The 57,671-nt window shown below is 34.8% G+C and carries 44 protein-coding genes, 1 other RNA gene and 1 pseudogene (1 of these 46 running past the window's edge); 32 read left to right on the top strand and 14 right to left on the bottom strand.

What is annotated here, in order from left to right; all coding sequences use genetic code 11:
- Positions 1 to 50: the final stretch of a hypothetical protein gene (locus ACP6PK_RS18745; protein WP_426561626.1), read on the top strand. It extends 256 nt beyond the left edge of the window; 50 of the gene's 306 nt are visible here — the last part of the coding sequence; its start codon lies off the left edge, out of view; it ends in the stop codon at positions 48 to 50.
- A gap of 277 nt (positions 51 to 327) precedes the next feature.
- Here ACP6PK_RS18745 and ACP6PK_RS18740 read toward each other — a convergent pair whose 3' ends face one another.
- From ACP6PK_RS18740 to ACP6PK_RS18720, 5 genes are all read right to left on the bottom strand, one after another.
- Entirely contained in the window at positions 328 to 723 is a 396-nt protein-coding gene (locus ACP6PK_RS18740) for a DUF309 domain-containing protein (protein ID WP_426561624.1), read from the bottom strand.
- A 527-nt stretch (positions 724 to 1,250) separates the two neighbouring features.
- Positions 1,251 to 1,616, bottom strand: coding sequence for a ferredoxin thioredoxin reductase catalytic beta subunit (locus ACP6PK_RS18735; RefSeq protein WP_094673157.1), 366 nt, complete (start codon positions 1,614 to 1,616; stop codon positions 1,251 to 1,253).
- 469 nt (positions 1,617 to 2,085) lie between these two features.
- Positions 2,086 to 3,240 carry a DUF58 domain-containing protein gene (locus ACP6PK_RS18730; protein ID WP_426561622.1) on the bottom strand — a complete coding sequence of 385 codons (1,155 nt, stop codon included), beginning with the start codon at positions 3,238 to 3,240 and terminating at the stop codon, positions 2,086 to 2,088.
- A gap of 169 nt (positions 3,241 to 3,409) precedes the next feature.
- Positions 3,410 to 4,951 (bottom strand): DNA-processing protein DprA, encoded by a 1,542-nt coding sequence (locus ACP6PK_RS18725; RefSeq protein ID WP_426561620.1) that lies wholly within the window; start codon positions 4,949 to 4,951, stop codon positions 3,410 to 3,412.
- A gap of 760 nt (positions 4,952 to 5,711) precedes the next feature.
- Positions 5,712 to 7,805 carry a RecQ family ATP-dependent DNA helicase gene (locus tag ACP6PK_RS18720; RefSeq protein WP_426561618.1) on the bottom strand — a complete coding sequence of 698 codons (2,094 nt, stop codon included), beginning with the start codon at positions 7,803 to 7,805 and terminating at the stop codon, positions 5,712 to 5,714.
- Between the two features lie 243 nt (positions 7,806 to 8,048).
- On the opposite strand from ACP6PK_RS18720, the gene coaD reads away from it, so the two are divergent.
- The 4 genes from coaD (at position 8,049) to ACP6PK_RS18700 (ending at position 12,478) form a co-directional block, all read left to right on the top strand.
- Positions 8,049 to 8,549 carry a pantetheine-phosphate adenylyltransferase gene (gene coaD, locus ACP6PK_RS18715; protein ID WP_426561616.1) on the top strand — a complete coding sequence of 167 codons (501 nt, stop codon included), beginning with the start codon at positions 8,049 to 8,051 and terminating at the stop codon, positions 8,547 to 8,549.
- Positions 8,510 to 9,178: an ATP synthase subunit B family protein gene (locus tag ACP6PK_RS18710; protein WP_426561614.1), complete on the top strand. Its 669-nt coding sequence runs from the start codon at positions 8,510 to 8,512 to the stop codon at positions 9,176 to 9,178. The genes coaD and ACP6PK_RS18710 overlap by 40 nt, the downstream gene beginning before the upstream one ends.
- A 1,012-nt stretch (positions 9,179 to 10,190) precedes the next feature.
- Positions 10,191 to 11,624, top strand: a complete 1,434-nt coding sequence (locus tag ACP6PK_RS18705) for a DUF2157 domain-containing protein (RefSeq protein WP_426561612.1) — start codon at positions 10,191 to 10,193, stop codon at positions 11,622 to 11,624.
- Between the two features lie 149 nt (positions 11,625 to 11,773).
- Positions 11,774 to 12,478: a GDYXXLXY domain-containing protein gene (locus ACP6PK_RS18700; protein WP_426561610.1), complete on the top strand. Its 705-nt coding sequence runs from the start codon at positions 11,774 to 11,776 to the stop codon at positions 12,476 to 12,478.
- Positions 12,479 to 12,755: 277 nt separating this feature from the next.
- Here the strand turns inward: ACP6PK_RS18700 and ACP6PK_RS18695 are convergent, their stop codons facing one another.
- The 4 genes from ACP6PK_RS18695 to ACP6PK_RS18680 all read right to left on the bottom strand — a co-directional run bounded on the left by ACP6PK_RS18695 (position 12,756) and on the right by ACP6PK_RS18680 (position 17,296).
- Positions 12,756 to 13,163 carry a hypothetical protein gene (locus ACP6PK_RS18695; protein WP_426561608.1) on the bottom strand — a complete coding sequence of 136 codons (408 nt, stop codon included), beginning with the start codon at positions 13,161 to 13,163 and terminating at the stop codon, positions 12,756 to 12,758.
- Between the two features lie 308 nt (positions 13,164 to 13,471).
- Positions 13,472 to 15,298, bottom strand: coding sequence for a signal peptide peptidase SppA (sppA, locus tag ACP6PK_RS18690; RefSeq protein WP_426561606.1), 1,827 nt, complete (start codon positions 15,296 to 15,298; stop codon positions 13,472 to 13,474).
- A 599-nt stretch (positions 15,299 to 15,897) separates the two neighbouring features.
- Complete coding sequence (fni, locus tag ACP6PK_RS18685) at positions 15,898 to 16,944, bottom strand: type 2 isopentenyl-diphosphate Delta-isomerase (protein ID WP_426561604.1); 1,047 nt, start codon at positions 16,942 to 16,944, stop codon at positions 15,898 to 15,900.
- A gap of 226 nt (positions 16,945 to 17,170) precedes the next feature.
- On the bottom strand, positions 17,171 to 17,296 hold the full coding sequence (locus tag ACP6PK_RS18680; RefSeq protein ID WP_426561602.1) for a hypothetical protein: 126 nt from the start codon (positions 17,294 to 17,296) through the stop codon (positions 17,171 to 17,173).
- Positions 17,297 to 17,479: 183 nt separating this feature from the next.
- On the opposite strand from ACP6PK_RS18680, the gene rnhA reads away from it, so the two are divergent.
- Positions 17,480 to 17,956 carry a ribonuclease HI gene (gene rnhA / locus ACP6PK_RS18675; protein WP_094672405.1) on the top strand — a complete coding sequence of 159 codons (477 nt, stop codon included), beginning with the start codon at positions 17,480 to 17,482 and terminating at the stop codon, positions 17,954 to 17,956.
- 573 nt (positions 17,957 to 18,529) lie between these two features.
- Here rnhA and alr read toward each other — a convergent pair.
- Positions 18,530 to 19,753 (bottom strand): alanine racemase, encoded by a 1,224-nt coding sequence (gene alr / locus ACP6PK_RS18670; protein ID WP_426561600.1) that lies wholly within the window; start codon positions 19,751 to 19,753, stop codon positions 18,530 to 18,532.
- Positions 19,754 to 20,081: 328 nt separating this feature from the next.
- Here alr and ACP6PK_RS18665 point away from each other — a divergent pair, with 328 nt between their 5' ends.
- The 14 genes from ACP6PK_RS18665 (at position 20,082) to ACP6PK_RS18600 (ending at position 34,669) form a co-directional block, all read left to right on the top strand.
- A complete protein-coding gene (locus ACP6PK_RS18665) occupies positions 20,082 to 20,579 on the top strand; it encodes an HNH endonuclease (RefSeq protein ID WP_426561598.1) in 498 nt (165 codons plus the stop codon).
- A 733-nt stretch (positions 20,580 to 21,312) separates the two neighbouring features.
- Positions 21,313 to 21,813 (top strand): phosphohistidine phosphatase SixA, encoded by a 501-nt coding sequence (gene sixA / locus ACP6PK_RS18660; RefSeq protein ID WP_426561596.1) that lies wholly within the window; start codon positions 21,313 to 21,315, stop codon positions 21,811 to 21,813.
- A gap of 102 nt (positions 21,814 to 21,915) precedes the next feature.
- Positions 21,916 to 23,058: a citrate synthase gene (locus ACP6PK_RS18655; protein ID WP_426561594.1), complete on the top strand. Its 1,143-nt coding sequence runs from the start codon at positions 21,916 to 21,918 to the stop codon at positions 23,056 to 23,058.
- 1,227 nt (positions 23,059 to 24,285) lie between these two features.
- On the top strand, positions 24,286 to 25,404 hold the full coding sequence (nuoH, locus tag ACP6PK_RS18650; protein WP_094677410.1) for an NADH-quinone oxidoreductase subunit NuoH: 1,119 nt from the start codon (positions 24,286 to 24,288) through the stop codon (positions 25,402 to 25,404).
- A 250-nt stretch (positions 25,405 to 25,654) separates the two neighbouring features.
- Positions 25,655 to 26,269 carry an NAD(P)H-quinone oxidoreductase subunit I gene (gene ndhI, locus ACP6PK_RS18645; protein ID WP_426561592.1) on the top strand — a complete coding sequence of 205 codons (615 nt, stop codon included), beginning with the start codon at positions 25,655 to 25,657 and terminating at the stop codon, positions 26,267 to 26,269.
- A gap of 453 nt (positions 26,270 to 26,722) precedes the next feature.
- Positions 26,723 to 27,337 (top strand): NADH-quinone oxidoreductase subunit J, encoded by a 615-nt coding sequence (locus tag ACP6PK_RS18640; protein ID WP_426561590.1) that lies wholly within the window; start codon positions 26,723 to 26,725, stop codon positions 27,335 to 27,337.
- Positions 27,338 to 27,438: 101 nt separating this feature from the next.
- Positions 27,439 to 27,744: an NADH-quinone oxidoreductase subunit NuoK gene (nuoK, locus tag ACP6PK_RS18635; protein WP_210407680.1), complete on the top strand. Its 306-nt coding sequence runs from the start codon at positions 27,439 to 27,441 to the stop codon at positions 27,742 to 27,744.
- 671 nt (positions 27,745 to 28,415) lie between these two features.
- Complete coding sequence (locus ACP6PK_RS18630) at positions 28,416 to 28,616, top strand: hypothetical protein (RefSeq protein ID WP_426561588.1); 201 nt, start codon at positions 28,416 to 28,418, stop codon at positions 28,614 to 28,616.
- A gap of 1,804 nt (positions 28,617 to 30,420) precedes the next feature.
- The gene (locus ACP6PK_RS18625) at positions 30,421 to 31,701 is read left to right on the top strand and encodes a ribulose bisphosphate carboxylase small subunit (RefSeq protein ID WP_426561586.1); all 1,281 of its coding nucleotides are present in this window, start codon (positions 30,421 to 30,423) and stop codon (positions 31,699 to 31,701) included.
- A gap of 327 nt (positions 31,702 to 32,028) precedes the next feature.
- The gene (locus ACP6PK_RS18620; protein WP_426561584.1) at positions 32,029 to 32,382 is read left to right on the top strand and encodes a hypothetical protein; all 354 of its coding nucleotides are present in this window, start codon (positions 32,029 to 32,031) and stop codon (positions 32,380 to 32,382) included.
- A gap of 10 nt (positions 32,383 to 32,392) precedes the next feature.
- Positions 32,393 to 32,554 (top strand): hypothetical protein, encoded by a 162-nt coding sequence (locus ACP6PK_RS18615; protein ID WP_246843950.1) that lies wholly within the window; start codon positions 32,393 to 32,395, stop codon positions 32,552 to 32,554.
- 12 nt (positions 32,555 to 32,566) lie between these two features.
- A complete protein-coding gene (locus ACP6PK_RS18610; protein ID WP_426561640.1) occupies positions 32,567 to 33,412 on the top strand; it encodes a MinD/ParA family ATP-binding protein in 846 nt (281 codons plus the stop codon).
- A gap of 12 nt (positions 33,413 to 33,424) precedes the next feature.
- Positions 33,425 to 33,577: a hypothetical protein gene (locus ACP6PK_RS18605; protein WP_426561582.1), complete on the top strand. Its 153-nt coding sequence runs from the start codon at positions 33,425 to 33,427 to the stop codon at positions 33,575 to 33,577.
- On the top strand, positions 33,578 to 34,669 hold the full coding sequence (locus ACP6PK_RS18600) for a P-loop ATPase, Sll1717 family (RefSeq protein WP_426561580.1): 1,092 nt from the start codon (positions 33,578 to 33,580) through the stop codon (positions 34,667 to 34,669). It begins immediately after the preceding gene.
- Between the two features lie 643 nt (positions 34,670 to 35,312).
- Here the strand turns inward: ACP6PK_RS18600 and ACP6PK_RS18595 are convergent.
- Complete coding sequence (locus ACP6PK_RS18595) at positions 35,313 to 35,867, bottom strand: 2'-5' RNA ligase family protein (protein ID WP_426561578.1); 555 nt, start codon at positions 35,865 to 35,867, stop codon at positions 35,313 to 35,315.
- Positions 35,868 to 35,890: 23 nt separating this feature from the next.
- On the opposite strand from ACP6PK_RS18595, the gene ACP6PK_RS18590 reads away from it, so the two are divergent.
- From ACP6PK_RS18590 to ACP6PK_RS18565, 6 genes are all read left to right on the top strand, one after another.
- Complete coding sequence (locus ACP6PK_RS18590; RefSeq protein ID WP_426561576.1) at positions 35,891 to 36,157, top strand: YciI family protein; 267 nt, start codon at positions 35,891 to 35,893, stop codon at positions 36,155 to 36,157.
- 23 nt (positions 36,158 to 36,180) lie between these two features.
- Positions 36,181 to 36,277, top strand: an RNA gene (gene ffs, locus ACP6PK_RS18585) — signal recognition particle sRNA small type.
- 388 nt (positions 36,278 to 36,665) lie between these two features.
- On the top strand, positions 36,666 to 37,037 hold the full coding sequence (locus ACP6PK_RS18580; protein WP_426561574.1) for a phasin family protein: 372 nt from the start codon (positions 36,666 to 36,668) through the stop codon (positions 37,035 to 37,037).
- An 85-nt stretch (positions 37,038 to 37,122) separates the two neighbouring features.
- Positions 37,123 to 37,548, top strand: coding sequence for a hypothetical protein (locus ACP6PK_RS18575; RefSeq protein ID WP_094672340.1), 426 nt, complete (start codon positions 37,123 to 37,125; stop codon positions 37,546 to 37,548).
- 782 nt (positions 37,549 to 38,330) lie between these two features.
- A complete protein-coding gene (rsmI, locus tag ACP6PK_RS18570) occupies positions 38,331 to 39,170 on the top strand; it encodes a 16S rRNA (cytidine(1402)-2'-O)-methyltransferase (protein WP_426561638.1) in 840 nt (279 codons plus the stop codon).
- Positions 39,171 to 40,612: 1,442 nt separating this feature from the next.
- Entirely contained in the window at positions 40,613 to 41,875 is a 1,263-nt protein-coding gene (locus ACP6PK_RS18565; RefSeq protein WP_426561572.1) for a bifunctional folylpolyglutamate synthase/dihydrofolate synthase, read from the top strand.
- A gap of 301 nt (positions 41,876 to 42,176) precedes the next feature.
- On the opposite strand, the gene ACP6PK_RS18560 is transcribed toward ACP6PK_RS18565, so the two are convergent.
- Together ACP6PK_RS18560 and ACP6PK_RS18555 are read right to left on the bottom strand one after the other, a co-directional pair.
- The gene (locus tag ACP6PK_RS18560) at positions 42,177 to 43,487 is read right to left on the bottom strand and encodes a response regulator (RefSeq protein WP_094674951.1); all 1,311 of its coding nucleotides are present in this window, start codon (positions 43,485 to 43,487) and stop codon (positions 42,177 to 42,179) included.
- 370 nt (positions 43,488 to 43,857) lie between these two features.
- Positions 43,858 to 44,105 (bottom strand): annotated as a pseudogene (locus ACP6PK_RS18555) (hypothetical protein); the annotation flags it as partial.
- 32 nt (positions 44,106 to 44,137) lie between these two features.
- Between ACP6PK_RS18555 and ACP6PK_RS18550 the strand changes: the two are divergent.
- Together ACP6PK_RS18550 and ACP6PK_RS18545 are read left to right on the top strand one after the other, a co-directional pair.
- Positions 44,138 to 45,406, top strand: coding sequence for an ABC transporter substrate-binding protein (locus ACP6PK_RS18550; RefSeq protein ID WP_094673617.1), 1,269 nt, complete (start codon positions 44,138 to 44,140; stop codon positions 45,404 to 45,406).
- A gap of 316 nt (positions 45,407 to 45,722) precedes the next feature.
- Positions 45,723 to 47,714: a pentapeptide repeat-containing protein gene (locus tag ACP6PK_RS18545; RefSeq protein ID WP_426561569.1), complete on the top strand. Its 1,992-nt coding sequence runs from the start codon at positions 45,723 to 45,725 to the stop codon at positions 47,712 to 47,714.
- An 834-nt stretch (positions 47,715 to 48,548) separates the two neighbouring features.
- Here the strand turns inward: ACP6PK_RS18545 and ACP6PK_RS18540 are convergent.
- Positions 48,549 to 49,826, bottom strand: coding sequence for an ABC transporter substrate-binding protein (locus tag ACP6PK_RS18540; protein WP_426561567.1), 1,278 nt, complete (start codon positions 49,824 to 49,826; stop codon positions 48,549 to 48,551).
- 1,447 nt (positions 49,827 to 51,273) lie between these two features.
- Here ACP6PK_RS18540 and pilM point away from each other — a divergent pair.
- The 4 genes from pilM to ACP6PK_RS18520 all read left to right on the top strand — a co-directional run bounded on the left by pilM (position 51,274) and on the right by ACP6PK_RS18520 (position 57,274).
- Positions 51,274 to 52,371: a type IV pilus assembly protein PilM gene (gene pilM, locus ACP6PK_RS18535; protein ID WP_094673903.1), complete on the top strand. Its 1,098-nt coding sequence runs from the start codon at positions 51,274 to 51,276 to the stop codon at positions 52,369 to 52,371.
- 6 nt (positions 52,372 to 52,377) lie between these two features.
- Positions 52,378 to 53,199, top strand: coding sequence for a PilN domain-containing protein (locus tag ACP6PK_RS18530; RefSeq protein WP_426561565.1), 822 nt, complete (start codon positions 52,378 to 52,380; stop codon positions 53,197 to 53,199).
- 2 nt (positions 53,200 to 53,201) lie between these two features.
- The gene (locus ACP6PK_RS18525) at positions 53,202 to 53,978 is read left to right on the top strand and encodes a pilus assembly protein PilO (RefSeq protein ID WP_426561563.1); all 777 of its coding nucleotides are present in this window, start codon (positions 53,202 to 53,204) and stop codon (positions 53,976 to 53,978) included.
- Between the two features lie 890 nt (positions 53,979 to 54,868).
- Positions 54,869 to 57,274: an AMIN domain-containing protein gene (locus ACP6PK_RS18520; protein ID WP_426561561.1), complete on the top strand. Its 2,406-nt coding sequence runs from the start codon at positions 54,869 to 54,871 to the stop codon at positions 57,272 to 57,274.
- Positions 57,275 to 57,671: the final 397 nt, after the last annotated feature.

Raw genomic sequence — 57,671 nt, 5'->3', positions numbered from 1 at the left:
CTCTATTAATAGCAAAAATTGATGAAATAGAAAATGGGAGAAATAATTAATTATGACAAGTTTAGAAATAATAATTTTTACTTTAATACCAACTATAGCTTGGGTAATTGGAATTGTATTTGCTCCAGTTGATAAGTTTTAAGCGCTACGCGCTAGGGAATAGGGAATAGGGAATAGGGAACAGTAGACTCTTAAAGGTTTCCAGGATTGATAACTGTCCTAAGCTTAATGCGTAGTGCTATAAAATTTGCAGTTTGTAGGTGAGTTTGACAAAGAACATTTCACTAGAAAATTTAAAAACTTCAGTGTCATTAATTTACCAGATAATTAATTTAGCTTTAATATTTTCGGGCATTTACTATTTGAGGAATCACGCGCAAAATCTGCAATTTTTTCTGGTCCTGACTTTTGCAAATGTTTCAACAATTCACTACTTTCTGTCAATAATTTATCAACATTAATCTCAAAATAATCAGGGTGATAATAATTCAATTTCTTAATACCTTCCCCCAATAACATAACAGCACCACGCCAATTTTCATTCCCTGCATGATAAAGTCCTACTGCTATTTGTAAAATCCCTTGATAAAAAGTGCGTTCTGGTTCTCCAGCTTCCAGCCATAAAGCCTCAAGAGTATCATGGCATTTGTAGAATTCTTGTTCGTTAAATTCTGCTATTCCCTGCCAAAACTCTTGAGGGATTTTTTCTTGTTCAGAAGTCATTATTATTAAGTCAAAAATCTTTCATTAAAAAGTAAATTGAATTGAATATAGCGTTTCTCTGTCACTGTGAAGTAGAGTATTTTTTCTTTACCGAATAATTAAGGTTTAAAGCATCTCATGATCAAAGAGAAACAATGAATTTATTTTCCTTTTATATCAATCCTCTTCCTTTTAGGGAGAGGTAATTATCAATTATCTATTATCAATTATCCATTATTGAACTGCTCCTTATTCCCTGTTAAAGTTTTCCCTAAAAAAACGAATTTTATACCTCACTCAGAGATGGGAATTGCTATATCAATAATCCAAATTTTTTCTCTCTTTCCTTATTATTTTTCTACCCAATGTTGCGTAAAGGAGAGAAGCAAGTTATGGTGAATATTTTCAGAAGAAGGAAAAAGGAAAATAAATTATCCTTGTTCATAGAGACGATATTTGTTTTTAGCTAACGCCGAGATTAAAAGGGAAGTTTGGTTCACTCAAAACTTTTAACTAAACCTTCTTCCTTCTTCCTTCGAGTTTTCAACCTACATGGTTGCTCTAGTTGACTCTAAATCTTCTTGGGTAATTTCTTGTTGTTCACCAGCAAAATCATTATCTGGGGTTAAAAACAACATACAATGACATTCTTTGCGCTCCCGCATTGGTACACAAGGACAATTCCAATAGGTAGCTTTTACCTCTGCTTCTTTATCTTCATAATGACGACATGGACATAAAGGAGCGCCCAATTCATCCTTATGTTTAGCTAATCCTTCAATTACCACAGCAGTAACTGAAGGATCTACACAAAAATAAGTATTTGTATTCTTAGCATACTTTTCAGAGAACTTTTTCATCGCCTCCAAAGATTTTTCACTAGATAATTTCTTGTTTTCTGTAGTCAGGGTCATAATATATGTTTGTTATGGTGCTGATATTAGTTAGTTCCATTAATTTTACTACATAAAGCCATTTTCGGGGGCAAATCAAATTAAAAATTTCCAGACTTAATTTTTTGACTTGTATACTATATATAGTTAAATTTGTCAATCAAAGTAGATTATACCATTGCCAATTTAACTTTTAATTTGAGAGTAGTTGATAACCTGGAGTAATTTCAAATATTTGGAGCAATTTGAATGTTAACTAAGCACCTATTTAGTAGAGATATAGAAGTAGGTTTTAAAAGTAAAAAAATGAAGATAATTTTACTGGTTCTAAGCTCTTAAAAGAGGAACATTTTTTTGATTGATTAAAAAGCAGAAAAACCAACTTGAATACCAAGCTTTTGACGTGATCACGAACACATGAAGGTAAATTGCATCCAGCAAATTTATGTTGAATTACTCAACACTATATTTTACTCCAATTTAACGTTATCTAATAGTTAGACTGAAGTTGAAATTCTAAAGGTTGATTAGAACTAATTTCCAAACCAGAACAATGTTGAACTTTTGGTATTTCTGCTGCGGAAGAAACAGACTCATCTAACCACAATAACCATCTACTTCCAGGAGGAAGAGAAGTCAAACTAAGTGAATTTTCAGTCAACCAAAGTAAAGACCTTTCCGGTGGTTTTCCTGCCACAACTTCTTCCCCAAACTTAACCCCAGCTAAGGTTTGCAACACAGCTAAATTACCATGAACTAACCCAGTACCAGCCGTCCAAAGTTGAACATTTAGCATAGACCGGTTAACATAAAAATATAAAGAAGCAGCAGCAGTAACCGCAGCTTCAAAACGATCGGGTTGCCAGTTAGCAGCACTATCAAGACAAATTATAATTTCTTCTCCTCCTCTAGATACCTCTAGTTCCCGAACCCGCAACTCGCCATAACGCGCACTACTTCGCCAGTGGATCAAACGACTAGGGTCTCCAAACCGATATGGTCTTAATGTCCGAGTTAGTCCTTCCGAAGCCATTTGATAACGACTATGTTCGTAAAGTTGACGACTATTTTCTTGACCAAGTTCATCTATTATCGGGCAACTGCTCAGGGGTAAAACGGTAGGATACACAATAGCAGTAGCTTTAGCATTGCGACTACGACGACACCAGAATAAACCTAGAGGTGCTGCGGTTCTCAGTTGCAGATAATGCCATCTATATATACCCCTTTTTTTGGTAGGGAGATAGTAAACCCAATGGTAAGTATCTTTAGCGGGGATAACTTCTATTGCTTGTTTGACTGGTTTCCCTAAGACAAAAGGAATATCATCTTGGAGTTGCAGTAAAGCTAGTGGTTGGTTTGTAGAATTTTCTATTGTTATGGCGATCGCTAAAGTGTCACCCACGGTTATAGGTTGAATAGGATGACGGCGTACTTTTATTTGACGTAGCGATCGCCCTGGTAAAACAGCACCCATTCCTAACAACGCAAAACTCATACCACTAATTACATATAACCATCCTGCCATTGTATTAGTAGCGGCACCGAAGAAAAATATTGATAATGTTCCGAGTAAACCACCTGCGTAAGCTGGTTTTACCCAGTTAGTTTCTAGCCAGTCGGATATTTTGTAATAAATTTTCATCTAAATTAGTTTTATTATTTTTGATTAAGACTTATATTATTTCTGGATAATAAATGATAAAAAAGTTTTTGTTTGTAGTATTGCTCTAGCCCAAACTCTAGATAGGACTAAAGTCCTACTACGAGCTTTTATTAATTATTTCCCCCTATTCCCTATTTTAAGAATAATTTTACCAATCTAATCCTTCCTCATCATCTTCTACTTTATCAAATAGAGATAACTGTTTGATGTCTTGGGAAATTACATAAGTATTGGATTGATTTTCTGAAATTATTTTTCCTTCTGTTTTTGCTGTTTTTAACCAATCTTGTAATTGACTAATATTTACGCTTAACTTTGTGGCTAAATCTTGATCTGTTTGTGGTTTCTCTAAGTTCTCAAGTATGATTGGCAATACTGCTTCATAAATATTTAATTGCTGTGTTGAAGTTTGATGGTTTTGATATTGTTTAGTTTCGGCAGTAATTCTATAATTTACTGGATTTTTAGTTTTGATTATTTTTTCTTCAGCACAAGCTTGATTTAACCAATTGCGTAATTGACCAACTCTGACTTTTAATATTTTACTTAAATCTTTTTCATTGTGTGGCTGTTTTAAATTTTCTAGTATGATAGGCAAGACTTTTTCATAAATAATTTGATTAGTTATTTCAGAAATAGATAAATTCGATTTTATTTCAACTTTTGATTTAATTCTTTTTGCAGATATATTTAGCGGAGTTTCCAAATCTGTCAATGAATTATTTTCTGGCAGATTTGACTGAGTTGTTGATACTGATAAAAGTTCCTTTAAATTACTATTCCATGGTTCTATAGGAAAAGATTTTGCTCCTCTATCTAAAAGTGCTTGATTTCCTTCTTTAACTTGTCCTTCTACTTTCACAAATACAGGTATTTTCTGATATTTATTTAAAACCTCTGTAGCACCTGCCCAAGTACCACCCTTATTTAAACTACTACTTACAACTAAAGCATAATCAGATAAAGCATAAATATATTTATTCCGACCCATTGCATTACCAACATTAAATCCGGCATTAGGGTCATAAGTAGAAATTAAAGTTAGTTTACCAGACCTAATACTGTCACGATATTTTCTAGAAACAGATGCTTTATTTAAACTATCTGCCAAAACTCCAATCACAGTACCACCAACTTCTAAAGTTCCTAACATTGCTTCTTGGTCTATCCCTTTTGCACCCCCAGAAATTATATTAATTCCTTGAGATGCACAAACTTTTCCGATTTTATTTGTATATTCAATTTCTTCTTCATTAATATCACGAGAACCAACTATGGCTAATCCACCTGCTTTTAATAATTCTATATTTCCTACACCATAAATAATTACTGGCGCTAAATGTTGGAGATTATGCTTCAATTTTATCGGATAATTTTGCTCGCTTCTTGTGATAATCCATAAACCTTGATTCACCCATTTTTCCACAGTAATAGCTAAAATCCCACCTCTTTCTAATAAAGCTATTAACCGCTCATAGTTTAATTTTTTATCATTAATTTTTGGCAGTATATCTAATCCCTTTGCACTTAGTAAATCTCCTGGTCTGAGTTGATTTTCGATTAAAATTTTTGCAAGTCTATTATACTCACTTAGGGTTAAAGGTTCTGGATAGAAATTTCTATTTTCACCAAAGCTAGCACATAATAACATAATTGCTTGTGCGTCTGGAGATAAAACATGATTAGACATTTTTTTTCTGATAATTTTTAATTGCTTTAGGGAGTAGGGAGTAGGGGAGTAGAGGAAGTAGGAGAGTAGAAAATCAGAAAAACAATTGTACCTTATAACTGTAGAAATTGCTAAGTATCTATGCAAAATTAATTACATATTCTGTTGACTCCCTGTTCTCCATTCCCAGTTAAATGTTCCTTCTATCAACCAGGAAATTAATTTTGCACGACTACTTATATGTAAATAGGTTAGGACATTTATAAATACTCAAATTCAGTCATGGATTACTTTTAATGTAAGCATTCAGGCATCAGCTATTAGCTATCAACTATTGCTTCTAGTTTTTTATGGAAACTTTATTATACCAATTCCCATGCATTAATACTATACTTGATTAACACTTCAGTTATTAAGTAATTACCTTAGTATAATTACCTTTTTGCTTATTTGAGGCAAGTTAATGTTAATTATTCTTATCTTTACTTCTCCCGTACGGACGTTGCATAACAAAAATGCTAACGTCCCTACACTCCCCTACTCCCCTACTCAATCAAATGTAGAAAAGTTTTTGAGAAATGGTATTATACGGTTCCCGATAAATCAGAAATTTTATTTTACTATAAAAGCTAGTTTTCAAGTCTATATTTGTTTAAATATCTTCCTTAAGCTTGAGGTTTTTGTTGCTGTGTACCATTCCGCAGGAATGGCTGACAGCTAATAGCTGAATACTTACCTTGTAATTTTTAACTTTTAACTTTTGACTTTTGACTTTTGAATTTTAAGTTGATAGTTGATTCATGGCTAAAGTTAATGGAAAAACTTTACCACTACCAGCTCTTCTTAACAATGCTGTAACCACAGTAAAAGTCCATCTTGAGTCTACAACATCATCTACTAAAAATACATTTCCCCTCATTCCTGACCAATGATTAATTTCAAAAGCACCGTCTAAATTATGAGCTTGTTTGTAACTATTACTCATTTCTTTTTGTAGTGAAGTATGATGAATTTTTATGACACACGGCACAAAGGGTAAACCTAATTTTTTAGCCAGACTTTGAGCAAAATTAGGAACAAGTTCCGGACGATTTAAAGAAGGAATACAAGTTACCCAAGTGGGAAAAGGTTGAGGTTGCCAACGTTTAATCATTTCGTATGTAGCTTGAACTAATCTATTGCTAAAATGGTTATCTGTGTATTTACCTTTTTTCACAAGTTCTCCCCAACCAGCATCATTCCAAAGAGAAAGCGATCGCCCAACTTCTGCTCGTAATTCTGGAGAAATATTGCCGTTGAAATTATAAGTGGATAAGGCATCTTTCGGCCATTTTTTCCGAGGTTCAATAATTTGTTCGCTACTGCGTAAAAATTTTACTGCTTCTGTCACAAATTTTGAGGAAACATTCTCTGAAAAAATTGGTTTTCCTAAGCAAATAGCACATTTACCACAAGGGTGAGGATTTGGGTCATCTAATTCTTTTCTAAGAAATTGCATTAAGCATTTTTGACTCTCCATATAATCCCACATTCGAGCTTGTTCTTGACGACGTATTTGAGTCAATTTTTCTATTTTTTCTGTGTTTGTTTGATAATTAATTGGAGTTGCATAATACTTTGAACCGATTTTTTTTACTGGGGATGGAGTCTCAATAGACAATAGCTTCAAAACTTTATTTATTTGCCCATTAGTTAGGTTTAAATGTTCCTCTAACATCGGAATTGAAAGACCATCTTCAGCTTGATTTAGTGCATTTAAAACAGCTTGATTATGAGCTTCTGGAGGAAAAGCAGTCTGAATAAAATAATTAGTAATTTCTTCATCTTCTGCACCACTTAAAAGAATACCATAAGCATTTTCTACTGCTCTACCCGCACGTCCTACTTGTTGATAATAATGTACCACTGAACCAGGACGTTGATAATGAATAACAAATCCTAAATCTGGTTTATCAAAACCCATTCCTAGAGCTACAGTTGCCACTAATGCCTTAACTTCATTATTCAATAATTGCTGTTCTAATTCTTCTCGCTCTTCTGTCTCTTTATTACTATGATAAGCTGCTACATTTATTCCTTGAAACTTCAACCAGTTAGTAACTCTTTCGGCATCTCTCACAGTTAAAGTGTAAATAATTCCACTGCCAGGAATATTAGGTAAATGTTCTGCTAACCATCCTAAACGAGCAGGAGGAAATGATAAATAAATATTTTGTAATTGGAGACTATCTCTAGTTAATGAACCTCTAGATATTTTCAGATTTTCACCTAGCTGAACAACAATATCATCCACAACTCGATTATTAGCAGTAGCAGTAGTAGCAAGCACAGGAATATTTTGTGGTAAAGCTTGTAAAATTCTGACAATGCGTCGATAATCTGGACGAAAATCATGCCCCCAATCAGAAATACAGTGAGCTTCATCAACTACAAATAAGCCGATATTTTTAGCTATAGGAATTAGGATATTTTCTCGGAAGTTTTCATTTGCTAATCTTTCTGGGGAAATTAACAAAATATCTACTTTTCCTGCACTTAAATTATTTTCTACTTTTTCCCATTCTTCCGAATTGCTGGAATTAATTGTTTGAGCGTTAATTCCAATTCGTTCTGCTGCGGAAATTTGATTTCGCATTAATGCTAAAAGGGGAGAAATTAATAAAGTTATACCTTTCCCTTTATCTCGAAGTAAACGAGTAGCTAAAAAATAGACAAAACTCTTTCCCCAACCAGTACGTTGCACAACTAAAAGACGACTTTGATTTTGAGTAATAGCTTCTATTGCTTCCCACTGACCATCACGAAATTCAGCACTGGAATTATTTAAAGCCTGTCTGAGTAAAAATAATGCCTTTTGTTTATTTATATTTGTCAATTTATACTCCTAAAATTATTCCCGAAAATTATTAATTATTAATTAAATAATTCAGTTTAAAAGCCAACCCTTTCAAATTGAAAAGTTTTGATATTTCTCTTATCTAAAATAAATAGTTTGTTGACAAAGTTTAGGATTTTAATTCATTATCAATTATCAATTATCCATTATCCATTATTAATTATTCCACCCTACTCCCTAATTTGCTAAAATACTTCAGTAACTATTAATATATCTATAATTGTGATTGCAATTTATCCAGGCAGTTTCGACCCTATTACCCTCGGTCACATAGACATTATAGAACGAGGCTGTGAGCTGTTTGAAAAAGTGATTGTGGCCGTACTGCGAAATCCTAGTAAGACCTCTTTATTTACCATTGAGCAGCGTTTAAATCAAATTAGCCATTCCACAGAACACTTACCTAATGTAGAGGTAGCCAGTTTTGATGGTTTAGCGGTAAACTATGCAAAAATGCGACAGGCTAAAGTCCTGATTCGAGGTCTGCGGGTTCTTTCAGATTTTGAAAAAGAATTACAAATGGCCCACACAAATAAAACCTTATCGTCTGAAATAGAGACAGTTTTTTTGGCTACCTCTAACGAATATAGTTTTTTAAGTAGTAGTGTAGTTAAAGAAATCGCCATTTTTGGTGGCTCAGTAGATCATCTTGTTCCTCAGCACATTGCTATTGATATTTATAAATGTTACGACAAAACTCAGCCAATATTGAACCAGAGGTAAATGGACAAAATGTCGAGGGTGAACCCACCAGTGCTTCTCCTGGAGTAGATATCCAGAGAGAACTAAATCGACTGGAGGAGATTATTCTCGATAGTCCTAGAATACCTTTTGTAGGACGTACTTTAATAGATGAAGAACAGTTATTAGACCAACTAGATATAGTACGCCTGAATTTACCAGTTGCTTTTCAGGAAGCAGAAATGATAGTTCGACATAAGGATGAAATCCTTCAAGAAGCTGAACTTTATGCGGAAGAGATTATTGAAAATGCTGAACAACGAGCTGACCAAATTTTAAATGAAATGGGTCTTGTGCAGCAAGCTAAAGTAGAAGCAGATCAGCTCAGAAATCAAGTTCAGCTAGATTGTGAAGTGATTCAACAAGCTACTATTGCTGAAATTGAACAAATTCGCTATCAAGCTCAACAAGAACTTGAAGAAATGAGAGCTAGAGCGATCGCCGAATGTGATGAAATTCAGAATGGTGCCGATGACTATGCAGATCATGTGCTTGATAGTATTGAACAGCAGTTAACGGATATGCTCAAGGTGATTCGTAATGGTCGTCAACAATTAGGAGGAGATGGAAATTATGAAAGTTTAGGAACGCCATTAAATCCTGAAGCATGATTAATAATGGGGTTATTAATTGTTAAATCAGGACTTAGTTTACTCCTAAATAAAATTCAGAAACCGGGTCATTTCAGTTATCAGTTATCAGTTAACAGTTATCAGTACCTCCGACTTTAGTCCTATGCTTTATAAACATCTTTCTTAACATAAAACTTGACAAAAAATAGAAGTTATATGTTAGTCTGACGTCCGCTTTTTACGGAGAAAAGTGTCTAATTCAATATACTTTTTTGAGGAATGTAGACAAGATTCTTACTCCCCACTCTCCCCACCCTCCTATAAGGGTTTCAGGAGTTCCTTATAAGGGATAGGACTTTAGTCGGAGGCTTGAAATACTGAGTTAAATATTTTTTTATCCCCTGAAAAGGCTATGCTTTATCAACATCTTTATGAACATAAAATTTGATAAAATAGACAAGTTATGTATCAGTATTTCCCTAGTTTGTATTGGAGAAAAAGTATATTTAAAGTACATTTTTTTTTGATAACTTAAGTAGTTTTGCAGTTTTGCGTAACTACTATTAGGAGAGACTTTAAACTTTTGGGGATTAATTATCAATTATCCATTATCCATTGGTAAATATAAATATTATAAGTTCATCATAAAATTATCCCGGTTTCCCCAAGGAAAAAATCAAATAAATGTGGCAATTGTTAAACTGGCATCGTTGTTTAAGTAGAAATTGTTAATTGCGACGATAATTTCGATAAGTTTGGTAAAAACAAATAGGTTAGATAAAATCCCGTAGCATCGGTATAATTAGATAGTTAATCTAGTAGTCAGGAGTCAAGAGTGAAGATGATTTAGAAATATTTTTCTTGGCTGAAGATGGAAAACTTTTTATACCGAATTAAGCGGATTTTATCTTATAGGTAAAGAAAAAAACTGTACCTCATAATGTTTGAAAAACTATCTATAAATTTAGAGAAAACTTGTCTTTATTTTTATACTTCACGACTTACGAACAGGCAAGAACCCTAATGCTAGTAACTTTCTTCTAGAAATAAAATGATTACAGAAAAGTTTCGTCGCCAGCTCCGCCAAGAAGCGAAACTATGGCAAACAGAAGAATTAATTGATGATTATCTCTATCAACAATTATCAGACCGTTACCAATTTGATTCTTTAGAAAAAACTGCTAGTTCTCGTTTTATTACTATCTTAATTTCCCTGGGTGGTATTCTCCTGGGATTAGGTATAATAACTTTCGTTTCTGCTAACTGGCAACAATGGTCACGAGAAGTAAAAACACTCCTCTTATTAACTTTATTTATCGGAGTTAATACCACTGGTTTTTATCTCTGGCGACAGCCAAATACTCTACCTAATACTACCAATAAAAAACAAAAGTTAGGTCACGGACTATTAATATTTGGGGCATTAATTTTAGGGGCAAATATAGCACTAATGGCTCAAATGTTTCATATTGGTGGTTCTCCCTACGGACTATATATTGTTTGGGGGTTAGGAGTTTTATTAATGGCTTATAGTCTACAACTAAAATCTCTGGGAATTATTTCTATTCTGTTAATAGGATTAGGCTATTTAATGGGGTTCTTAAATGTATTTTCCCTTGGAGAATCTTCCTGGTTACATTTCATAATCAAATATATGTCTGTGGTAGGAGTATTTTTGTTTATTCCCCTTGCTTACTGGTGTAATTCTAGAATAATTTTCTTTCTATCTATATTACTAATATTTCCCGCTTTAGAAATTAGTATACTTAAAGTTTTTATTATTTTAAATTTCAATTATGGTTTATGGGGAGCGATCGCCTTAACTTTACCTCCAGCTTTATTCTGGGGATATGACGATATTCTCTTGCCTAAAGTAGATAGCAGAATTTTTCAAACTCTAGCAAGAAATTTAGCTATTTGGTATTTGAGTATTGGATTTTTCTATTTATCTTTTCGAGCAATTTGGCAGAATATTCCATTAATAAATTTTTCTGAGACATCATCAGAAATACCAGAAATGCAATGGTTAACTTTAGTTGAAGTTCTAGTATTTCTGGGATTAACTATTTGGGAATGGTTGTATTTAGCACGACCAAATAAAAGAAATTCTCAGAGTTGGCAATTAGATTCTGTTAGTAGTGTAGTTTTAGGTTTTATTGTTGTCACAGCAATATTATGTTTCTGGCATTTGAGTATTAATAAAATTCCAGAAATAGCAACTTTTGTTATTAATATAGAGATGTTTCTTTTGTCAGCAGGCTTAATTAGGATTGGATTAGCACGAGGAATTAGAGGCACTTTTTGGGGAGGTTTAGTATTGTTGACTTTACAAATTGTTAGTCGGACTTTTGAGTATAATACTGGATTATTACTGAAGTCTTTTGTATTTATTTTATGTGGTGTAGGAGTAATAGCTGCTGGTTTATGGTATGAGCGTCATTTATTATCAGAAGAGGGAGTAGAGAGTAGGTTTCATAATGGATAATGGATAATGGATAATGAAAACTATCTCTAATTATCAATTGCTAAAGAGGCTTTAAACTTCTGGGGCTTAATTATCAATTATCCGTTAGTAAATAATTGATTTTTGCTTTCTTCTTTCTTCTTTCTTCCTTCTTTAATCGGAGAATTAACATGAAATTTTCTAACCCTTTTAATCAAACCAATTTATCAACTAAAAATCAGGATAATACTGAAGAATTAAGTTTACCTAAAGCTGAAACAACAAATGTAAAGCAAATACCTGTTTGGCGGTTTGTTTTGCCTTTAACTTTGCAATTAGCATTAATTTTGTCAGTTCCTGCTCAAGCTATTTACACTCACATTACAGGTAGAACAGTTATTTTACAAACTGCTCCTGTAGACCCTTATGATTTTTTGCGGGGTTATTATCAAGTATTAAGTTATGATATTTCTACCAAAAATAATTTGAGTAAACTTCCAGGTTGGGAGCAATTTGAATTGGAAACTTCGGGCAGATTTTCTTCAAATAATCAAACTAATATTTATGTAATTTTAGCTGCACCTGAAAAAATAGAAAACTCAGGTATTCCAAAAGTTTGGCAACCTGTAGCGGTAAGTGCGAAAATGCCGGAAAATTTGCCAGATAATCAAATAGCTATTCAAGGAAAACTTGATGGTTGGAGAGTTAAATATGGTTTAGAAACTTATTATATGCCAGAGGATAAACGAGAAAGAATTAATCAGAATATTTCGGAAGTACAACGTAGTGTTAATTCAGAAGAAGAAATACCTTTTGTCGTAGAAGTAAAAGTTAATTCTCAAGGTAAAGCTGTACCTATAAGTTTGTGGGTAAGAGAACGAAATTATAAGTTTTAACCTAAGCATTCAGCAGTCAGCTATCAGCTATCAGCTTTTTGAACTGCCGAAATTTTCGGCATTTATTTCCCATTGACAATTTCTCTATATATCTTTGGGTTCTCCATTGTAAAACCTCGACTCTTTCTAAATCTACAACCAACAATTTCATCTGAATAAATTTAATAATTGCATTTTTGGAACGGATAAAAATAAATTTATGTTGTTTGCCTACCTTGCCTAACATTGCTAGGGTGGGTAAATGTTTTGGTTATTTATTATTAATTTTTAATTGGCTTCAAAGATGGGAGATTGCTAATTCTTTGAAGCTATTATTTTTGAGCCAATGAGCTAATTTAGTACATTCATTATCTGGTGGATTTCCTCTGTAGTTATTAGCTTGATAGTGGATAAAATCTTCAAACATTTGCAGTGGAATTAAAGCAGTTTCTACTTCCATACCATCCTCAAAACAAATCTTTTCTAATTTAAACTGATAACCAGACCACTTTATTGTTGAAAGGCGATTTTTGACCATAAGTTCGAGGTTGTAGGTGATGCAGTCGTATACTGGGTCTGGATTTTTTTTCCCATAGGCTATGCTCCAGTAGGTATGATGCCGAACAAAATAGATACCATTTACATTTTTACAAATTTCTATTTCTATATCTTCTATGTTAAGAAAACAACGTTTTAGCAGATTCATATTTAACTCCAAGTTATTTATAGGAACAACTCTAATATTAATGGGAAAACAAAGTAATGTGCTTCCTAGAGAATGGTTAAAATTAGGAGTAAGTTAGGAATAATTTACCGAAATATTGTGGTTTAAAGCCTCCCCTTTTAAGGGGATAATAAATAAAAATTTTCCTGTTTGTCAATCCTCTCATTTTCAAGGAGAGGTAATTCTAAATTCTTAATTCTAAATTCTTAATTCTTGAACTTTGCTACTAGATTTGAATAGGGTGAGTTATGCTATTGCTAACAGCACCCTACTAATTCCTGAATCCTCAATTAATCAATTCTCAAATTAAACGGTAAACGAGTATAAATCCCATAAGGATCGTTCATCGCTCTCAAACTAGCTAACTCCTGCTGTAACTTTTTAAATTCTGCCGTTAGTGGGTCTACAGGAGTCGTAGATATGTCAACTTCTACACCAGAAAGACTGCGGAAAATCCGTTGCTCCAAACTACGAGACTTAGGATATTCCTCAACTTTCCAACTATCCCCCAGTTCAGCTTTTTCCGCAGCAACTTTAATAGCAACTTCTATCCCACCAATCTCATCAACCAAACCTAACTCTTGAGCATCAGCACCAGACCATACCCTACCTTGAGCAATTTCCGCTACTTTTTCCTTTGCTAAATTACGAGCAGTTGCCACATTTGTAATAAACCGCTCGTAAATTGAATCCACCATCTTTTGAATCAATACTAACTCCTCTTCAGTTTTAGGACGAGAAGTAGTATTCAAATCTGCAAACTTACCAACTTTCACCACATCCCAAGTAATTCCATTTTCATTAGCTACTTCTTGAACATTGAACAACACACCAAAAACCCCTATTGAACCAGTAACAGTAGTAGGTTCAGCAACTATTCGATCTGCATTCATCGAAATCCAATACCCGCCAGAAGCAGCGATATTACCCATAGATACAACCACAGGTTTTTCCTCACTAATAAGCTTGACTTCCCTACCAATAACTTCTGATGCTGATGCACTACCACCTGGACTATTAACTCGCAACACCACTGCCTTAACCTTGTCGTCAAATCGTAGCTTTCGCAATTCCTTTGCTACGCGATCGCCTCCTACCTGTCTGGGAGTACCAGTACCATTAACTATTTCTCCTTCAGCATAAACTACAGCAATTTTATTGTTGCTTTTAACATTGTTACTAAGACCTTCTGCAACTTTTGGTACTTTGCCATAGTTGTTGAGACTAACTTGTGTAAAAGTTTTATCTTCCTCTTCTTTACCAGTTAGTTGTTTAAGTTTTGTCAACACTTCATCGTAATAGGCAACTCTATCTACTAACTTAGTTTCTAAACTGGTATTCGCTATCAATAGACCCTGATTATCAGCGATCGCTTGTAACTGCTGTGTTGTTAACCCTCGACTTGTAGAAATTGTTTGCAGATATTGACCCCAAATATTCTGTAATAATTGGAGAGTTTGCTGTCGGTTTTCCGGACTCATTTTTTCTAGGATAAAGGGTTCAACGGCAGACTTATATTTACCCACTCTCGTTACCTGAACTCCGATGCCAAATTTATCCAAAGCCCCAGTCAAAAACATAGTTTGAGAACTTAAACCATTGAACTCAAGGGCACCAAAAGGATTAATCACAACTTCATCTGCTACCGAAGCTAGATAATATTCTCTTTCTGTCCAGTCCATATCATAAGCAATAATAGTTTTGCCAGTGTCTCGGAACCGTTGAAGTGCTTGCCGTATTTCTTGTAGATTTGCTAATCCTGTTGCTCCTGGAGTGTTGCTACCTTTAATGTAAATGCCGATTATTTTTTCATCTTGGGCAGCAGCATTGAGAGTATTAATTACTGTTCGGAGGGTCATGGTTGTCGGTTGGTCGCTGGATAAAGCTTCTTGGAGTGCTTCCCCAGTGGAGGATATGGGTCGAGTATCTGTAATATTTGTACCGAGATCGAAGACTAAGATTGATTTGTCTTTAACTTGTGGACCTACATCTTTAGTTTTGCTGGCGATCGAAGCAACAAAAAATATTAGTCCGCCGAATCCGAGGCCGATAATTACAGTAATTCCTAGTATGCTACCAATTAGACTGGCAAATGTGTATTTGAAGAAATCCTTCATTTTTCTAGTAAGAGTTGTTAATGTGGGAAACTAACTAATGGTATTAGTTTATATTTATCCTAACTAAAAAATATAAAAAACTTTGCCAAATTTACTGACTGCATTAAATTTTAAATTACTACAAATTTTTAAGTGAAAAAATATACATATTAATATCAATATTTGTACATCACTAAATCTTTTCTTTCTATGAAAAATCTACAGCAAAAGTACATTTTTAGCTTGGGCAATTTAATTCAGCAAATAAAGAAAATCTGTTCTAGCAAAATATTCTGATTCTTAATTTTTCTCAATAGTTGTTACAGCAGATTCAACCTTAAGTAAGGTACAACTGTGACAGACAATATGCCTGTTCTAAAAAAGTTTTATCTTTAATATGTGTACCTCACATACCTAGAATTTGCTCTATCTATTAGACCTCTCCGAAAAAGATATAGATTTTTTCGAGGAGTAGGGAACAGGGAACAGGGAAGGGGGAACAGGGAAGATATTTTTACTAAAAAGGCATGAAAAAGGATTTTTTATGGTAACTTTTTCTTTCTTTAGCCGATCTAACTCAAAGGTTTATTTATTTTCCGGAGATTTCTATTCAATACTTACTACATTCTTGAGTTTAATTTTTCCAAAGTTTCTGATTTTTTTAGTTCAGATAAGTCAGAATTACCTGTACAAAATAGAACTGTAGTTATTTCTGCAATTAATATATCTACTAATAAATTTAGAGATTCTTCTGATTCGACTGCTGCTTGGAGAAATGGCCAAGCTAATCCACCTAAGTCTGCACCAAGAGCGATCGCCTTTGCCACGTCTAACCCATTTCGTAAACCTCCAGAAGCAATTAAAGGAATCTCTGAGTTAAAGGTGCGGATAGCAGTTATACATTCTGCGGTGGGTAAACCCCAATTAGCAAAAGTATTTCCTAACCTACGCTGACGAGCATCTATAGCGCGTTCACCTTCAATTTTTGCCCAAGAAGTCCCTCCAGCTCCCGCAACGTCAATGGCTGCTACTCCAGCATCAATTAGTTTTTCAGCCATTTGCCTAGAAATGCCATTACCTACTTCTTTAGCAATTACTGGCACTGGAAGTAAGGAACATAACTTTGATATTTTGTCAAGAATACCTTTGAAATTAGTATCACCTTCAGTCTGAATGCACTCTTGGAGAGGATTGAGATGTAAAATCAGAGCATCTGCCTGTAAAATGTCAATCGCTTGTTGACACTGGTCAAGACCATAATCATAATTGAGTTGGACAGCTCCTAAGTTAGCAAAAAGGAGGATATCAGGAGCAAGCGATCGCACAGCAAAAGTATCAGCTACCTTGGAGTTTTCTACAGCTACCCGTTCCGAACCAACTCCCATAGCTATTTTATAGTGTTGGGCAACTTTGGCTAACCGATAATTAATCATTTTGGCTTGTTCAGTGCCACCTGTCATCGAAGATATTAATAATGGCGCACCGAGTTGTTTCCCAAGAAATTTAGTTGTTATATCTATTTCACTGCGATTTAGTTCTGGTAAACAGCAGTGGGTAAAACGGTAACGGTCTAACCCATTGGTCGTGTTGTTAAATTGGACATCTGATTCTAAACAGATTCGTAGATGCTCTGCTTTGCGGGATTCAGTTTGTGAGATTGAGTTCATCAGTTTTGTAATTACAAATTTACACAGAAGTTTATTAAAAAAACTTATTTATCTCAATATACTATCTATAAAGTAATTAGCAAATTGGGCATAACCATTTTGGATAACTAGACAGGACTTACCCAAAATAAATATTTTACATATTTTACATTAGAGAATTTATTGAGTTAGGCAACTCTTACTGTGCTTCTAGTATCTCTAGGTAAGTCCTGAAAGATTTACTTTCTTAGAGTATGCAACGACCATTCCCGATAACTGAGTCTACTTCTCTAGCAATATCCTGGTAGTCGTAATAACCAGAAGTAACCCATAAATTGTAATACTCAGTCAACCCTGTATATTGATTAATCATTTTTATTTTTATAAACTTAACCAGTAAATCACAAAAAATAGTAATAGTAAAAGTGCATATCCTATACTATTTGTTAAAAAAGTATAGTAGTTACTTAAGCTACTATCTACCATTATTGTGCTTGACTACCATATCACTCTATTATTCTTTAGAGCAAATTTACTCTAATAAAAAGGAACTAAAATGACAGAAAACAAACCAGAAATTACTATTTATACTGATGGTGCTTGTAGTGGAAATCCTGGCCCTGGTGGTTATGGTATTGTTCTCTTATCTGCTGGTAAACAACGCCAAGAATTCTCTAGAGGTTATAAATTAACTACTAATAACCGTATGGAATTAATGGCAGCAATAGTAGGATTAGAAAAACTAGAATTTCCCTCTATTGTCACCCTATATACTGACTCGAAATATATAGTTGATGCTGTTACAAAAGGTTGGGCAAAACGTTGGCGAGCTAATGGTTGGAAACGGAATAAAAAAGATAAAGCAATGAATCCCGATCTATGGGGAAAATTATTAGATTTATGCGATAAACATGAAGTTGAATTTTCTTGGGTACGGGGTCATTCTGGAAATATAGAAAATGAGCGTTGCGATAAATTAGCAGTGGCAGCATCTCAACAAGTAGATTTACTATCAGACCTTGGTTATAAATAAGTAAAATTACAGAAATTATGATTAAATAAATAAAATTTTGTTACTAGAGAAAAAAAATGGGTTATTGCAATAACCCTGTTGATTTCTATTGAATGAGTCTGTAATAATTAAAGCTTAGTTAGGTCAAGATTCAGTTAAACGCTAATACTAATCATATTTGCTAACTCGTTTTTTAATTAATAAGTCAATAGCCACCTCAGTATTGGGGTGGTTATTTTAATATTAGTTATATGATGTCCGGTAGCATCGGTATTGTAAGCTCAGGGTAAGGAAGAAGGCTCATATTATCTAGGAGAGAAGGTTTAAAAGCCTGAAAAAACTTAAATTTCCTATAGATACTTATGCTTGAGTTTACACAAACGATACTAGCGGACATGATATTACAGCGGATTTCCAGATAGCATGAGTTACAGCTATTACAGGTAATATCATGTCCGGATAAGAGCGTGATAGAACTCCGTTCCGCTTACGCGACCAAAAAAACTTTCTTCTTTTTATACTTTCTTTCTCCTCTCTTCCCTCCTGACTCCTGGCTCCTGACTCCTGACTCCTCTCTCGTTTATTTATAACTATTCAACCGGACATGATAACTGCTACACGAGGCAACCTATTTTTAAAACCACAAAGAATTTCCCAGGAAATAGTTCCTAAACTATTTGCCCAGTCTTCAGCAGAAATTTGATGTTTACCAACCTCTCCCAATAAAGTTACCACTTCACCTGTTTCTAGATCGGGTATAGCACTCACATCCAACATCAACTGATCCATTGTAATAGCTCCCACTTGTGGAATTAGTCGATCGCGCACAATGACTTTCATCTTATTGGAAAGGTTACGAGCTACACCGTCAGCATAACCAATACCCACCACTGCCAAACGCATCTGCTTTGGAGCAATAAACTGATAACCATAACTCACACCAGTACCTGCTTCAATAGTTTTGACTTGTGTCACCCTAGCTTTTACTTGCATTGCTGGTTTTAAGTCAATTTTATCCTGTAGATGAGGTGCTGGATACAGACCATAAATAGCTAAACCCACCCGTACCATATCGTAGTGCAAGGCAGAGTCAGTTAATGTCGCTGCCGAGTTAGCTAAATGAAGTCGTATATCACCAGGAGAACTTTTTCCACCAATACCACACAAATCTATTGCTTCCTCAAACCTTTGATGCTGCTGTTTCATCACTGTTTGGTCTGGGTGATCTGCTGTGGCAAAGTGGGAATAAATACTAGCAATTTTTAAATTTGGTAACCCCTGCACAAATTTTACAAATTCCACTGCCTGTTGCCAAGGTGTTCCTAAACGAGACATTCCCGTATCCAACTTGAGATGTACTGGCATTGCTTCAGTGTAGTGGGAAAGAGTTTCTGAAAAAACTAGAGCTTGTTGAGGCGTGCAAATAGTTGGTTGTAGTTGCCAGTGAGCGATCGCTTGAATTTGTTCATGTCGATCTGTTGCACCTAAAATTAAAATTGGCGCTTCAACTCCAGCTAACCTTAATTCTATTCCCTCTGGCACCGTTGCTACTGCCAACCAATCTGCACCAGCTTCTAAAATAGTTTGAGATACTTTACACGCTCCATGTCCATAAGCATCCGCTTTTACCACTCCCATTAATTGAGTTTTATCTGATAAAAGGCTCTTAATTTGTTGGACATTATAAGTCAATGCCTGATCGTTAATTTCTACCCATGCTCTTTGACAAATACCTCCATAAGCATCACTTTCTATTGCTCCTTGATTTAAACTTTCTGTTGCCAGAGTTTTAAAAGAGGCATTTTCCCAGCTCAACATTTTCACTCACTCCTCAATCAGTTCAATTTTTTATTTATTAAAACAATCTACTGCCAAAATTTATCAAATCAGGTTGTATATAAGAAAATCAAAAAGATTATTTTTAAAAAACTAAAAAAATATATAGCAGGGAATAGGGAATAGGAAATAGTGGAAAAAAACTTCTTAGTCTAAGATTCATCATCGGTCTATTTCCTGACTAATTCTTTCTTAGCTATATTTTTAGACTTATAAAATTTAGTGGAAAATTGCTTAACTCTAAACTTTTGTCCCCAGAAATATTAATTGTGCTAATATCTGAGAAAATATTCTCTTTTCAGAAATATCAATGGCCAATGTTTTAGTGTTGAACGCTTCTTATGAACCGCTCAATATCACGAGTTGGCGACGAGCGATCGTCTTGTTACTCAAAGGTAAAGCGGAGCAAATTGAACATAACGGAACATACCTTCTTCCAGATATTCCGTTACCAACAGTCATCCGACTGCGCTACTATGTCCGAGTTCCTTACAAAGATATTCCTTTAACACGCCGAAATATTATGCACCGAGATGGTCATTCCTGTCAATACTGTGGTTATGTGGGTGATGATTTGACTTTAGATCATGTAGTACCACGATCGCGTGGTGGAGGTGATACTTGGGACAACCTTGTGACTGCTTGTGTTCGCTGTAATGTACGAAAAGGAAGTCGTACTCCTAGAGAGGCTAATATGACTTTGCATTATCCTCCTCGAAAACCCCATAGTGGTCTTTACTTTGAATTGACTAAACACGTTAAAAGTGGTAATAACAAAGAATGGCGAAAATATGTTATTGGTATGTGAAACCCCTGCCCATCTGAGCGCAGGGGTTTTTTGTATCAAAAGAGGGAGTAGGGGGAAATAATTAATGATTTATAGAACCCCTGAAGGGATCTATTTAAAATTATAGATTGAGGGTAGGGGAGTAGGGGAGATGGTTTAAATTCTACCTTTTTTCTATATTCTCCATCTCCTGACTACTGTACTGGCGATTTCCTACGGAATGCTACCTCTTGCAGAGGAGCTGCGCTAACGCTAACGCGTTTGCGTTAGCGACAGCATTCGGAACGAAATCGCCCCTACGACTCCTGACTCAAGAGCCAAAAACCCTGATCTTTGCGCAGATACTGTTAGGGCTTCTATATGCGATAATTGGTTTTACTTTTTATGATTGGAGATGTCTAATAGCCATCTTTTATTTTATCTATCAGTCATAAGTTATCAATACCTCCGGGTTCAGCCAGAAGTTTGATATCTGAAATTTCCTTTTTTATACTCTTGAAAAGGAAGGTTCGATTGGACATAAAAAAATCTCCAATCTTCATAACTACTAAATCTTTGTGATTCTCGACTCCTAACTCCTGACTCCTAACTCCTGACTCCTCTGTAAATTACCGAAAAATCAAGGTATAAAGCCTCTCCATTCATGGATAAAAAAGAAAAAAAATGCTTTTGCTCAATCCTCTTATTTATAAGAAGAGGTAATAATTAATAATTGTTGAACCTAACTACTCCCTACTCCCTAAAAATAGTGATTATGAGTACAAATGTTTATTTTATTCGTCATGGTATAGCTGGCGATAGAGAAAATTATGCCACAGATGCAGAACGTCCCCTAACAGAAATAGGCGATCGCAAAACTCACAAAATTGCTCAAAAACTCAAACAACTAGGTCTTAATTTCAATCTAATTCTTACCAGTCCCTTAGTTAGAGCAAATCAAACTGCTAAAATTCTTCAAGCTAATAAATTAAGTTCTAAAGTAGAAGAATTTTCTCCTTTAGCCCCTGGTGGAGATATTAATCTCTGGCTACAATGGCTAGAAACATGGCAACCTCAAGAAAACAGGCAATTAGCCCTAGTAGGCCATCAACCAGACTTAGCAAACTGGGCAGAAATTCTGAGCTGGGGAGAAGCCAGACAAGTATTAATACTCAAAAAAGCAGGCGTGATAGGTATTTCCTTGCCGGAAGTTGGTTCACCAGTAGGCAATAGTCAAATGTTTTGGCTCACAGCGCCAAAATTTTTACTAGATTAACCAGAATTGTTAATAGATTATTGTCAAAACAACAACATAACTAACCTAGTTGATAATGTAGCTTGAGAATATTCACATCTAATCTAAGTAAAGGGGATAGTCATGTCCGTCGTCTGCATCGAATTTAAGCCTGGTTTAGAAGGTGTTCCCGCTACCGAATCAAGTATCAGCTACGTCGATGGACAAAAAGGGATACTGGAATACCGAGGCACTAATATTAAAGAACTGGCAAAAAAGAGTTCTTTTCTAGAAACAGCATATTTATTAATTTGGGGCAATCTTCCCAGTAAAAAAGAATTAGATAGTTTTGAAGAGGATATTCGCTACCACAGAAGAATTAAATATCGCATTCGGGACATGATGAAATGTTTCCCGGAAACTGGACATCCTATGGATGCTCTACAGGCTTCAGCAGCAGCTCTAGGTTTATTTTATTCTCGTCGTGCTCTTGATAACCCAGAATATATTAGGTCTGCCGTAATTAGGTTATTGGCCAAAATCCCCACAATGGTAGCTGCTTTCCAGTTAATGCGTAAAGGTAATGACCCTGTACAGCCAAGAGATGATTTGGACTATGCAGCTAACTTTTTATATATGCTCAATGAAAAGGAACCCGATCCATTAGCAGCAAAAATATTTGATGTTTGTCTGACTCTCCATGCTGAACATACTATTAATGCTTCTACATTCTCAGCAATGGTGACAGCTTCTACTTTGACTGACCCTTATGCGGTTATAGCTTCAGCAGTGGGGACTCTTGCTGGCCCCCTACATGGAGGAGCAAATGAAGATGTGATTACTATGTTGTCTGAAATTGGTTCGGTAGAAAATGTTAGACCATATCTAGAAAAATGTTTTGAGACTAAGGCAAAAATTATGGGTTTTGGTCACCGAGTTTATAAAGTGAAAGACCCCAGAGCAATTATTCTTCAGGAACTAGCAGAACAGTTATTTGAAAAGTTTGGCTACGACAAATATTATGAGATAGCTTTGGAGATGGAAAAAGTTGTAGAGGAAAAACTAGGACACAAAGGAATTTACCCAAATGTGGACTTTTATTCTGGCCTTGTTTATCGGAAATTAGGTATTCCTAGCGATCTATTTACACCTGTATTTGCCATTGCTCGTGTGGCTGGTTGGTTAGCTCACTGGAAAGAACAATTAGTTGCTAATCGGATTTTCCGTCCTACACAAATTTATACAGGAGATCATAATGTTCCTTATACTCCTTGTGAAAAACGTTAATTTGTATTCTATTATCCTGGATAAGGTTATACTTTTTCAGTCAAGTCTAGTATAGCCAAGCTTATATCTAAATTATTAGGACTAAGACTCGGTATTGTTCTTACGAATGTTTATAGTTGAGGTTAATGAATATCACAATTAACATTTTTTATCAATCAAAAAATGAACGAATTGCCTACTGATATCCATCTAATAAACTGAAAACTAAGCATTCAGGCAAATATTAAATTAATTATTAGAGGAGTTCAATAATTGATAATTGATAATTACCTATCCCTTAAACGGATTGGATTGAATAAAAGGAAAATAGATTCATTGTTTCTCTTGAAATAGAAGGCTTGAAACCTTAATTATTCGGTAAACCGATATTGTCTCCCTACTTGAGGCTTTAGCATCACTTATGGGTGAAATAGGGATCTAGATGGGGTATGTTAATAGAGCTATTGTTATTCATATTTCATATTTGAAGTTATAGCGTTACGCATTAAGGGATTTGACATTTATAAATCCTGTTTGCGCAGCATGACCTAGGAAAACCGTTTGAAAGTATACTATTTGCTATTCTCTATTCCCTACCCCCTAGGGTTTAGCACTATAGAACCCCTGATAGGGATATATTTAAAATTATAGATTGAGAGTAGGGGAGTAGGGGATTGGGGGAGTGTGGAGAGATGGGGAGATGGGGAGATGGGGAGATGGGGTGTATTAGATATCTGCCACTCATCCCATCATCAAATCAATTATTACCCATTTTTTATCAATTAATTCTCCCTCCAACCTATTTTCTGGAGATACGGTTAGGGCTTCTATAGAACCTCTGAAGGGATTTATTTAAAATTCATAGATGGGGAGTAGGGGAGTGAGGGAGTAGGGGAGAGTTTAACATAGTGAAGCAAGGGAGCCATTATTCTACCTTTTTCCTCTATTCTATTTTTCCATCTCCGCCAATTCAGAATTGCTGAATTCTGACTCAAGAGCCAAAAACCTGGACTTTTGCTTATATTCCAAATGGGTTCTATAAAAGTAACATAATGTCAAAGTAATGTTACTAACCTGCTACTATAGCACTAGAATAAACTGAGCAATTATACTTAGTAGTTGATTGCCTGGAGTAATCCAGAAGATTGAGAGTAATTAAGTGCAAATATAATTAAGCTCCAACCTATGAGCTACCCTATCAAATGAACAATTAAATTAACTTTATCTAAATAAATAGACAGATTGTAAATGAATCCAGGAATCGATCTACAAAGAACATTTATTCAAGCCCTCGTAGATTTGGGCTTATCCTCAGAAATAGCTAGAACTCTATGGCTACCATTCCCTATGTTATTAATGATCGTCGGTGCGACTGTCGGCGTTCTAGTAACAGTTTGGTTGGAGCGGAAAATATCTGCGGCAGCACAACAAAGAATTGGTCCAGAATTTATCGGTCCTCTAGGAACTCTTGCCCCCCTTGCTGATGGTCTGAAGTTAGTTTTCAAAGAGGACGTTGTTCCGGCCAAAGCAGACCCCTTACTATTCACGTTAGGACCTGTCATTGTAGCTATACCTGTATTTCTTTCCTACTTAGTAGTGCCCTTTGGACAAAATTTAGTAATTACAGACCTGGGGGTAGCAATATTTTTGTGGATTGCTCTTTCGAGTATTCAACCTATTGGACTACTAATGTCTGGTTATGCCTCTAATAATAAATATTCTCTATTAGGAGGTCTACGAGCAGCAGCACAGTCTATTAGTTATGAAATTCCTCTGGCTTTAGCTGTATTGGCAGTGGTAATGATGTCCAACAGTCTCAGCACAATTGATATAGTTGAACAACAATCAAGTTATGGCATCTTGGGATGGAATATTTGGAGACAACCATTAGGGTTCATAATTTTCTGGATAGCAGTATTGGCAGAATGTGAACGTCTTCCTTTTGACCTTCCAGAAGCAGAAGAAGAATTGGTGGCTGGATATCAAACTGAATATACTGGCATGAAATTTGCTCTGTATTACTTAGCGTCCTATGTCAATTTAGTTTTATCTTCTCTACTTGTAGCGGTTTTATATTTGGGTGGTTGGGAGTCTCCAGTTCCAGTAGAACTTCTCTCTAACTTGTTTGGGGTGAGTGAAACGACTCCTTGGCTACAAATAATCAATGCCACCTTGGGTATTACCATGACCTTAATCAAAGCTTATCTACTCGTCTTTGTAGCAGTTTTGTTACGTTGGACATTACCAAGGGTGAGAATTGACCAATTATTGAACTTGGGTTGGAAGTTCTTGTTGCCAGTGGCTTTGGTTAACTTGCTATTAACTGCCGCTCTAAAATTAGCTTTTCCATTTGCTTTTGGCGGATAAATAAATAGCTGATTTGAGATTTTTTGATTAAACTGTATCTAAAATTTCAAATATATACCATCCACCAGGACGATTAAGAGATTCTCGCCTCTGTCAAACTTACTTCTTGCTGGGAATGTAGGGGCGAATGGCCATTCGCCCCTACCGACTTCTGACTTTAGCTATACTTTCGGTTAAAACTTCTTCCCCATAGTTGAAGCAGGAAATAAAGCTCAAATTTTTACTCTAAAGTTTTATAAAGCAAAAACCCATGTTCAAATTCCTCAACCAAGTAAGCGATTACGCTAAAGAAACTATTCAAGCTGCCAAATATATTGGTCAAGGTTTATCAGTCACTTTTGACCATATGCGCCGTCGCCCCATTACTGTACAATACCCTTATGAAAAGTTGATTCCTTCTGAAAGATTTAGAGGTAGAATTCACTTTGAATTTGACAAGTGTATTGCTTGTGAAGTTTGTGTAAGGGTTTGTCCGATTAATTTACCTGTAGTAGATTGGGAATTTAATAAACAAACTAAAAAGAAAAAGCTCAACCATTACAGTATTGATTTTGGAGTTTGTATATTCTGTGGAAACTGTGTAGAATATTGCCCTACTAATTGTCTATCAATGACAGAAGAGTATGAGTTAGCAGCTTATGACCGCCATGAGTTGAATTACGATAACGTTGCTCTGGGTAGATTACCATACAAGGTGACAAATGACCCAATGGTTACTCCTATGCGAGAACTAGCTTACTTGCCTAAAGGAGTTATTGACCCTCATACAGTTTCTCATACAGAGCGTCGTGCTGGTCTCCGCCCAGAAGAAATTCTGGAACAAATGGAAGCTGAAAAGCCAGCAGCAGAAACAACAGAGAAGTAATAGTTAGGGTTTGCTGAAAAAGTCTTTTTCAGAAGTAGGGGAGTAGGAAAGTAGGGGAGTATTTTTTTTGCTCTTGTCTGCCCAAAATGCTAAGTTTTTTAGTGTTTTATACTTAAAACCTGGCACTTTTTTAAACCTAAAAATGCATTTACCTTTATTGTTAATGATTTGAGGTTTAATCAGCAAGCCCTAGTTAAAGTAAACAAATATTTGTTAGTTATTAGTTATTAGTTATGAGATGCTTAAGTTAATTTTTAGCGATCGCTAACTAATAACTACCAACTTATAGTAATCCTAAATGATTTGTAAGAAAAAATTGTAGGGGTTTGGTCTCTAAACCCAAGGCAAAATTGGATGAAAAGACTAAACTCCTACGATAGAATGTTACAACCTATTTAGCATTTCTAGAACAAAATATCATTCAAAATTCAGAGATATTTAAAGGAATAAAAAGTGGATTTAGCACAAGGGGTTCAATTCGTTTCATTTGCTATCTTAGCTGTAATGATGATTGGGGCAGCTTTGGGAGTAGTATTATTTTCTAATATTGTTTACTCAGCTTTTCTTTTAGGTGGAGTATTTCTCAGCATTTCTGGTTTATACCTTTTATTAAATGCTGATTTTGTGGCTACTGCCCAAGTTTTGATTTATGTTGGCGCTGTTAATGTTTTGATTTTATTTGCAATTATGCTTGTAAATAAAAGAGAAGATTTTAAGGCTTTGCCTAATGCTTGGTTTAGAAAGGCAGCTACAGGTTTAGTTTGTGTTGGTTTGTTTGCTTTACTAAGTACAATGGTATTGTCTACTTCTTGGTCAATTCCTGTTAGTGGAGCTGTTGCTGAAGAAAGTTCAATTGTTTTAATTGGCAAGCACTTTTTTACAGATTTTTTACTTCCTTTTGAGCTTGCTTCTGTGTTTTTGTTAATGGCAATGGTGGGTGCTATTATTTTGGCTCGTCGAGATATTTTGCCTGATGAAGTACCAACTGATATTCCTCAAACACCTGTTTTAAGTTTGCCTGAACGTCCTCGTGAATTAGTTTCAAGTTCTAGGGAAATTAATGGATAATTGATAATGGATAATTTATAATGAAAACTATCTCTAATTATTAATTATCATCTATTGGTAAGTGCTATAAATAAATTAAAAGGTTTAAGAAGTTTATGGAATTGCATCTAGAGTATTTTTTGTTATTAGCAGCAGCACTTTTTTGTATAGGAATTTATGGTTTAGTTACCAGTCGTAATGCAGTTAGGGTGTTGATGTCTATTGAGTTACTTCTCAATGCTGTAAATTTGAATTTGATGGGTTTTTCTAATTTTCTAGATGCTCAAAATATTAAAGGTCAGGTTTTTACTGTTTTTGTAATTACGGTTGCTGCTGCTGAAGCTGCTGTTGGTTTAGCTATAGTTTTGGCAATTTATCGTAACCGTGACACGGTGGATATGGAAGAATTTAATTTATTGAAGTGGTAGTTTTAAAGTAAGTATTCAGCTTAAAAAGCCGAAAAATTCTAGTAGGGTGTGTTTAGCTAACGCACAACTCCGTTTTTTCCTGACGGAATGCTCCGCAAACATGTCGCGTTTGCGTTAGCATTCGGTAGGAAAGCGAAACGCTGCGCTTTTCATGTCGCGCAGTGTAACGCACCGACAATATTCGGGATAACTACAAACTACTAAACGGTGCGTTACGGCGCAACGTAACATTTAACAGTTCAACCGTAGTTTGTAGTAAGCGCCTAACGCACCCTACTGCTAAACTGCTATTAGCATTCAGAATTCAACTTTAGGCGATCGCCTTTTTTTCATAACTATTAATTCTCGTTGTAGAATAATTATAGTTACTGTGATAATAAGTTAATCACTAATAGCTAATAGTTGATAGTTGAGACGCAGCAATTCAACAGGAAATGGTTACATCTTAACACTGGGAAATGTTTAATTTGAGAAGTTTTTAACATTTCTCGGTTCGTTTTTATAGAACTATTTATTGTCCTAAAAATTTTTTTTACATACTATGTAAAGAAATATAATATTATTTGCTGAAAAATATTAAGCTTCATTACTAAACTGCAACACAGAGAGAATCTCTATGCTATCCTTCCTTATCAGAAACCAGCTCAAATAATTTAGGGGAGGAGAAAACTTTGAATTCAGAAACTAAAAAATATCCATCTTGTTCTTTACATCAAGATGTTAGTGAATATGTGGCTGACTTACAATTTCACATGACTTTACACGCTCGTAATTTAGTTCCTTCTCTTAATCAAGCAAAAGATGGTCGTGAGGAAATGTTGCAGGAAACTCAAGCTCATTTTGAAAAGTTGATTTCTAGACAGACTCTGTAATTATTTTTATATTTATTTTTATTGAAAAGCCTAATTTCAACTATCAAAAGAAATTGGGTTTTTTAGTTTCTTTGAAAACTTCGATGATATAGAATCTGATTGAACACTGGTCATTGCGATGATAGGAAGCAATCTCGTGAGACCCCTGAGATTGCTATCCATTCCGGAATGCTCCGCAAACCTTCCACGGTGTTACCGTCGCAATGACTTGGGTATAGTAATTATCCGGATTTGATATGACCTCATATTCTATAGAATCCATTTGGTATCTTTTACATTGACTTTCCTTTTTACAAAATTCGCTATAGCTGAGAAACAAAGCTTTGGTTGAATAAATAGTCATGTGTATAGGCGAGTGAATCCAGCTAAATTTTATAATATCACAAAAATTGTGAGGATACAAGGGAAAATCCTGTGCGAAATTTTTAGGTAGCTCTAGAAAATGAAAATGTTGGCGATTTTTCACTGAGGAGTTATAGATGGAAAAATTTGATGAGGAATAAACACTATATTGCTGGAGCTTCACAAAATGAAGATATTTCCGGTATTGTTCCTCAGAAGATTCCTGAATATTTCATTGCCTCTTAGTTAAGAAATTTAGTTGAATAAAAAGTCATACTTGTAGGCGAGCGACTCCAGCTAAATCTTATAATATCACAAAAATTGTGAGGATACAAGGGAAAATCCTGTGCGAAATTTTTAGGTAGCTCTAGAAAATGAAAATGTTGGTGATTTTTGATTGAGCAGGTTTATAGATGGAAAGATTTGATGAGGGAAAAACAAACATTTATGGGAAGCTCTTAAAAATGAAAAGATTGATGAGCGCACGATAAGAATTTTACTGTTCACCCTTTATACATCATTATCTGAAATATGCTGTATCTGAGAAAGACATCTAGATATTTTTATAGATGTCTTTACTTTTTCTCAAAATCTTTGTCTCAATAGTGGTTAGACATATTTTACAAGTTTTAATTATACTTTTCAGGTTATGTATTTTAAAATTTAAAACTTTGTTATCAATCCATGACAATAATATTAATGAATAAACTAACAAATTTTCAATACTTTCAGCGATTTTTCTCAATTTCGTGATATGGTAAATTGAATTATAATCCAAAGGCTTGTTATTGCTTAATGGAAAAATAAACTTGTAAATCCTTATTTTGTCGTTATTTTAGCTAGCGATATAGCTGCCGCTAGGCTCCGCCAACGCTCTTCATTGCTTGAAGGATGACTAACTAATTTTTTCCACCCTATTTAACTGGCAATTGACAAAAATACATTTATGTGTGTTGCAGAAATTAGCACTACATCAGGAAAAAATTAATAGTAGGAATAGAAGTAAGTAGGTAGGCACGAATAAACATCACTATGTAATAAAATGTTAAAGCAGTTAAAACCCTTGAGATTGCTATCCGTTCCAGAATGCTCCGCAAACCTTCCACTCCGTTCCAGTCGCAATGACATACCTGTAAATTTTTTCACCTACTTACTTAGACTTTTTACCAAATAGTTAATAATTAGGGCTTACTAAAAAAGTCTTTTAGGAGTCAGGAGCGAAAATAAATAGTTTAAATATCATTTATTGATTTGAATATCCATCTTTAATCAAAGGTAAATCTGGTTAAATGATTTTTATGACTCTGATTATTAGTACCGTTCTTTTTTCAAATTGCCATTAAACCTCAAAAAATATTAACTTGATAAATATTGCCAGAAAAATGATATGGTGACTAAGAAATAAAGTTTGAAACCTCCGCTTTCAAGCTGAGTAACTAATAACTAATAACTAATAACTGAAATGCCATATTACATCTCACCCAGATTCATAGATAAACTAGCAGTTCATATTACCAAAAATTTCTTAGACTTACCTAGAGTCAGAGTACCCTTAATCTTAGGAATACACGGAAGAAAAGGAGAAGGAAAAACTTTTCAATGCCAATTAGTATTTGAAAAAATGGGAATTGAACCTGTCACAATATCTGGCGGAGAATTAGAAAGTAAAGATGCAGGAGACCCCGCACGTTTATTACGTTTACGTTATCGAGAAGCATCAGAAAAAATCAAAGTACAAGGTCGAATGTGCGCCTTATTTATTAATGATTTAGATGCAGGTGCAGGTAGATTTGATGCAGGTACTCAATATACAGTAAATACTCAATTAGTAAATGCTACTTTGATGAATATTGCTGATAATCCTACTAATGTACAATTGCCTGGTAGTTATGATGAAACTCCTTTACATCGAATACCAATTATTGTGACTGGAAATGATTTTTCTACTCTTTATGCACCTTTAATTAGAGATGGTCGAATGGAGAAATTTTATTGGGAGCCAAACCGAGAAGAGAGAATTGGAATAGTAGATAGTATTTTTAAAACAGATGAACTTTCCCCTGGAGATATTGATAATTTAGTAGATAAATTTTCTGACCAAGCTATAGATTTTTTCAGTGCATTACGGAGTCGGATATATGATGAACAGATTCGTGATTTTATTCATCAAGTAGGTATTGAAAAAATTTCTAGACGGGTAGTAAATTCCACAGAAAAAATTCCAGATTTTCCTCAACCTAATTTTGATTTATCTCATCTGAAAGAATATGGAAAAATCATGGTTGGAGAACAAAAACGTATTCGAGAATTGCGATTAGTAGAGGAATATAATAAGTCTCGATTGTTCGGCGTTTCTCCAACAAAGGAACCGGAAAAATTCACGGCAAATACGCCAAATTATAATTATTCATCTCCAGAAGTAACTAAAGCTAATCAGTTAACTGAAAATCAGATTAATCATAGTGTTAAAAATAGTAATCTTAGTTTAGAGGTGAGGGAAAAAGTTCAAAAAATACTGGAAGATGGTTTAAAAATTGGGATGGAATATGCAGATAAACGTAGATATAAAACTGGTTCATGGAAAAGTTGCGGAAAAATAGAGAATGAGGGAGAAAAAGAAGTGATTGATGCTGTAGAAAATTGTTTAGCTGAACATCAAAATGATTATGTTCGTTTGATTGGAATTGACATGAATGTAAAGCGACGGATAGTAGAGAAAATTATTCATAGACCAAAGATATAATGAAGTAATATATCTAAGATTTAGAGAATATCTATAAAATAGGAAATTTAGTCAATGCAATTCAATAGGTTAGGTGAGAATAATTCTATATACAATCTTATAATTATTCTCAGAACCTAAAAATACCTTATATTTGAGTAACTTTTTAGATTATTTTTTATATACCAAAGATTTCACGAGGGATTTCCTATTGATTGATTCACTACAACATAACGTGAAATTATCAAAGCTAGATTTTTTTGATTTATGGAAGATTACCAAGCAGCTTTTCTAGAACGCTATTCTGATACATAAATATTAGATAAGTCGGGAAGAAAAATTGCAGCTATGCACTTTGGAGGTGTAACTATTGAATGTTTATTAAAAGCAATGCTTGTTGCCACTTTACCCAATAGTGCAACTCAAGAATGGAAAACAGATAATAATAATCCAGGGCATACTTTTACTAATCCAGGACATAGCTACACAGAAGCATTAAAAAGGCATAATAAACTCAAATCTAGAATTGATCAACTTCCCCAAGTACGAAAATGGTTGGATGAAATTGAGAACCCCATCGGTCAACATTTTATAGATGTACATTATTCTGTCATTGAAGTTAATAATGAAAATTATAAAAGCTGGTTCAACACATATCAAAAGCTTATAAAATGGCTACAAAAACAAGCCACTACAATCTAAGGAGTTGAAAATGCAAGAAAACTGGCAAGTATCACTAAAGCAGAATATCAAAGACAAATATGTTAAAAACTCTAAAGAGACTAAAGAGTGGGTTGATGTAAATATTTCCACATCAGGTTTGCTTAATTTAACTTTAGTTAGTAATAGCTTTTTTGGTGTATCTATCCCTTAGCGAAAAGAAGAAATTTCCAACTTATTAAAGTCTCAAGTACCTCATTTATCTCCTGGGTTTCTTTCTTTATATACACCTCAAGAAGCTGAATCATTAAATATTGCACCTCCACAAATTCCTGATACATTCTCATTAAGAACTTGGCAAGATTTAGCTATCCAAGCAGCAAACCCACAAAATCAACTTCAATTCTCTCAAAAAGAACCCAGTATACCCAGAACAGTAACATTTTATTCTTTTAAAGGAGGAGTAGGAAGGAGTACTGCATTAACTCATGTTGCTTCTATTTTAGCAATGCGAGGTCGTAAAGTTGTAGCTGTAGATTTAGATTTAGAAGCACCTGGTTTAAGTACAGCATTTAACCTTAAATTACAGCCAAAATATGGAATTGTTGATTATTTCTATGAACGTTCCTATTTACCAGAGGAAGTAAAACCTAGTATTTTAATTACAGACATATTTAGTGAAGTAAAAATATCTAACGCCACAGGTAGAGTATTTGTTGTTCCTGCTGGATATCTTAGTCTTGATTATGTGTCTAAAGTTGACGATCTTCATGCCACAACTGTTATAGATGGAAATCAAAATCTTTGGTCTATTTTTAAGCAGGAAATTCAAGAACAATTAAAACCAGATGTTCTCTTAATTGACTCAAGAACTGGGATTAATCAATGGGGTGCTTTATCATTAATTCAAGCTGCTGATGAAGCAATTATTTTTCTTTTCCCTAATGAACAAAATAAACAGGGAATAGAACTACTACTAGAATCTCTTCAAAGTCTGAAAAATTTATCCATTAATTTTGTTTTTTCTCCTGTACCTGATGTAACAAAAAGTGGTTTAGATAAAGTCAAATAAATTGGGAATTTCTTGCTTAAAAAGATAAAAAATGGAACAGATGAAAATTATGATACTGATGAAGAGGATTCAAATACAAATAATGAGCAACCAGAAAATGATGAATTATTGGTAGTTCCTTACCTTGTACCAATTGCCTTTTCTGATAACTATCCTATACCATAAATGCAAGATTACTATAGTAAAATTGCTAATATAATTGATGAAAAAAATGATGAAATTAAACGCAGTAGTGTTTTAAATATTGTTGAACAAAGATGGGAAATTATTGAAAGTCTAGAGTTTCCTGAAGTAAATGCCGCCGATCAGAAGCAAGATTTAAGCTTATTATTTCAGCGCACTACTGATTTTGAAAAATTTTTAGATGATACAACCTGCCTAATTCGAGGAAAAAAAGGAACAGGTAAAACTGCCTTATATTGGTTATTTTTAAAACATCAAGAACTAGCTCAAAAATTAGCTCGCGGACGGTTAGATAATACTGTATTTTTATCAGGACATGGTAGATTTCAAGAAAGTAGACCTACCCGTGCAGAATTTAAAATTATTCATCGAACTTTGCAGGAAAAGAATGGAACATGGGAAGCTCTCCAAAAAGCTTATTTACTATTTAGGTGTTATCAGGAAGAATTACTGAAATTTCCCAGAGGTAATAAAGGTAAAGGGGGAAAGTTTAGTGAGCTGAAAAAAATAATTAATAATTTACCAAAAGATACATGGCAGTCCGAATCAACTGAAGCTTTATTAGAATTATCTACTAACTCTCAACTCATACTTACAGTGAAAGATGCAGTAAATATTATTCTTAATCAAGAGGCAAAAGAAAAGTCTCAAAAATTTTTGTTTCTTTACGATGATTTAGATGAAGATTTTTCTGTTTCGGAAGCAGGAGAATTAAGACAACAAGCATTAACTGGATTATTTCAATTAGTTCAGTCTTGTGATGCAAGTAGACTAACAGAAATTAGATTTAAAATTTTATTGAGAGAAGATATTTGGAATCGTTTAAATTTTGATAATAAAAGTCATTTTACTGGAAGGGATATTATTTTACAGTGGAATCAAATAGACTTTTTACGTTTAGCGCTTCGTCAAGCAATACAATCTCAAAATTTCAAAAATTTAGTTGATAGAATTTCTCCTGTTGCTGTTGAAAGTATAGATATAGCGAATGAAGAAGAGCTTGATAAAGCATTAGAATTACTTTGGGGAAGTCGTCGCCGAGGAGGAAATAGAGCAAAAAAAGTATCTAGATAGGTTTATGAACGCTTAACAGACTCAAGTGGCACAACTTTTCCTCGAAGTTTAAGTCTATTACTTGAAGGAGCAAAAGAAAAAGAATTAACTTACAGAGGAAAATCATCAACTAAAATCCGTACAGATCGTTGACTGCAAGGAAAATCTCTAGAATTTGGGTTAAAAGAAGCATCAAAAAAGCGATGTGAAGAAATTAAAGAAGAATATCCTAATCTAATTAATTTCTTTGATTCTCTTAAGGGAAAATCCGCTTTTTTAAGAAAAGAAGAACTACGAGAAATATGGCAGGATCTACCAGAGAAAGTTCTAGAAAATTTTGAAGAATTTGTTTCTTTTATCGGGGAAATAGGAATTATTGAATTTCGGGAAAAAGAAGGACGTTATAAATTTTTGGATATATATGTTTCTGGTTTTGAAATGAATCGTCAAGGTGCAGTATAGAAGTTTCTTTGAGGAATAGATAAGTCAAAAATCTAGCAGATACAATTAAAGTTTCTTAGAATTAATAAACGTAGCTTGACTAATATAGTAATGGTAAATTATTTCTGAAAAAAACTGTAGGGGTTTGGTCTCCAAACCCAATTTCCACTTGAACAGGCAAGATGCCTGTGCTACGAAATTATTAAAATTATTCCGCATTTATTCAACCCTGAAAAGAAAACTCATTACAAATATTCCACCCCTTACCACTATGAATTAATAAAGTTAACTGAGAGGCTGTAAATTCACAGTGAAGTGATCGCTCGCAAAATTCTAACCAAGCTGCTCGAAAATTCTGTTTAGTTAAGTCTCGAAAGGCTACAGTAACATGAGGAGAAAAAGGGCGAATTTTAGAAGGGGGATGCACAATTCCTAAAGTAGTTTCTGTATATTCAATTAAATCTTTTTGTATTTTTAAAAGTTCTGGAGTTTTGACAACATTAACATAGATAACACGAGGCGGAAAAGCTGCAAAACCAGACAAAGTAATAGGAAAAGCAGAACAATTTTGAGCAAAAGTCTCTAAAGACTCCTGCAAAAGAGCTAAATTTTCAGTCGGCCATTTAAAAGGAGGCTGTAAAGTAATATGAGGCACAGACCTTAAAGCATGACTGCTATTATATTCTCTAGCAAAATATTCCTTAATTTCCGTAACTTGGTTTTGAATATTTTCCGGTGGCACAAGAGCCACAAATAATAAACGTTTTGATAGACCCATAAAATTAAAATTCAAAAAATAAAATGCCTTGGTTTGCCAAAATAGAAAAAGGTATAGTCGAAAAATCTATATTTGACCAATATGTACCAGACCATATAGCTTATGTCCAAGAATTAAATGCTAAAGGACATAAAGCCAAAAGTGGTTACTGGGGAAAATTGGGAGGAGGAATGTTACTATTTAAAGCTTCATCTATGGCAGAAGCAGAGGCAATAGTCGCTGAAGACCCCCTCATCAAAAATAATTGTGTCACTTACGAAATTTATCAGTGGTGTATAGTTGCAGAATAAAAATTTGTGTTATAGTAGTAAATGATTCGGACCAGCGCGACTAGAACGCCTAAACCTTGTCAGGACCGGAAGGTAGCAGCAACATGGGATGCTTGTAGTAGGCGTTGACTCCGGGTCACCCAATTTAAAGCTTGGGCAATCATTGTTTATTTGCTAATATTTTTTGCTCACATAAATTGATATACATTGATTTAGTTATACCGATTAGTTGCATAGATTTTGCTACAATGATATGCAAACATAGTAGTTTGTAGTGCTTGCCCCAGGCCAATATGTAACCGCTATCCTGATAAGTTACCGAAGCCCATGGTCAAGTAATTAGAACTTCTGCGACCGTCGATAACCAAGACGACAGAAGAGAAGTTCGCATTTTCGTTATGCAACGTCAGTACAAAGCGTCTACGGGTTTTCTTGTAGATTTTGGGAGATACCCCCTCAGCAGGTTAATCTTGCTGTGCATTGTTAACAAATGTTAGTAAAATAGTATCGGAGCCAGGATATATTTTTTATGGATAATTTCGGAGGAATTATTCAAAAAGCTGTTTATCTAGGAGTGGGATTAGCCTCTTTTGCAGGTGAGAAAGCTAACCAAAAATTGGCAGAACTTAGAACGGAAGCTCAAAAACTGGCTGATGAAATGGTTAAGCGTGGTGAAATGACCACAGAAGAGGGTCGTAAATTTGTTGAGGATATGATGAATAAAGCTGTGCAGCAAGCTCCTGTAGATTCATCTCCAGAAACGAGACCTAATGAACCACGTCGTATAGAAATTCTCTCCGAAGATGACAATTCATCAGATAATAGTTCTACAGAAGTAGATAAAATGCGTCAAGAAGTACATAACTTACAAGAAGAATTACGTCGGCTACAAAAAGACTAAATCTATAGGCAAAAATTATGGCAAGATTTAAATAATTTCAGTAATTTATATAGATAGTTTTGAAGGAAAGCAGAGATAGATAATAATGGAAGACTGGTCAAAAAACTTCTTTGAAGTAATGGAAACTGCCATGTTAGAGGTAGAAGATTTTTTTAATGAAATGGCAGAGGAAATTTCAGAAGTTTTTGATGAGTGGGGAAAGCTCTCTGAGGAAATTACTGAAGAAATACAGACTAATATTATTGCTGAAATAGATGAGTATCTAAATGATTTAATTAATCCTATAATTGAAGTTTACTTAGATTTTGATGTTGATACTGAGATACGGGAAGAAGATATAGACTACTATTTTGTTGATCGTGTAGAACCTACAGTAGAGAAACATCCAGCGTGTATAGGATGTACTCATTATCATGGTCAAGTTTATGGAGGAAATTTATTAGTTTGTGGAATGCACCCTTATGGTGTAGAGGATGAAAGTTGCCCAGACTGGGAATCATATAATAGTTAACTTTGACTAAGGCCAAAATAAGATAGTTCTCTCATTTCAGTTATAAGTTATTAGTTATCAATACCGACCACTGAAGTTTATTATTTTTATACCCAATTCAGGAAAGGCTATTAACCTGATTTTTTGGTCATAACATAAATACTTACAATTATCAGAGTTAACGTACAATGATTTGTGAAAAAACTGTAGGGGTTTGGTATCCAAACTCCAGTATTGCTGTCTGATTAAATTTTAAAGAATTGACATATAAAGGTTTGAACATTTTTATATTATAACATCCAAAAAAATTGAAACTTTTTCAGTTCAGATTAAGCGAGCAAAAGTTAGGATTTTTTGCAGACTATGGGAGAAAAATCAAGGGATAATTATTCCGACTGTAAATTACCCATCCCTCCAGAATTATTACTGTAAATTCTCCTACCGATGACTCCTCTGCCTGACTCCTACCCTTACCATAAAGACTTTTTCACCTAACCCCTAGTAAAAATGGGATTTGGATGCTAAACCAGAACTATAAAATAGTATAACACAAGCATGCATTAGTATCTAAACTTTAAAGTAGATTTTTTTTAAGCATTAGAGTCACTCTCTTAACTTATCAGTTATCAGTACCGACCACTGAAGTTTATTGTTTTTATTCCCAATTTAAGGAAAGGCTATTGACCTAATTTTTTGGTCATAAATACTTAAAGCTATTAGATTTCAAATTTCATTATTAAGAAGCTGAAATGACTTTCTACTTGATAAAATCTCAAGAGAAGATGGAGGAGGATAGTCAAATTATGAGTGAAGTAAATTCAGGAACCCTTTATATAGTTGGTACACCAATAGGCAATTTAGAAGACATAACATTTAGAGCAATTAAAACATTACAAAAAGTAGACTTAATAGCAGCAGAAGATACTCGCCACACAGGCAAATTATTACAACATTTTCAAATCCAAACTCCACAATTAAGTTACCATCAACATAACGAACAAAGTCGCATACCCGAATTAATAGAAAAACTAAGTCAGGGAAAAACTATAGCTCTAGTAACTGATGCGGGAATGCCAGGAATATCTGACCCTGGATATGAATTAGTAAAAGCTTGTGTCGAAGCAAATATTTCTGTAGTACCAATACCAGGAGTTACTGCTAGTATTACAGCATTAAGCGCCTGCGGACTACCAACCAACAAATTTATTTTTATCGGTTTTTTACCTACTAAAATTAAACTAAGGGAAGAACAACTAGAAAAATTATCTAATTCATTAGAAACTATAGTTTTATATGAGTCTCCTTATAAACTTTTACAAACTCTAGAAGATTTAGAAAAAGTATTAGGTAAAGATAGAAAAATAGTTTTGGCAAGAGAACTAACAAAACTCCATGAAGAATTTTGGCGGGGAACAGTTGGAGAAGCAATTATTCATTATCAAAATAATCAACCAAAAGGGGAATTTACTATTGTTATTGCAGGTGCTCAACCAGAATTACCAGTATTATCAGAAGATACTATTAAACAGGAGTTACAAGAACTTTTTGCTCAAGGAATTTCCCGGTCTCAAGCTAGTCGCCAACTTGCACAAAAAATTAACTTATCCCGTAGCAAAATTTATCAAATAGCTCTAAAAATATAGTTATTAGGATTTAGGTTTATTAGGGAGTAGTTGAAGAGCAATATTTTTAAATATTCTAGGAAAAGAGCAAAGATATAGCATTTCTCAAGCTTATGAGATATACCTATCTTTAATTTCTTTTCTATTCCTTATTTCCCAGTTAAGTGTTCCCAGTTAAGTGTTCCCTAAAACCTAGAATTTTGTACCTCACCAGTATGGAAATTGCTATATCTTATACCAAGCGTGAAAAAAGAATTTTTACAAATATTTTCTAACTCTTAGACGTTAAATAATTTGCCGAAATTACTGTAGCGTCAAAGTTTTGATCCTATCAAATCTTAAGGCATTACTTTTAACATCTCTGAAACAGTATTATACTTAATTTCCCTATTCCCTACTCTCAAGAAAATATAGCAATACTTGATGAGATTTGGTATAAGATTGTTGAAGCTATCAATCACTATTTCCAACAATTAAAATACCCATAAATTATAGATTTTTTCTTGAAAACAGACAGTATTTTTTATACTTTTGAGGCAAGTTATTGAGAGATAAAATAATTAATCAATGTTGAATTTTAACGACCTAAAAAAACTAGATTCTATTAAGAAGCTTTTTTATAAGGCAAACAACAAGGTAAACAAAAAAGATGACAAGAAGGTATTTTATTAGAGATTGAATGTATGAGGAAATATAAAAAGGAGATAGGGAACAGGGAATAGGTATGGAGGGAATAGGTCCGAAGAAATACAAGGGCAAATATTGTCGCTTAAAAATCTAGGAATATATGTACTACATACTCCTATATCTACCTTCTTTCAATCCCTTGAAGCATTACCGCTTTTAGATTTTAGTCATTCGTATGCTCTCTTAATAATTATTTTACTCTCCAGTCTCTGAGGGATGAAATAATTAATCAATGTTTAATTTTAGCGACCTAAAAAAACTAGATTCTATTAAGAATTTTTTTTATAAGGCAAACAAGAAGGTAAACAAAAAAGATGACAATAAAGTATTTTATTAGCAAAAATATCTGCTGTTCCTAATCTGATAAATCTGGGTTTAATTATATAACAAATAGCTTCTGCTTCGGAATTAGAAATGGAAATGGAATAGGTGAGGCAAGTTGTTGAGGGAAAAAATAATTAGGGTTTGCTGAAAAAGTCTTTTTTAAGGTTTAGGGGAGTAGTAGGGACGTTGCATGCAACGTCCCTACGGGAGTATTTTTTTTTGCCCAACAATGCACCGGAAATGCACTCCTTTTTGACCATCAAGCAGCTCAAAACTAGGTACTTTTTCCAGACCTAAAAAGGCTCAAACCTTTACCTGTAAATTCTTTGATATTTAATCAGCAGAGCAATAATTAAGGATAGATTTAGTATCAGTCTTAATGTCGAAAACAAGGTAAGATTTAGCTAAATAAAAAAAGCTGAATCCTAATAGCTAATTACTATAAAAAAACTGTGAATTCTATAGACTCTTTCTTAAAACGCTTTGAACATTTCGGCGTTGAGCTTGGTCTCGAACGTATCTACCAACTTCTAGATAATTTAGGCAACCCCCATCTCCAAGTACCTATAATTCATGTCGCTGGAACAAATGGCAAAGGTTCCGTCTGTGCTTATCTATCATCTATTCTCAAAGCAGCAGGATATAAAGTCGGACGTTACACCTCACCTCATCTAGTTGACTGGACAGAACGTATTTGCCTCAACGAAGAAAAAATTTCCTCCAATATATTAGAACAATTATTACAAGAAGTAGAAGCAGCCATTCAACCAGAACAACCTTCACCTACTCAGTTTGAAGTTATTACTGCCGCTGCTTGGTTATATTTTGCCCAACAAGAGGTAGACGTAGCAGTTGTAGAAGTAGGTTTGGGAGGTAGACTAGACGCCACAAATGTTTGTCACCAACCAATGGTAACTGTCATTACTTCTCTTAGTTGGGAACATTGGCAAAGATTAGGTCCTACCTTGAGTCATATTGCTGGGGAAAAGGCAGGTATTCTTAAACCAAGATGTCCTGCAATACTCGGAGTTTTACCCCCAGAAGCAAAAACAGTAGTAGAAAAACGTATTACCGAGCTAGAATGTCCTGTTGTTTGGGTCGAACCTGCTGAATTATTAGAAGGAAATCAGGAAAATAACTCATTGCCAGAAGCTACTTCTCAAGGAATTGAATATACACTGCCATTATTTGGAGATGTACAGTTGATAAATTCAGCGATCGCCATAGCCACAGTTCAAGTGCTAGAAACCCAAGGATGGGAAGTCCCGACCGCAGCAATGAAACAAGGAATAGCTGAAACCAAATGGCCGGGACGTTTGCAATGGACTACATGGCAAAATCGGAAATTATTAATTGATGGTGCCCATAATGCTGCTGCTGCCCAAGTATTGGGGCGGTATGTCAGGACACTTGATTATCCATCCATAAGTTGGGTTATGGGTATGCTCTCTACAAAAGAGCATTCAGAAATTTTTCGGGCGCTCATTAGACCAGGCGATCGCCTCTACCTAGTTCCTGTCCCTGACCATAGTTCGGCTGACTTGAATCAACTTAGCACTATGGCTCAGGATATATGCACAGAATTAACACTTTGTCAAGTCAACTCCCATCTAACACTAGCTTTAGAAGAAGCTATTAGTGCCAGTGAAAATTTAATTGTTTTATGTGGTTCCCTATATTTACTCGGTCATTTTTTTAATAGCAGTGAGCAGTGAGCAGTCAGCGGTCAGCATTAGGACTTTTTTTAGATTGAGTCGGGGATTTAAACTCTTCAGCGCACCATCAGGCGCTTGGGGTTCCAGGGATTACCCAAGGTCAAAAAGCTTATAGCTGAAATGCTGATAGCTAATAGCTAGTTAACAATTAGCAGGAACTAAAGACTTCACTACTGGGAGCTGTATTTTTGTATTTTCTGAATCTAGATATTTCGTATTTTCTGAATTTAGATATTTCGTAAGCATTCAGCAGTCAGCTATCAGCTATCAGCTAGAAGGAGGAATTAGTCTCCAAGGAAAATTAAAATTTATATTTGCGTAGCATTCCGCACGAAAAGCTGAATGCTTTTTGCGCAGCATTCCGGAACGGAGATACTAATAGCTGAATGCTTACCTCACCTGAATCCTTACGATATTTCTTAAAAATAGCTTCAATTTTTTCTTGGCTGATTGGTTTGTTAATAAACTCAGAACATCCGACAAACTGAGCGCGAACCCGGTCAATCATACTGTCTCTCCCAGTTAAAATTACTATAGGAATATTTTTAAAATCAGGTATTTTACGAATTTGACTACAGACTTCATAACCATTAATAACAGGCATATCTATATCCAAAAATATTAAATCTGGCTTTACTTGCACAACAGTAGGTACAGCCAATGTAGACTTTTCAATCCCAATAAATAGATAGCCACTTTTGGTAATAATTTTACCGATTAATGTATTAATTATTGGGCAATTATCAATACAAGCGATTAATTTTGTTTGATCTACAGAGATGGAATTTTTTGTAGTTTCTAGGGATGGTGAATTTGTTTTTTTAATCTCTTTTACTTCATTTGCTAAAGCATCAAATTTAACTACAGCTAATGCAGGTAAATCTGGCAAAACAGTAAGTTTAATTATTCCTTGAGTGACATAATGAATTAATTTTTTAGTCAGACTTAATAAATCCTGCTTTAAGTAAAAAGCCAAATCTCGCAATGTTAATTTTTTACTAATTAATGCCTGAAATTTTTGGTAGATTAGAGTAGATGTGTGTTTTTTTAGAGTTTCAGGTTTGTTCAATACAGGTGCTAAATTGGGAGAATAATTGTGTAAATTTGCCTCACACCAATCTTGCCATATTGGCTTAACTTTTTCAAAAGCTTCATAGATACTCAAACGAAAGATAGGTTGCATCATTTCCGCTTGTAGATTACAACTTATAGAAGTCACCTGTAAAGTATCTAAATTATCCTGTTGAATTAAATCAAATAATACTTCTACCAAGGTATTGTTAATTATAGAAATAGCTTGCGAAAGTGAAATTTTTTCTTGTTTGAGTAAAATATTAACTATGTAATATTGCCAGCTTTCACAAACATCATGGGTGTATAAACTGAGAGTTTCCAAAGAAATAAAAGGGCAAAACTGAGTGAAAATTCTGCGCCATCTTCGCCAAGCGCTATTACCACCTGTTGCCCAAATTAGACATCCCCGATCAAAATATAATTGCCACTTTTGTTCTTCAGTATTCTGGAGTTCTAATTTACCAGTAAATTGTTTAGGTATCAGACGGATTAAATGTTTAAAAAACCTCGCTGTAGTCTGTTTTGTTTTACTAATCATTTTTAATACTCTATCAATGCAGTCCTGATTTGCGATATTCTTAAGCTCATACTTCTAAAAAGATAACATCCGCAATTTCACTGAATCTTAATTCAAATTTAATCTCTAATTCAAGACTTTAGTGTAACGGTTCTAGAAGTATTTATTCAAGTTATCGACTCAATTTAATTTTACTTAAAAAATTTATAAATATCGTCCGTGATTGTACGGATATTTAACAGATATTTAATTAAATATCGATCTCCTCTTGAGGCAATTACTGATTTAAAAGTGGATCATTTTAGTTATCAATACTTACAAATAAAGATAGAGGCTTCAAATACGGAATTTTCTTTTTTATACCCTTGAAAGGAGAAGCTTGAGACCTTATTTATTTGTCAAATAAATCAAATCTTATACCGATAAAAGAAAAAGAGGCTTGACAGAAAGCAATGAGAATAGTAATCATATAATTGTTGTTCATAGCAGCTTGCTTCATTTTTTGACAAAGACTGCGTTTAAATATTTTTTCTCTGGATGGAGAAAATGAAGTACCAATCGTCTGAGAATAGTCAAGTTGTGTAGACTATACTCTGACAAAATACAACATTGATATTCAGAAAAAGTGGCATAAAGTGTTCAATTAAGATTATTTTTATTGACAATTTATTATGAATTTTAAGATTTATTTTACCTTGAAGTTTTTTTTTAATCTCAGCTTTAGTCTTAGCTTATTAGGACTTACTGCTTGCCAACAAATATCAAATGATACAATTCCCGAAGAAGGAATTACTAAAAAAACAATTCGACTAGGTTCTGTCCTAGCTTTAGAAGGACAACAAGAGATAGTAGGAAATAGGATAAAATATGGTTTGAAAGCTGCATTTGACGATCAATTAGTACAAACAAAAAAGCTTGAGTTAATCATTGAAAATGATTATTATGAGCCTGGAGTTGCTTATCAAAAGACACAAGAGTTAATTGAATCTGGCATTTTTTTAATGATAGGAAATCTTGGTACTCCCACCGCACAAAAAACATTACCAATTTTAAATAAAAACAATATTCCTGCCGTTGGTTTTGTTACTGGTTCTGAACTTTTGCGATCGCAATCCGAGCTAATCATTAATTATCGTCCGAGTTATGCACAAGAAATAGAAACTGTAGTTAAAATGGCTTTATATGCAGGAGTCAAATCCTCTGAAATTTGTGCTTATGTTCAAGATGATAGCTTAGGTCTGGGTGGCTTAAAAGCAGTCAGAAAAGCTTTAGCACAAGCACAGGTTGAAGAGAAAATCTTAGATACATACGACCAAGTTTTACAGTATAAAAAAAAGGGAAATAAAGACAATATTTTGCTTAGTCCTGTAGGATTTTATCCCCGTAATACTCCCTATGTAGAAGAAGGTTATAACTCATTAAAAAAGTGGGAAAAAAACACGGAAATAAACTGTAGATTAGTCATTACAGCAGGAACTACTACTAATATCGGACGATTTATTAAGTTCGCTCAAGATGAAGGAGAGAATTGGGTTATTTCCTCCTTATCATCTGGTTCTCTAGAAGAATTACAGTTGAGTTTAGAAGAATACGGTATTACAGATAAAGTAATTATAACAACAGTTGTCCCCTCATTAGACTCCGATCTACCTATTGTTCAAGAGGCAAAATCTAAGCTAAAAAATGAGTTCGATCATATATCTTTAGAAGGATATATTGTAGGAAAAATGACTTTGAAAATTCTCCAAACAATACCAGGAAAAATTAATCGTGATAACTTTTTAAAACAGGCTGCTATTTCTAAGTTTGATCTAGGTGGTGTTGCGATAGATTTGACTCAAGGACGAATCCAGTCTTCTGACCTTGTTGTAGTAAAGATTTTTACCCCTCAAGGATTTAAAAAATTAAATAAAGAGAAATTAAGAGATATGTTTAAATAATTATTCTAAACTATACAAACCAAGGAATAAACTCGCTTTATTGCCATAATTATTGTCTTTCAAATGACACAATTTTATATTATAGAAGCCCTAACCGTATCTCAGCAAAGGTGAGGTTTTTGGCAAAGGAGTAAGGAGTCAGGAAATGGAAAATATATAAATAATAGAGGAAACAGGTAAAATCTAAGTGCCCTTGCTTCACCATCTCCCCTACTCTCAATCGATAATTGTCAACAGATCCCAAATAGGTTCTACAAGAAAGTTTATGCTTAAGTCCGGATTATAATGTTTAGTGTTTTTAGAGGAAAAATGATTAATGGATACAAGAGAAAAAAACTTACAAAAAGAAATAAGTAACCCTGAATCTATCGATTCTGAAAAATCTCAAAGCACTCCTGAAAAGGCTATATTAAAAGAACCTAAACTATTAAAGCCCATCTCTATTTTAGACACAAAAATTTCTCATTTTATTGAATGGCTACAAAATATTTCTTTATTTAAGTTAGCAGTTATTTTAAGTGAAGGCGCACTGTTGTTTGCCATAGTATCTTATGTAATTACCATACCTAGTCGAAACAAACAGGAGATACAAGAAGCTCGAAAGGTTCTGCGTGAAGAATCTGGCTATGAATATAGTGACGCACGGATTGCTGCCTTAAAAATTTTACATAGCAGAGGTTGCCAAAGTAATCCAGGACTAGAAGCAGCTAAAGCAAATATGGCCGATCTTACCCTTAATCCTTGCCAATCTCTATCTTTCACTCAGGGTTCACTGAAGGTTAATAAACGTTCAATGGATCTCTCCTATTCAAATTTAGCAGGAGCCGATCTATCAGGAGCCAATCTTGTTGGAATTAATTTACAAGGGAGTAACCTCCAGGGCGCAAATTTGGCCAATACTAATTTAGAAGGTGCTAATCTCACGGGTGTTCAATTACAAGGTGCGAATTTAACACAAGCCAACTTAAAGGAAGCGATACTCCAAAATAGTAATTTAGATAATAGTAATTTGTATGGAGCTAATCTTGACAAAGCTGATTTCTCTGAAGCTAGTCTAGTCAATGTTAGAGCCTTATGGGCTAATTTCAATGATGGTATTTTCTACCGAGCCAACTTACAATCAGCAAATTTGAATAGAGGGGATTTAAGAGGGGCTGATTTTTATAAAGCTAATCTAGAGAATGCCTCGTTACGTTTTGCTGATTTAAGTAGCACAACTAATGCGAGAGGAGCGCAATTACAACCCACTAATTTGCTAGAAACCCAATTAAAAGGGGCCGATCTGTGGGGAGCAAAAATGTGGTCAACATTTCAAATTAAGCGGGCTAAAAATTGGCAGGAAACCAATCGGAAGCCTAATTGGGAACAGGCGACCAAACAAGCAAGATTACCTCGTTTACGGATAGCTTTAATCAAACCAGAAACTCCTGAAACTCTTTTCGATTACTATGAATTAGGGATGCGTCGTGCTGCTAACCGTCGTGTAGAAATTTGGGCAATTACTTCCCCCGATGGTGTAGAGAACGAAGCCAAAATAATTAAGCAGTTGATTAAGGAAGGTATGGATGGAATTATCCTCAGACCTGAAGATTCCATTAAGTCACTCGATGCGCTTAAACTAGCTAGTGATGCTGGAGTGGCTATTATCACCCTCGGTTTCTGCTTTGATCCTATGGACGCAAAAGATTTAGCCATTGCTTGCTATAGTACAAATAACTTCCAAATGGGCTATGATTCAGCCCAAGATTTAGTAGAATGGTCTCAAAATAATTTACAGACTGATTCTTCCTCAAAATTGATTCAGCTTGCTTTAATTGATTCTGCTGTCTATGATAGCTACTATCCTTATCTGCAAGGAGCATTAAAAGCGATAAATGAATCGGATATCTCGTTTCAAATCGTTGATTCTGTTAACGTTACTTCTAATCGTGATACTGTAAAAGTTAAAGAACTACTTAAAAATAATCCTAGTATTCAGATGCTTTGGGGGGGGTCAAATCTAGCAACAGAGGTTGGACTTGCAGCGGTGATAGAATCTGGTTTGAATAATAAAGTTAAGGTTTTCGGAGTTTCAGACCTGTCGAGATATAAAGCTGAAATGTTACTCGATCCTAATAGTCCTATACATTCAATTATCGATCAGTCTGGTCTTCAGGTTGGTTATGATGCTACTAAAAAAATCATTTCTGTTTTGAGAAAAGAAAGTTCAGGAGCAGATTATCAAGTTTACCAAATTGAGCATGGTCTATTAACTCAAGATGACCCAGACCCTGTACGTTATTTTATCAAAAATTATGGTTGGTTCTAATTGGTTCTAATTAGTAGTTTCATTTTAGTTATTAGTACCTCAAATCTAACAAATTAGGAGGCTGGAAAAACTTCAGTATTTCTTTTCATCCCCTTGAAAGGTTATTCGTTATAGAACTCCTAAGTGTATCTTTTACATTTATTTTCCTTTCTACAACCTGAACGTTCACCTTTCATCTGCGTAGCAAAGTGGAAAGGAGTTCCATAAATGGGAAATTATGTTTCTTTTGTTGAACAAAAAGTCATGCACATAGGCGAACTAGCCCTCACAATTTTTATGATATCATAAAAATTGTGAGGGTGCAACAGAAAATACTTTGACGCGCGATTTTTATTTCAGGAGCTTCAGAGAATGAAAAAAATTGTGGTTTTGCACTAGGGATGGATGGAAAGATTTGATCGGGAAAAAAAGAATTTTCCAGAAGCTCCACAAGATGAAAATATTTCTGCTATTGCTGTTAGGGTCTGCCATGAATTAGACCTTAAAAGCTTTGTCAATTAAGGTTTTTAGCATCTGGATTCTTTCAAGACCAAAAACCAAAAACTCTTGCCACATCATCCTTTCAGATTTAATTGATGGCACGCTCTAGGAAAAATTCCTAAATATTTTGATGGTCTCTGAGCCAGTAAATTTAGTTGAATAAAAAATCATGCATATAGGCGAACGACTCCATATATTTTTTATGATATCATAAAAATTGTGAGGGCGCAACAGAAAATCCTTTCACGCGCGATTTTTATTTCAGGAGCTTCAGAGAATGAAAAAATTTGTGCTTTTGGATTCGGGAGATTATAGATAGAAAAATTTTAAACATAAAAAACTAAACATAAAAAACTATAGCTTATTCCATTCAGATGCAGCATCAGTGATCGCCTGTTCAATAGTTTTTTCTCCCAAAATAGTTACCTGCAAATTTTGATAAATAATTTGTTTCAACTTATCCAAATTTTTAACTCTTGGGAGTAAAACTTCTGCTTTAAAAATTTGACTAGCACTAATAACTCGCGCCCGATCTTGAGTAGAAGCATCATCAGGAATATTTTGAAAATAACTATTCTCTAATGTCTTAGTTGTAGAAGGTAAAACATTATTCTCCTGAGTAAAAGCCATTTGATTTTGATAATTAGTAATAAACAAAGCAAATTTCAGCGCTTTATCCGGTAGTTTAGTATTGCTAGAAATAGCAAAATTCATTAATACTAGACTATTCTTATTACTCTTACCGGTAATTTGAGATGTTGGGAGTGATACTTTTCCAATTTCTGGTGTATTTTCAGAGATAGCTTCAATCAATTCTGGTCCAGAAAATACCATAGCAATTTCCCCTGCTTGATACAAATCTTCCCCAGCTTGAATCCCTTGTGTTAATACTTCCTCTGGTAATAAACCTTCCCTATATAAATCAACCCAATACTTAAATACTTCCTTGCCAACTGGAGTATTAAAAGCAGCTTTTCCATCAACATCTATTAATTTAACCCCCATCTTAGGAAAAGACTCTAATACTTCATTTCCTCCTTGTGGTGAAAAAGAAACAAAAAAAGCATATTTATCAGTTCTTTCTTTAATTTGTTTAGCTACCTTAGCCAACTCTGTATAAGTTGTTGGAAGTCGATCAACTTCTGCTTGTTTAAATAGCTCTGAATTATAGATTGTTATATTTGTCCTACAATACCATGGAATAGCAAAACTTTTACCATTAATCTGACTAGCTTGCCAAAGATTGGATAAATATTCATTCTTAACCGAATCTGATAAAATAGTATCCAAATTTAACCAAGCATTAGGTTCAGTCAATAAATGTGCAAAACTTGAATTAAGATTAACAACATCTGGAAGAGTTTCTGTCAAAATAGCACTCTCAATTTTGCTTTCCATCTCAGACCAAGGTACATCAACCCATCGCACCGATAAACCTGGATTATCTGCTTCAAAATCAGCAATCAACTGATTAAAATAATTAGTAAACTGAGGTTGAAGCTGTATCGTCCAAAACTCAATTTCTTTAGTCTTTAAATTAGGATAGGGAGTATTACAACCAATCAAAAATGTTAGTATTAGTCCCAAAATAGCAAATACCTGGAACCTTTTCCATTTAACTATAATAAACATTTGATAAATTTTAGAAAAACATCTCATATGCTGTCTTATAATTACAGCAATTTTCACTTTATTAGACCACAGTAGAGATGTTTCATGGAACCTCTCTACACTATAATAATTCCTCGAAAACTTGAGGTACAAAATTTTAGGCTTTAGACAGCTAGCAAGAGGTTCAAAAATTAATAGTAGTTCTACTTTAGCAATCCTAAATAGGTTGTAATACCAATTCCCATGCATTAAGGCTATACTTGAGTGACACTTCAGTTATCAAGTAATTAACACAAATAAAATAAATTATTCCCTAATTATTATCCAGTTAATGTTCATTATTCTTCTGTTTAATTCTCCCCCCTCCTCCCACACTCCCGTGGGGAGCAAGTGCGGCAGCTATATCGCTCTCTTTCGCAATTATTGATGTTCTATTCATCTATTATCCAATAGTTAGGGCTAGCAAATTAAACCTCAAAGCCTTTACAGATAAAAGTTTCAGCCTTTTCATGCATCAAAATTGATGTTCTATTCATCTATTGTCCAATAGTTAGATAAATTTCCGCAGGTTATTATTGTACATATGCACAAGCAAGTGTGGCAGCTATATACTTTCATGCAACAAAGCCTCATAGGCGTTTGATTTCCCAACCTAAGCTAAGATAGGATTTGGTTTCCAAACCCCTACAATTTTTTTTCACAAATTATTTAGGATTAGTATTTGAGGAATTTCCTAATTGAGAGAGGGAATAGGAAATAGGGAACAGGGAGTCAATAGGATATTTCATTAATGGATAATGGATAATGGATAATGGATAATGGATAATTACCTCTGGTTAAAACCGCACGGGAATTGAAGATCAGGAAATATCCTAGCACTTTTTTCCCCTATCCAAGGGGAGGCTTCAAGGGAAAAAGCGGTCGAGGGATGGCGAGGAAACCTCGCCATATCCCATCGACCAAGAGAAATAAATCTTTTCCTTATTCGTCTTACCTCTCCCTTTTAGGGAGAGGTAATTATCAATTATCAATTATCAATTATCAATTAATGAACTCTCTCTTTTAGGGCTATACTTTATAAACATCTTTCTTAACATAAAAAGTAGACATTATAGGCAAGTTTTGCGTGAGTCTTGGATAGGGTTTTTCTGGATAAAAAATATATTCTTTAATCCATTTTCTTGAAAAATTTAAGTAGTTTTACTTGGCTACTATAACTCTTACTCCCTTCTGCCCTACTCCCTGCCACCTTATTCTCCACAAGGTTTTCATAGTTCCTTATAAGGTATAGTTTTTAGGGAGAGGATTGACTAAAAGGAAAAAAAGTCTTTTTTTTCCCTTTAAAGGGGGGCTTGAAATATGAATTATTAAATATGAATTATTAAATATGAATTATTAATTATTCTGTAACTTACACTAACCTAACAAAAGCAAATTTTGCTTCAAATTAAAACCAGGAGAAAGAAAAATGGTTAATTACTTAAAAAACCTGTTTAAAAAAAAGAAACCAGGAATAGGAATAGAACTCGGCCCAGAAAGAATTAATATTGCCGAAATCCGGCAACAAGGAGATAAATTAAAATTAGTAACCTTTGCTACAGCAGAAGTACCAGAAGATGTATTTTTTGAAGGTCAAATAATTGATGCCCCCACAATGTCAGAACTAATAGAGTCAATGATAGAGGACAATAACATCAAAACTCGCAGAGTAGCAACAGCAATTCCAGGTAGAGAAGCAGTTACCCGTGTAATTCCCGTACCAGCAGAATTAAACGACGAAGAATTACAGGATTATATGAATCAAGAAGCAGGTTTATACTTACCATTTCCCAGAGAAGAAGCAGATGTAGACTATCAAAAATTAGGAGTTATAGTAGATCCAAATGATGACCTAGAAAAAGTACAAGTCGCCTTAGTCGCAACTAGAAAAGAAGTAACAGATGGCTACATAGAAGTTTTTACACAAGCAGGATTAGCAATAGATGTTTTAGAAGTAAGTAACTTTGCCCTGATCCGTACAGTAAAAGATATACTCCAACAATATGGTCCTCAAGAAGCAACAGTCATTGCAGATTTAGAATTTGACAGTACCGAACTTGCTATCGTAGTAGACGGAATACCCCAATTTAACCGGACAATTCCTATTGGCACCTATCAAATGCAATCCTCCTTAAACGAAGCAATGAACTTACCTCCAACCAGAGATACTACAGAGTTATTAGGGATGACCGTTCCAGTATTAGATACAATGGGAGTCACAGGAAACGAACCAAATCCCGGAACAAATGCTCTACTAAAAGTATTAGCAGAATTAGGAGATGAACTGCGACGCTCAATAGACTTCTATCTCAATCAATTTGAAGATTTGGAGGTGGCACAATTATTATTAACAGGATCGGGAGCAGCAATAGGACAAGTAGATGACTTTTTCATGCAACGTTTAAGTTTACCAGCGTCTAAAGTCGATCCAATCGAAACTTTAGCCTTAGAAACAGAAGAAGAAATTCCGCCAGAACAACGTTCCGGTTTAGGAATTGTATTAGGTTTAGGACTAAGAGAGGTATAAATTAATATGTATGGCCTAGATATAAATTTTCTTAACGATCGCCCAGAATATAAAAATAAAAAAGATATTCCCAAACCAGCGAGTAGTGGACCATCACTAGAAGACCCAAAACCAATTCTAATTGGGGCAGCAGCAGCAGTAGCAGTTAATGGTCTAGTTGCAGGTGGATGGTTATATCTAAATCAAGTAAACACTAAACTTCAGGCAGACTTAGACAAATTAAATGGTGAATTGAGTAAGCTTGATGCTCAAGTTAAAAACCTTGAAGCAATCAAAGAAAAAACTAAGACATTTAAAGCAGAGGCAAAAGCTTTAGCCACAGTTTTCGACCAAATTAAACCATGGTCAGCATTATTAGGAGAGTTTGGATCTTTAGTACCTAGTGGGGTAATAATAACCAGCATAGAACAAAAAGAACCAAAAGTATCAGCCCCAGCTCCCTCCAAAAAATCTGCTAAAAAGGGAGAAAAAACAGAGACACCAGCTCCCTCAAAACCAACAGCAACTCTATCATTTGCTGGAACTTCAGATTCTTACGGTCAAATTAATGACTTTTTATTGTTATTGCAAAGCTCTCCCTTTTTCCAAGGAGAAAAAACCAAACTTATTACTGCTGCGAAAAAACCTAATCCTACTAGATTAGAATTACGAGAATCAAACTCAACCTTAGCACCAGAAATACCAGAATTACCCCCAATAGTTGAATATAAAATCGAAACAAATCTCAGCCCTTTAGGTGCATCAGAATTATTGCCTCAATTAAAAAGTAAAGGAGCAATTGGATTAGTAGATAGAATAGAAACACTAACAGAAAAAGGAGTATTTTAAAAATGGTAGCAGTAAATGAATGGAATGAAGAACAAGAAGAACAAGAAGAAGGAGGATGGGGTCCGAAAATTCTAGGTGTCTCTCTCAAAGACCCCAGATTTATTGGAGGAGCTATTGGTGTCGTAGGCTTAGGAATAGCAGGTTTATTAGGATATAATCAGCTTAAACCAGCTATCGAAAAAAGTGCTGAATTAAGAGGAGAAATAAAAACAGCAGAAGTCAAAATTAAAGAGCAGCAAAAACAAATAAAAGAACGACCAAAAGCAGAAGCAGAAAGGAAAAAAGCTGAAAAACAAAGAGAAGACGTAACCAGCTTATTTGCCAGTGAAAAAACAATGAAAACTCTGCTATACGATATTAATAAACTCATAGATCAAATTAATGCTGGAATTACAGATGAAGACCAACAAGCAAAAATGACAAAATTTCAACCAGTGGAGCCAAAAGATGGTAACTATATAGTTAACGATAACTCATTAGGACCACTGGTAAATGGTAAATTAAAGCGACGAGAATTCAAAGTAGAATTTGAAGGCAGTTATCCTCAAACAAGAGCATTTATGATTGCTATAGAAAGGATGCAAACATTATTAGTAGTGAAAAACTTAAAAACTAAACTCGAACAAGGAAATCAAGTTATAGAAGTTGAATGGAAACAAAATAAATTTGTACCAGTTAGCTTGCCAGAAAGTAGACTCAGAACATCCTTTGATATGCACGCTCTATTAGCCTTAAGTGAACAAGAGTCATTGGGCAAAGAAGAGCCAGAAAAAAAATAACACAATTTGCTAAATAAATGTTATTTTATCAGAAAAATTAGGTCTGAAATTTTCCCTTTATTAGAGCATATTTTTTATCCCTAAAAATTAATAGATAATTAATCATTACCCCTGGTTAAAACCATAACGGAATTGAATATAAGGAAATATCCTACTACCACTTTTTCATCTTGAAATAGAATGCTTTATATCTTTATTTTTTAGGGAAAAATTGAGATTGAAATAGGGAAGTATTAAGCAGAGATGGGAATTATTTCCCCACCTTTTCCCTAATATTGATATTGTCTTCCTTCAAATCATGTCCTGACAAAAAAAGGTCTCAAACCTCCTCTATTAGATAGGGCTGTTTCAAAGTATCGTGAGTTAACAATTTAAGGAGAAGGCGAGATGTTTAGGATCAGAAAATAGAAGACTTATATCATGTCCGCTGGTATCATTTGTGTAAAAGTTGGGGAAATATTTACCTTATGTAAGGTTTTTCTTTTTCTTCTTTCTTCTCTCCTAGATAACTAAAGCCTTCTTCCTTACCTTCTCACTTGCAATACCGATGCTACCGGACATGATATTAGCCAAAATTTACCGATTTTTCAGTCGATAAGTATCATTAAACTCTGTCTAAATCTCTGGTTCAATGCCCTCAAATAAAAACTATTCGTATTTTTAACCTTTAAGAATAATTGATGAATATTGGGGATGCCCTGTGGGTAAAGCGTGGAAAATTCTCCCCTGCTCCCTACTCCCCTGCTCCCCCTCTGCCTTTTCAGGACTACCAAAATTCAAAAAAAGAAAAAGTTAAAAAATTTTAGCTCCAAATCTGAAGAAAAAGACCTATACTCTAGCCCAAGACCAACATCTGAATTAATAAAGAAGCCCAACGTGGAGTGAGGAAAGTGAAACACCAAATACAATTTAGTAGTGGACTATTAACTGGAGTCGCGGCAGTAATTATAGCCCAGACCCCAGCCTTTGCAGTAACCCAAATAACCCAAATTCAGTTAAGTTCAGCAGACGGCGGCATGAATATCGTCTTAGTTACCAGTAATGGCGATCGCCCCGAAGTATTCTCAGTCAACAGAGACAACTCTTTCGTTGCAGACATAATCAATGCCCAACTCAGCTTACCCCAGGGCAACAAATTTCGGAAAGAAAGTCCAGCCCCTGGTATAGAATATGTAGAGGTAATGCAGGTAGACGCTAATAGCGTGCGGGTAGTTATCCGAGGTAAAGAAAGTCCTCCCAGAGGTAGAATTATCCAAGGAGGAGGCCAAGGAATTATCCTCAGTGCTGCTGTCAGCTCAGGAGAAATAGCTCAAAGACCCCAGCCCAATAGTTTTCCCCCACCCTCAGAAGCAGCACCTCCTCCCGCAGAACCTCCAACCCCACCAGTAGAACCTGAAAGAACTGTAATACCTTCTAGAGAAACAACTACAAGCCCAAAGCCAGAGGTACTATTACCAGACTCAGGACTAACAGGAGATGGTTTCCCAACTCTACCAGGACAACCCTCCCCCAGTGAAGTACCACCCTTTCAACCACGAGCAGTAGCACCACCAGTAGGCGATATAGCAATATCTAATATCAACCCTTCAGTAGAAGTTATAGATTTAAGCACCCAAGAAAAAATACCTCGTTTAGTATTACGAGATGCTCCAGTTAGAGATGTTTTAGCCTTACTAGCTAGAGCAGCAGGATTAAACGTTGCCTTTAGTTCAGGAGGAGACCCAGAAGCAGAAACAGGGCCGACTATTTCCCTAGATATTGAAAATGAGCCAGTTCAAGATGTTTTTAACTACGTTTTACGTCTAAGTGGGTTGCAAGCCAACCGAGTAGGTAACACAGTATTTGTAGGACAAGAACTACCAGCAGAAGCCAGAAATGTTGTGGTTCGCTCCTTCCGTTTAAACCAAGTTCCGGCCCAAGAAGCTGCAGGTTTCTTAGTGAGTCTTGGAGCAGAAAGTGCCATTGTAACAAGCCAACCAGTAACTCAGGTTAATACGGTTAATATTCCTGGAACCGATCAGGCAATCACAAATACCGAAACAATTACAAGAACAGTTGTTCAACCCCTGCGCTACGACCCCCAAGATGCTCCACCAATATTAGATGGTTTGCAAATAGCAGTTGATAACCGACTCAATAGTATTACCTTGGTTGGTCCACCACAAAAAGTTGAAATAGCAGCAGCCCAATTAATTCAGTTAGATTTACGACAACGGCAAGTAGCTGTAAACGTCAAAGTTATAGATGTCAACTTATCAGGAGAAGAAAGGTTTAATAGTAGTTTTTCTTTTGGGATAAATGACACTTTCTTTATCAACGATAATGGAGCAGCATCTCTAAATTTTGGTAGTTTGCAACCTCCTACTATTACACAGCAGGATGGTAGTCCTCTTTCTCGTCCTGTAACTAATAACCCACTTGCTGGAAATGACCCCTTCTTTGATAGCCAACGTAGATTTGATGTTCCATTTACAGGTATCCCTAATGTCAATCAGGGTAGAGGTACTTTCCTTAGACCAATAGCTCCCACAACAGGTGAACCGACAAGAGTTGGGATAACAGATTATGAACCTTCAGAAATAGATGTTAATGATGATGGGACAATAGATGTAACACTAGGAGAAGCAGAATTTGGTTTGTTCCCTCAAATTTTGTATCCCAGACGATTCCTATCACAGTTGCGGGCTACTGTTATTAGTGGTAATGCTAAAATTCTCACCGATCCAACTTTAGTGGTTCAAGAAGGGGAAATTGCTAGTGTCAGACTTGTAGAAAATATCGTCAGAAGTATTGACAGTAATTTTACAGATGATGGGGGTACAAGTCGAGAAACTAGAACTGTTCAGTTTGAAGATGTGGGTCTAACCCTAGCTATACAGGTAGAGAGAATAGATGATAATGGCTTTGTAACTGTAACAGTAAACCCAGAAGTAAGCTTTATTTCGGACAGGATACCAACAGATGCTGATAATGAAAATGAATTTGGTACAGAAATTGCCAGGCGTCGGGTAGAATCTGGTAGAATTCGTCTGCGGGATGGACAAACTCTAATTATTTCTGGCATTATTCAAGAGCAAGAAAGAACAATAGTAAATAAAGTACCTCTTTTGGGAGATTTACCAATTATTGGTACTCTTTTCCGCAGTAGTCAAAATGAAAATCAACGAGCGGAAACAATTGTACTACTAACTCCTCAAATACTTGATGATGGCGATCGCTCTTCTTGGGGCTACCGATATAATCCAAGTCCAGATGCTTTGCAAATGATGGAAAGAGGTCAACCAAGACCGCGCTAAAATTAAAAGTTAAAAGTTAAATGTCAGGGATGGTATATAATTTATCACTTTGAACCATCCCACTTCCGTTGATTATTGAAAAACTAGATCGATCTAGTTTTAGTGACTATCCGAGAAAACCAGGCTCAACTAATCAACTAATTTCCTTTTTTGATTATAGATTAGCAAATAGTCAGAACTTTATAGTGCTTTACAGAATGATATTTAAAGTGCCAGAAAAACTAGATCGATCTAGTTTTAGCTACTATCCGAGAAAACCAGGCTCAATGAATCAACTAATTTCCTTTTTCCTTTTTTGAGATTAGCCAAAAAATCCGACTCAAAAATTTTGACTAGGGAGTGGAGTGCTTCACAGAATGATATTTCCCCCTCAGAAAAACTAGATCGATCTAGTTTG

This window comes from Dapis hubbardiae BLCC-M172, assembly GCF_050016015.1.
Lineage (GTDB): Bacteria > Cyanobacteriota > Cyanobacteriia > Cyanobacteriales > Microcoleaceae > Trichodesmium.
Note: the sequence above shows the minus strand (reverse complement) of the source record. Positions and strands in the feature narration are given on the sequence as shown.

What these genes read in the sequence shown, in the direction of transcription:
- ACP6PK_RS18740 (WP_426561624.1), bottom strand. Translation starts at nt 723, where the DNA reads ATGACTTCTGAACAAGAAAAAATCCCTCAAGAGTTTTGGCAGGGAATA.
- ACP6PK_RS18735 (WP_094673157.1), bottom strand. Translation starts at nt 1,616, where the DNA reads ATGACCCTGACTACAGAAAACAAGAAATTATCTAGTGAAAAATCTTTG.
- ACP6PK_RS18730 (WP_426561622.1), bottom strand. Translation starts at nt 3,240, where the DNA reads ATGAAAATTTATTACAAAATATCCGACTGGCTAGAAACTAACTGGGTA.
- ACP6PK_RS18725 (WP_426561620.1), bottom strand. Translation starts at nt 4,951, where the DNA reads ATGTCTAATCATGTTTTATCTCCAGACGCACAAGCAATTATGTTATTA.
- ACP6PK_RS18710 (WP_426561614.1), top strand. Translation starts at nt 8,510, where the DNA reads ATGTTACGACAAAACTCAGCCAATATTGAACCAGAGGTAAATGGACAA.
- ACP6PK_RS18705 (WP_426561612.1), top strand. Translation starts at nt 10,191, where the DNA reads ATGATTACAGAAAAGTTTCGTCGCCAGCTCCGCCAAGAAGCGAAACTA.
- ACP6PK_RS18700 (WP_426561610.1), top strand. Translation starts at nt 11,774, where the DNA reads ATGAAATTTTCTAACCCTTTTAATCAAACCAATTTATCAACTAAAAAT.
- ACP6PK_RS18695 (WP_426561608.1), bottom strand. Translation starts at nt 13,163, where the DNA reads ATGAATCTGCTAAAACGTTGTTTTCTTAACATAGAAGATATAGAAATA.
- sppA (WP_426561606.1), bottom strand. Translation starts at nt 15,298, where the DNA reads ATGAAGGATTTCTTCAAATACACATTTGCCAGTCTAATTGGTAGCATA.
- fni (WP_426561604.1), bottom strand. Translation starts at nt 16,944, where the DNA reads ATGAACTCAATCTCACAAACTGAATCCCGCAAAGCAGAGCATCTACGA.
- ACP6PK_RS18680 (WP_426561602.1), bottom strand. Translation starts at nt 17,296, where the DNA reads ATGATTAATCAATATACAGGGTTGACTGAGTATTACAATTTATGGGTT.
- rnhA (WP_094672405.1), top strand. Translation starts at nt 17,480, where the DNA reads ATGACAGAAAACAAACCAGAAATTACTATTTATACTGATGGTGCTTGT.
- alr (WP_426561600.1), bottom strand. Translation starts at nt 19,753, where the DNA reads ATGTTGAGCTGGGAAAATGCCTCTTTTAAAACTCTGGCAACAGAAAGT.
- ACP6PK_RS18665 (WP_426561598.1), top strand. Translation starts at nt 20,082, where the DNA reads ATGGCCAATGTTTTAGTGTTGAACGCTTCTTATGAACCGCTCAATATC.
- sixA (WP_426561596.1), top strand. Translation starts at nt 21,313, where the DNA reads ATGAGTACAAATGTTTATTTTATTCGTCATGGTATAGCTGGCGATAGA.
- ACP6PK_RS18655 (WP_426561594.1), top strand. Translation starts at nt 21,916, where the DNA reads ATGTCCGTCGTCTGCATCGAATTTAAGCCTGGTTTAGAAGGTGTTCCC.
- nuoH (WP_094677410.1), top strand. Translation starts at nt 24,286, where the DNA reads ATGAATCCAGGAATCGATCTACAAAGAACATTTATTCAAGCCCTCGTA.
- ndhI (WP_426561592.1), top strand. Translation starts at nt 25,655, where the DNA reads ATGTTCAAATTCCTCAACCAAGTAAGCGATTACGCTAAAGAAACTATT.
- ACP6PK_RS18625 (WP_426561586.1), top strand. Translation starts at nt 30,421, where the DNA reads ATGCCATATTACATCTCACCCAGATTCATAGATAAACTAGCAGTTCAT.
- ACP6PK_RS18620 (WP_426561584.1), top strand. Translation starts at nt 32,029, where the DNA reads ATGCACTTTGGAGGTGTAACTATTGAATGTTTATTAAAAGCAATGCTT.
- ACP6PK_RS18615 (WP_246843950.1), top strand. Translation starts at nt 32,393, where the DNA reads ATGCAAGAAAACTGGCAAGTATCACTAAAGCAGAATATCAAAGACAAA.
- ACP6PK_RS18600 (WP_426561580.1), top strand. Translation starts at nt 33,578, where the DNA reads ATGCAAGATTACTATAGTAAAATTGCTAATATAATTGATGAAAAAAAT.
- ACP6PK_RS18595 (WP_426561578.1), bottom strand. Translation starts at nt 35,867, where the DNA reads ATGGGTCTATCAAAACGTTTATTATTTGTGGCTCTTGTGCCACCGGAA.
- ACP6PK_RS18590 (WP_426561576.1), top strand. Translation starts at nt 35,891, where the DNA reads ATGCCTTGGTTTGCCAAAATAGAAAAAGGTATAGTCGAAAAATCTATA.
- ACP6PK_RS18580 (WP_426561574.1), top strand. Translation starts at nt 36,666, where the DNA reads ATGGATAATTTCGGAGGAATTATTCAAAAAGCTGTTTATCTAGGAGTG.
- ACP6PK_RS18575 (WP_094672340.1), top strand. Translation starts at nt 37,123, where the DNA reads ATGGAAGACTGGTCAAAAAACTTCTTTGAAGTAATGGAAACTGCCATG.
- rsmI (WP_426561638.1), top strand. Translation starts at nt 38,331, where the DNA reads ATGAGTGAAGTAAATTCAGGAACCCTTTATATAGTTGGTACACCAATA.
- ACP6PK_RS18560 (WP_094674951.1), bottom strand. Translation starts at nt 43,487, where the DNA reads ATGATTAGTAAAACAAAACAGACTACAGCGAGGTTTTTTAAACATTTA.
- ACP6PK_RS18550 (WP_094673617.1), top strand. Translation starts at nt 44,138, where the DNA reads ATGAATTTTAAGATTTATTTTACCTTGAAGTTTTTTTTTAATCTCAGC.
- ACP6PK_RS18545 (WP_426561569.1), top strand. Translation starts at nt 45,723, where the DNA reads ATGGATACAAGAGAAAAAAACTTACAAAAAGAAATAAGTAACCCTGAA.
- ACP6PK_RS18540 (WP_426561567.1), bottom strand. Translation starts at nt 49,826, where the DNA reads ATGTTTATTATAGTTAAATGGAAAAGGTTCCAGGTATTTGCTATTTTG.
- pilM (WP_094673903.1), top strand. Translation starts at nt 51,274, where the DNA reads ATGGTTAATTACTTAAAAAACCTGTTTAAAAAAAAGAAACCAGGAATA.
- ACP6PK_RS18530 (WP_426561565.1), top strand. Translation starts at nt 52,378, where the DNA reads ATGTATGGCCTAGATATAAATTTTCTTAACGATCGCCCAGAATATAAA.
- ACP6PK_RS18525 (WP_426561563.1), top strand. Translation starts at nt 53,202, where the DNA reads ATGGTAGCAGTAAATGAATGGAATGAAGAACAAGAAGAACAAGAAGAA.